At 59.7% G+C, this 57,671-nt stretch carries 50 protein-coding genes and 3 pseudogenes (2 of these 53 running past the window's edge); 32 read left to right on the top strand and 21 right to left on the bottom strand.

Annotated elements, in window-relative coordinates:
* The 5 genes from nosP to PSH59_RS10005 form a co-directional block, all read right to left on the bottom strand.
* Positions 1 to 313, bottom strand: partial view of a nitric oxide-sensing protein NosP gene (nosP, locus tag PSH59_RS10025; protein WP_248081385.1) — the start only. The gene continues 833 nt to the left of window position 1, outside the view; 313 of the gene's 1,146 nt are visible here — the first part of the coding sequence; the start codon lies at positions 311 to 313; its stop codon lies beyond the left edge, outside the window.
* Between the two features lie 164 nt (positions 314 to 477).
* Entirely contained in the window at positions 478 to 1,653 is a 1,176-nt protein-coding gene (locus PSH59_RS10020) for a porin (protein ID WP_248081382.1), read from the bottom strand.
* A gap of 157 nt (positions 1,654 to 1,810) precedes the next feature.
* Positions 1,811 to 2,623, bottom strand: coding sequence for a sulfite exporter TauE/SafE family protein (locus PSH59_RS10015; RefSeq protein WP_248081379.1), 813 nt, complete (start codon positions 2,621 to 2,623; stop codon positions 1,811 to 1,813).
* Positions 2,624 to 3,868: an FAD/NAD(P)-binding oxidoreductase gene (locus tag PSH59_RS10010; protein ID WP_305394932.1), complete on the bottom strand. Its 1,245-nt coding sequence runs from the start codon at positions 3,866 to 3,868 to the stop codon at positions 2,624 to 2,626. It abuts the gene before it with no gap.
* A gap of 51 nt (positions 3,869 to 3,919) precedes the next feature.
* Entirely contained in the window at positions 3,920 to 4,255 is a 336-nt protein-coding gene (locus PSH59_RS10005) for a helix-turn-helix transcriptional regulator (RefSeq protein WP_017527038.1), read from the bottom strand.
* Between the two features lie 94 nt (positions 4,256 to 4,349).
* On the opposite strand from PSH59_RS10005, the gene PSH59_RS10000 reads away from it, so the two are divergent.
* Positions 4,350 to 5,213, top strand: a complete 864-nt coding sequence (locus PSH59_RS10000; RefSeq protein WP_248081370.1) for an MBL fold metallo-hydrolase — start codon at positions 4,350 to 4,352, stop codon at positions 5,211 to 5,213.
* Positions 5,214 to 5,236: 23 nt separating this feature from the next.
* Here PSH59_RS10000 and bkdR read toward each other — a convergent pair whose 3' ends face one another.
* The gene (gene bkdR / locus PSH59_RS09995; RefSeq protein WP_248081368.1) at positions 5,237 to 5,725 is read right to left on the bottom strand and encodes an Lrp/AsnC family transcriptional regulator; all 489 of its coding nucleotides are present in this window, start codon (positions 5,723 to 5,725) and stop codon (positions 5,237 to 5,239) included.
* 194 nt (positions 5,726 to 5,919) lie between these two features.
* Between bkdR and PSH59_RS09990 the strand changes: the two genes are divergently transcribed.
* The 5 genes from PSH59_RS09990 (at position 5,920) to PSH59_RS09970 (ending at position 11,961) form a co-directional block, all read left to right on the top strand.
* Positions 5,920 to 7,155: a 3-methyl-2-oxobutanoate dehydrogenase (2-methylpropanoyl-transferring) subunit alpha gene (locus PSH59_RS09990; protein ID WP_248081365.1), complete on the top strand. Its 1,236-nt coding sequence runs from the start codon at positions 5,920 to 5,922 to the stop codon at positions 7,153 to 7,155.
* A 1-nt stretch (position 7,156) separates the two neighbouring features.
* On the top strand, positions 7,157 to 8,215 hold the full coding sequence (locus PSH59_RS09985; protein ID WP_305394931.1) for an alpha-ketoacid dehydrogenase subunit beta: 1,059 nt from the start codon (positions 7,157 to 7,159) through the stop codon (positions 8,213 to 8,215).
* Entirely contained in the window at positions 8,216 to 9,475 is a 1,260-nt protein-coding gene (locus PSH59_RS09980) for a dihydrolipoamide acetyltransferase family protein (RefSeq protein WP_305394930.1), read from the top strand. It abuts the gene before it with no gap.
* A 4-nt stretch (positions 9,476 to 9,479) separates the two neighbouring features.
* Positions 9,480 to 10,859, top strand: coding sequence for a dihydrolipoyl dehydrogenase (lpdA, locus tag PSH59_RS09975; RefSeq protein WP_305394929.1), 1,380 nt, complete (start codon positions 9,480 to 9,482; stop codon positions 10,857 to 10,859).
* An 82-nt stretch (positions 10,860 to 10,941) separates the two neighbouring features.
* Positions 10,942 to 11,961 carry a branched-chain amino acid aminotransferase gene (locus PSH59_RS09970; RefSeq protein WP_305394928.1) on the top strand — a complete coding sequence of 340 codons (1,020 nt, stop codon included), beginning with the start codon at positions 10,942 to 10,944 and terminating at the stop codon, positions 11,959 to 11,961.
* A gap of 183 nt (positions 11,962 to 12,144) precedes the next feature.
* Here the strand turns inward: PSH59_RS09970 and PSH59_RS09965 are convergent, their stop codons facing one another.
* The 3 genes and pseudogenes from PSH59_RS09965 to PSH59_RS09955 form a co-directional block, all read right to left on the bottom strand.
* On the bottom strand, positions 12,145 to 13,038 hold the full coding sequence (locus PSH59_RS09965; RefSeq protein ID WP_305394927.1) for a GNAT family acetyltransferase: 894 nt from the start codon (positions 13,036 to 13,038) through the stop codon (positions 12,145 to 12,147).
* A 50-nt stretch (positions 13,039 to 13,088) separates the two neighbouring features.
* Positions 13,089 to 13,343 (bottom strand): annotated as a pseudogene (locus tag PSH59_RS09960) (GNAT family N-acetyltransferase); the annotation flags it as partial.
* 15 nt (positions 13,344 to 13,358) lie between these two features.
* Positions 13,359 to 13,703 carry an FKBP-type peptidyl-prolyl cis-trans isomerase gene (locus PSH59_RS09955; RefSeq protein WP_305394926.1) on the bottom strand — a complete coding sequence of 115 codons (345 nt, stop codon included), beginning with the start codon at positions 13,701 to 13,703 and terminating at the stop codon, positions 13,359 to 13,361.
* Positions 13,704 to 14,061: 358 nt separating this feature from the next.
* Here PSH59_RS09955 and PSH59_RS09950 point away from each other — a divergent pair, with 358 nt between their 5' ends.
* The 5 genes from PSH59_RS09950 to PSH59_RS09930 all read left to right on the top strand — a co-directional run bounded on the left by PSH59_RS09950 (position 14,062) and on the right by PSH59_RS09930 (position 20,340).
* The gene (locus tag PSH59_RS09950) at positions 14,062 to 16,011 is read left to right on the top strand and encodes an FAD-dependent oxidoreductase (protein WP_305394925.1); all 1,950 of its coding nucleotides are present in this window, start codon (positions 14,062 to 14,064) and stop codon (positions 16,009 to 16,011) included.
* 118 nt (positions 16,012 to 16,129) lie between these two features.
* Positions 16,130 to 17,017 carry a nitrilase family protein gene (locus PSH59_RS09945; protein WP_248081352.1) on the top strand — a complete coding sequence of 296 codons (888 nt, stop codon included), beginning with the start codon at positions 16,130 to 16,132 and terminating at the stop codon, positions 17,015 to 17,017.
* A gap of 14 nt (positions 17,018 to 17,031) precedes the next feature.
* Entirely contained in the window at positions 17,032 to 18,201 is a 1,170-nt protein-coding gene (locus PSH59_RS09940) for a hypothetical protein (protein WP_305394924.1), read from the top strand.
* A 265-nt stretch (positions 18,202 to 18,466) separates the two neighbouring features.
* Complete coding sequence (locus PSH59_RS09935; protein ID WP_305394923.1) at positions 18,467 to 19,963, top strand: helix-turn-helix transcriptional regulator; 1,497 nt, start codon at positions 18,467 to 18,469, stop codon at positions 19,961 to 19,963.
* A 104-nt stretch (positions 19,964 to 20,067) separates the two neighbouring features.
* Positions 20,068 to 20,340: a DUF1652 domain-containing protein gene (locus PSH59_RS09930; protein ID WP_248081347.1), complete on the top strand. Its 273-nt coding sequence runs from the start codon at positions 20,068 to 20,070 to the stop codon at positions 20,338 to 20,340.
* Here PSH59_RS09930 and PSH59_RS09925 read toward each other — a convergent pair.
* Together PSH59_RS09925 and PSH59_RS09920 are read right to left on the bottom strand one after the other, a co-directional pair.
* Positions 20,303 to 21,496, bottom strand: a complete 1,194-nt coding sequence (locus PSH59_RS09925) for an MFS transporter (protein ID WP_305394922.1) — start codon at positions 21,494 to 21,496, stop codon at positions 20,303 to 20,305. The two genes, PSH59_RS09930 and PSH59_RS09925, sit on opposite strands and share 38 nt — an antisense overlap.
* A 76-nt stretch (positions 21,497 to 21,572) precedes the next feature.
* A complete protein-coding gene (locus tag PSH59_RS09920; RefSeq protein WP_248081341.1) occupies positions 21,573 to 21,881 on the bottom strand; it encodes an RcnB family protein in 309 nt (102 codons plus the stop codon).
* Between the two features lie 182 nt (positions 21,882 to 22,063).
* Here PSH59_RS09920 and PSH59_RS09915 point away from each other — a divergent pair, with 182 nt between their 5' ends.
* From PSH59_RS09915 to PSH59_RS09905, 3 genes are read left to right on the top strand one after another with little or no spacing between them, the layout of a single operon-like run.
* The gene (locus tag PSH59_RS09915) at positions 22,064 to 22,621 is read left to right on the top strand and encodes a helix-turn-helix domain-containing protein (protein WP_305394921.1); all 558 of its coding nucleotides are present in this window, start codon (positions 22,064 to 22,066) and stop codon (positions 22,619 to 22,621) included.
* Positions 22,622 to 22,632: 11 nt separating this feature from the next.
* On the top strand, positions 22,633 to 23,979 hold the full coding sequence (locus PSH59_RS09910) for a glutamine synthetase family protein (protein WP_248081335.1): 1,347 nt from the start codon (positions 22,633 to 22,635) through the stop codon (positions 23,977 to 23,979).
* Positions 23,980 to 24,001: 22 nt separating this feature from the next.
* Complete coding sequence (locus PSH59_RS09905) at positions 24,002 to 25,099, top strand: DNA alkylation repair protein (protein WP_305394920.1); 1,098 nt, start codon at positions 24,002 to 24,004, stop codon at positions 25,097 to 25,099.
* Positions 25,100 to 25,137: 38 nt separating this feature from the next.
* Here the strand turns inward: PSH59_RS09905 and PSH59_RS09900 are convergent, their stop codons facing one another.
* Positions 25,138 to 26,031 carry a LysR family transcriptional regulator gene (locus tag PSH59_RS09900; protein ID WP_248081329.1) on the bottom strand — a complete coding sequence of 298 codons (894 nt, stop codon included), beginning with the start codon at positions 26,029 to 26,031 and terminating at the stop codon, positions 25,138 to 25,140.
* 181 nt (positions 26,032 to 26,212) lie between these two features.
* On the opposite strand from PSH59_RS09900, the gene PSH59_RS09895 reads away from it, so the two are divergent.
* The 6 genes from PSH59_RS09895 (at position 26,213) to PSH59_RS09870 (ending at position 33,952) form a co-directional block, all read left to right on the top strand.
* On the top strand, positions 26,213 to 27,859 hold the full coding sequence (locus PSH59_RS09895) for a GMC family oxidoreductase (RefSeq protein ID WP_305394919.1): 1,647 nt from the start codon (positions 26,213 to 26,215) through the stop codon (positions 27,857 to 27,859).
* A gap of 65 nt (positions 27,860 to 27,924) precedes the next feature.
* Complete coding sequence (locus PSH59_RS09890) at positions 27,925 to 29,547, top strand: MFS transporter (protein WP_305394918.1); 1,623 nt, start codon at positions 27,925 to 27,927, stop codon at positions 29,545 to 29,547.
* Between the two features lie 171 nt (positions 29,548 to 29,718).
* Positions 29,719 to 31,668: a DNA topoisomerase III gene (locus tag PSH59_RS09885; protein ID WP_305394917.1), complete on the top strand. Its 1,950-nt coding sequence runs from the start codon at positions 29,719 to 29,721 to the stop codon at positions 31,666 to 31,668.
* Between the two features lie 131 nt (positions 31,669 to 31,799).
* Positions 31,800 to 32,240, top strand: a complete 441-nt coding sequence (locus PSH59_RS09880) for a CBS domain-containing protein (protein ID WP_116079640.1) — start codon at positions 31,800 to 31,802, stop codon at positions 32,238 to 32,240.
* Positions 32,241 to 32,248: 8 nt separating this feature from the next.
* A complete protein-coding gene (locus PSH59_RS09875) occupies positions 32,249 to 33,094 on the top strand; it encodes an NAD-dependent protein deacetylase (protein WP_305394916.1) in 846 nt (281 codons plus the stop codon).
* A 528-nt stretch (positions 33,095 to 33,622) separates the two neighbouring features.
* The gene (locus tag PSH59_RS09870) at positions 33,623 to 33,952 is read left to right on the top strand and encodes a hypothetical protein (protein ID WP_248081315.1); all 330 of its coding nucleotides are present in this window, start codon (positions 33,623 to 33,625) and stop codon (positions 33,950 to 33,952) included.
* A 61-nt stretch (positions 33,953 to 34,013) separates the two neighbouring features.
* Here PSH59_RS09870 and PSH59_RS09865 read toward each other — a convergent pair whose 3' ends face one another.
* On the bottom strand, positions 34,014 to 34,919 hold the full coding sequence (locus PSH59_RS09865) for a LysR family transcriptional regulator (protein ID WP_248081312.1): 906 nt from the start codon (positions 34,917 to 34,919) through the stop codon (positions 34,014 to 34,016).
* 132 nt (positions 34,920 to 35,051) lie between these two features.
* Between PSH59_RS09865 and PSH59_RS09860 the strand changes: the two genes are divergently transcribed.
* The 3 genes from PSH59_RS09860 to PSH59_RS09850 are packed head-to-tail and all read left to right on the top strand — an operon-like array spanning position 35,052 to position 37,637.
* Positions 35,052 to 35,750, top strand: coding sequence for a CoA transferase subunit A (locus tag PSH59_RS09860; RefSeq protein WP_248081309.1), 699 nt, complete (start codon positions 35,052 to 35,054; stop codon positions 35,748 to 35,750).
* Positions 35,751 to 35,784: 34 nt separating this feature from the next.
* Positions 35,785 to 36,444 carry a CoA transferase subunit B gene (locus PSH59_RS09855; protein ID WP_248081306.1) on the top strand — a complete coding sequence of 220 codons (660 nt, stop codon included), beginning with the start codon at positions 35,785 to 35,787 and terminating at the stop codon, positions 36,442 to 36,444.
* Between the two features lie 11 nt (positions 36,445 to 36,455).
* A complete protein-coding gene (locus PSH59_RS09850) occupies positions 36,456 to 37,637 on the top strand; it encodes an acetyl-CoA C-acetyltransferase (RefSeq protein WP_135196844.1) in 1,182 nt (393 codons plus the stop codon).
* Positions 37,638 to 37,733: 96 nt separating this feature from the next.
* Here the strand turns inward: PSH59_RS09850 and PSH59_RS09845 are convergent, their stop codons facing one another.
* Positions 37,734 to 38,153, bottom strand: coding sequence for a PaaI family thioesterase (locus PSH59_RS09845; RefSeq protein ID WP_248081303.1), 420 nt, complete (start codon positions 38,151 to 38,153; stop codon positions 37,734 to 37,736).
* 156 nt (positions 38,154 to 38,309) lie between these two features.
* Between PSH59_RS09845 and PSH59_RS09840 the strand changes: the two genes are divergently transcribed.
* Positions 38,310 to 39,098 carry a DUF4349 domain-containing protein gene (locus PSH59_RS09840; protein WP_305394915.1) on the top strand — a complete coding sequence of 263 codons (789 nt, stop codon included), beginning with the start codon at positions 38,310 to 38,312 and terminating at the stop codon, positions 39,096 to 39,098.
* Here the strand turns inward: PSH59_RS09840 and PSH59_RS09835 are convergent, their stop codons facing one another.
* Positions 39,099 to 40,184 (bottom strand): DUF1615 domain-containing protein, encoded by a 1,086-nt coding sequence (locus PSH59_RS09835; RefSeq protein WP_305394914.1) that lies wholly within the window; start codon positions 40,182 to 40,184, stop codon positions 39,099 to 39,101.
* Positions 40,185 to 40,550: 366 nt separating this feature from the next.
* Between PSH59_RS09835 and PSH59_RS09830 the strand changes: the two genes are divergently transcribed.
* From PSH59_RS09830 to PSH59_RS09810, 5 genes and pseudogenes are all read left to right on the top strand, one after another.
* Entirely contained in the window at positions 40,551 to 44,933 is a 4,383-nt protein-coding gene (locus PSH59_RS09830; protein ID WP_305394913.1) for an RHS repeat-associated core domain-containing protein, read from the top strand.
* Positions 44,934 to 44,987: 54 nt separating this feature from the next.
* Positions 44,988 to 46,206: pseudogene (locus PSH59_RS09825) on the top strand (IS3 family transposase).
* Between the two features lie 377 nt (positions 46,207 to 46,583).
* The gene (locus tag PSH59_RS09820) at positions 46,584 to 46,901 is read left to right on the top strand and encodes a hypothetical protein (protein ID WP_248081292.1); all 318 of its coding nucleotides are present in this window, start codon (positions 46,584 to 46,586) and stop codon (positions 46,899 to 46,901) included.
* Between the two features lie 128 nt (positions 46,902 to 47,029).
* On the top strand, positions 47,030 to 47,494 hold the full coding sequence (locus PSH59_RS09815; RefSeq protein WP_305394912.1) for an RNase A-like domain-containing protein: 465 nt from the start codon (positions 47,030 to 47,032) through the stop codon (positions 47,492 to 47,494).
* Positions 47,491 to 47,793, top strand: a complete 303-nt coding sequence (locus PSH59_RS09810; protein ID WP_305394911.1) for a contact-dependent growth inhibition system immunity protein — start codon at positions 47,491 to 47,493, stop codon at positions 47,791 to 47,793. The genes PSH59_RS09815 and PSH59_RS09810 overlap by 4 nt, the downstream gene beginning before the upstream one ends.
* 1,304 nt (positions 47,794 to 49,097) lie before the next feature.
* On the opposite strand, the pseudogene PSH59_RS09805 reads toward PSH59_RS09810, so the two are convergent.
* A pseudogene (locus PSH59_RS09805) lies at positions 49,098 to 50,095 on the bottom strand (transposase).
* Between the two features lie 156 nt (positions 50,096 to 50,251).
* Between PSH59_RS09805 and PSH59_RS09800 the strand changes: the two are divergent.
* Positions 50,252 to 50,701 (top strand): hypothetical protein, encoded by a 450-nt coding sequence (locus PSH59_RS09800; protein WP_370694399.1) that lies wholly within the window; start codon positions 50,252 to 50,254, stop codon positions 50,699 to 50,701.
* A 256-nt stretch (positions 50,702 to 50,957) separates the two neighbouring features.
* On the opposite strand, the gene hemB is transcribed toward PSH59_RS09800, so the two are convergent.
* The 3 genes from hemB to PSH59_RS09785 all read right to left on the bottom strand — a co-directional run bounded on the left by hemB (position 50,958) and on the right by PSH59_RS09785 (position 53,592).
* A complete protein-coding gene (hemB, locus tag PSH59_RS09795) occupies positions 50,958 to 51,932 on the bottom strand; it encodes a porphobilinogen synthase (RefSeq protein ID WP_248081287.1) in 975 nt (324 codons plus the stop codon).
* 115 nt (positions 51,933 to 52,047) lie between these two features.
* Entirely contained in the window at positions 52,048 to 52,890 is an 843-nt protein-coding gene (locus tag PSH59_RS09790; RefSeq protein ID WP_248081284.1) for a PhzF family phenazine biosynthesis protein, read from the bottom strand.
* 3 nt (positions 52,891 to 52,893) lie between these two features.
* A complete protein-coding gene (locus tag PSH59_RS09785; protein ID WP_305394910.1) occupies positions 52,894 to 53,592 on the bottom strand; it encodes a glutathione S-transferase N-terminal domain-containing protein in 699 nt (232 codons plus the stop codon).
* A 254-nt stretch (positions 53,593 to 53,846) separates the two neighbouring features.
* On the opposite strand from PSH59_RS09785, the gene PSH59_RS09780 reads away from it, so the two are divergent.
* On the top strand, positions 53,847 to 54,548 hold the full coding sequence (locus PSH59_RS09780) for a histidine phosphatase family protein (RefSeq protein WP_248081278.1): 702 nt from the start codon (positions 53,847 to 53,849) through the stop codon (positions 54,546 to 54,548).
* Positions 54,549 to 54,592: 44 nt separating this feature from the next.
* A complete protein-coding gene (locus PSH59_RS09775) occupies positions 54,593 to 55,648 on the top strand; it encodes a permease (protein WP_248081275.1) in 1,056 nt (351 codons plus the stop codon).
* Here the strand turns inward: PSH59_RS09775 and mnmH are convergent.
* Positions 55,638 to 56,741 (bottom strand): tRNA 2-selenouridine(34) synthase MnmH, encoded by a 1,104-nt coding sequence (gene mnmH, locus PSH59_RS09770; protein ID WP_305394909.1) that lies wholly within the window; start codon positions 56,739 to 56,741, stop codon positions 55,638 to 55,640. The two genes, PSH59_RS09775 and mnmH, sit on opposite strands and share 11 nt — an antisense overlap.
* A protein-coding gene (gene selD, locus PSH59_RS09765) for a selenide, water dikinase SelD (protein WP_305394908.1) crosses the window boundary here: on the bottom strand, positions 56,741 to 57,671 show its 3' portion. The gene runs 104 nt beyond the window's last position; 931 of the gene's 1,035 nt are visible here — the last part of the coding sequence; its start codon lies off the right edge, out of view; its stop codon occupies positions 56,741 to 56,743. The genes mnmH and selD overlap by 1 nt, the downstream gene beginning before the upstream one ends.

Raw genomic sequence — 57,671 nt, 5'->3', positions numbered from 1 at the left:
TGAAGCGCTCCACCTGGTCGATCAGTTCGGTGGCGATGGAAAAATGCGCGTGGTTAAAGCCCACAGCCGTGACGCAATTGCGCCCGTAGCCCTGGGGCGTGATCTCGCCGGCGCTGGTGCACCCGACCACGCGCACATTGCCGAAGCAATGTTGCAGGGCATTGCCCAGGGCCTCGAGGTCGTAGGACGCCGAGCAAAAAAACAGCACAAACCCGAGGTACGGATGCAGCAGTTGCCGCGCCAACTCTTCGGCGGCCTGCCCGGCATCCGCTGCCTGGGACATGCCACTGACTACGCCTTCACTGTTGTGCATCGTGAACTCCCCCTCTGAGGCATGAGTGTACGAAGGGCCGGGGGTGGGACCTATGCTACTTGGGTACTGGGTGGGGGATGCGATGGGAGTAGGCAGCGCCCGGCGGTACAGCGCAATGGCGCTCAAACAGCGGGAGGGCTTACACCCTCCCACCGTTGAAGGCATTACCAGGTCAAGACGGCACCCACCGCAAAGGTATCGGTGTCTTCATTCTGGGCGCTGGTGTCATGCCCGCTGATCTGGAACTGGTTGTACTCGGCCACCAGCTTCAGGTTGTCATTGACGTCATGAAACAGCGCAATCCCGCGGGTTTCGTAATCCGCCCCGCTGCCCACCACACCGTTGCCGTCATCCTTGGTTTTGCCGTAGGACAGCGCCAGACGGTTCTTGCCCAGCTTGTAGGAGCCTTGCACCAGATAGCCGTTGCTGTCGACGTTGCGCAACGTGGCTTCGCCGGCATTGTTGGTAAAAAACGGGTTAATGCCCTTGGCCTGGAAGCCCGAACCGGTCAGCGACAAACCGCCCATCTTCGCTTGCACGCCGTACCCCAGGCCCTTGGAGGTCACCGATGCCACGGTGGCGTCGGTGTTGTCCGAGGTCTGGTAGCTGCCGTTGAGCCAGCTGTAGATCTTTGCCCCGCCGACGTCGAACTGGTACGTGATCTCGCTCTCGGTGCGCGGGTTCTTCTGGTAGGCCTTGCCCAGGGCGCTGCTGTCGTTGGTGTCCACCGGGTCCATGATGCCGACGGCCACGCGCAGGCCATCCATTACCGGGGTGCGGTAGGTGATCTGCGAGGTGGGGAACGGGTACGGGTAACCGCTGCCGATATTGCCGAACGACACGCCGCCGCCGTCCACCAGGCCCAGGCTGTCGCTGACCTGGCCGTAACCGGCGAGCAGTTCATCGAGCAGGATGTTGGAGCGGGCAAACAGGCCGAAGTCTTTGCCGATCAGCACTTCGCCCCACTCGGGGTTGGCCACGGTGCCGTAGAACTGGCGCACATCGATGGCCGTGTCGGTGCCGTTGGTTTCGCTGTCGTTGATGGTGACCCAGAACGACGCACGGGCGCCGAGCTTGAGGTCGTCGACCTGCTTGCTCATGTTGAAGCCCAGATAGTTGGGCAGAAACCCCATCTTCACCCGTGACTGGCGCCGGTCGTATTGATCACCGGCGCGATCCACGTCGCTGTTGACGTAGAAGGCGTTGATGTAGCCGTCGGTGGAAAAGGTCGTTTCGTCTTTGTCGTACAGCATGATTTCAGCCTCGGCGAGCGAGCTGAGGCCAAGGCCGACGATGAACGCCGGTAACAGACGCAGGGGGAGATTCTTATTGTTATGCATGGTGCGCTCCGCAACGGGGACGAGATGTCGGAGGCGATTATCGAAAGCGTACAGGCCGCGTCATACGCTGCCTTGGAGGGAATGCCGGGGTGCTTTGGAGGGGCTGTGGATGCCCGGCAAATGCGGCGTAAGACCGGCCTGCTCACAGGCCCGCCACTTAGGACGTAAGACCGGCCCTGACCAGCATGCCAATGGCCACCAGTACACACAGGCTGGCAAACCCCACCTGCAAGGCGCGCGCAGGGATCACCGAACACAGGCGCCGGCCGATCAGCATGCCGACGATGCTGGCGCCGATAAACGCCCAGCCCATGGGCTCGATGTTCACCCCGGCATGCAGCGCACCGGCCACGCCGATCAGCGAAATCAGGCTGATCACCATCAACGAGGTGGCGACGATGCCGCGCATCTGCACATCGGTGAGCTGCTTGAAGGCCGGCACGATCAGAAAGCCACCGCCCACGCCAAGCAGGCCGGACACCGCGCCGGTCACGGCGCCCAACGCGGCCAGGGTCGCGCTGCATTTGGCGGTCCAGGCCAGGCGCCCGGTCTGTTGGTTGAGCATGCAGTTCTTTTGGCCCCACGAGGCCGCGCCATGGTCGCTCGGCCCGGCCTCGGTTTTTTCGCGCCGCACCATGCGCCACGCCACCAGCACCATCAGTGCGCTGAACAGACCCATCAGCACGTGCTCGGGCAGTTGATGGGCGAGAAACACACCCAGCGGCGAAAACAGCGCGCCGAGCAATGCAATCAGCAGCGCGGCGCGGTACCGCACCAGGCCATGGCGTAAACCGTCAATCGCCCCGACCGCCGCCGCCGCGCCCACTGCGAGCAACGACACCGGTGCGGCCTGGGTCATGCTCAAGCCCAAGCCCAGCACCAGCGCCGGCACCCCAAGGATGCCGCCGCCCGCGCCGGTCAGGCCCATGACCAGCCCCATCAACACCCCCAACACGCTTGCCAGCAGCATTCAGTCCACCTTGCTCAGACGGGTCAGCCATTCACGGCCCTTGAGCATGCCGTTCCAGTAGAACCACGGCAGCAACGTGGCCTTGAGAAACCACATCGAACGCCGCGCCTTGGTGGCGTCGAGGGGGAACGTCGGCAGCAACGTGCCGCCATAACCGAACTCGGCCAGCACCACCTTGCCCTTCTCCACCGTCAACGGGCACGAGCCGTAGCCGTCGTACTTGAGCGGCAGCGGCGCCTGTTTGCGCAGGGCCAGCAGGTTTTCGGCGACCACCACGATTTGCTTGCGCACGGCGGCCGCGGTCTTGGCGTTAGTGGTGCCGCACACATCCCCCAGGCCGAACACATGTGGGTAGCGCACGTGTTGCAGGGTGTGGGGGTTCACCTCGCACCAACCGGCCGCATCGGACAGCGGGCTTTGCTGGATAAACGCCGGGGCCAGCTGCGGTGGCACCACGTGCAGCAGATCAAAGGATTTCTCGGCAACGGTGACGTTGCCCGCGGCGTCCTTCACCTCAAACCAGGCTTTGCGCGCGGGGCCGTCGACTTTCACCAGGTTGGCGTTGAACGCCAGGCGCGCGTTGTATTTCTCTACGTATTTCATCAACGGCGGCACGAAGGTCGCCACGCCGAACAGCGCGGCGCCGGCGAGGTTGAATTCCACGTCAATGTGTTTGAGATGGCCCTGCCTGAGCCAATGATCACAGGCCAGGTACATGGCCTTTTGCGGTGCCCCGGCGCATTTGATCGGCATGGCCGGCTGGGTAAAGATCGCCTTGCCGCCCTTGAGTTCGCGCACCAACTGCCAAGTGTAGGGCGCGTGGTCGTAGCTGTAGTTGGAGGTCACGCCATTTTGGCCCAGGGTGCTTTCCAGGCCTTCAATCCTGTCCCAGGCCAGGTGCAGGCCGGGGCAGACGATCAGGTTATTCCACGTGACACGCTGGCCGCTGTCGAGCACCAGAGTCTGTTCGTCCGGCAGCAATTCAGTGACGGCCGCCTGCACCCAGGTGACGCCGTTGGGCAGCACATCGGCCAACGGGCGGCGGGTCTTTTTCACGTCATAGGCGCCCCCGCCGACCAGGGTCCAGGCCGGCTGGTAGCAGTGGTAGTCGCTGGGTTCGATCAGGGTGATGTTCAGGTCGGGGTCGCGCTTGAGCAGGCTGGCTAGCAGGCCAATGCCTGCCGAGCCGCCGCCGATGACAACGATATCGCCACTGATGGTTGGGCCCCAGTGTGGGTCGGTCATGGTCTATTGCCTTTTGTCGTCAATGCACACAAGGGTCGCTGCCGTATGGCGTCACGCCCAGCTTTTTATCACCGCGCCGCAGTACAGGCCGGACAGGGTTTTCATTACTTGAATCACTTCATGGCTGGCCAGCCCGTAGAAGATGTACTTGCCTTCCCGACGGGTGGCGACCAACCCTTCGTCGCGCAAAATGCCCAACTGTTGGGACAGCGTCGGCTGGCGTACGCCGGTCATGGTTTCCAACTCACCCACGTTGCGCTCGCCCTGGGTGAGCTGGCACAGGATCAACAGACGATCCTCATTGGCCAGGGCCTTGAGCAAGGCACAGGCCTTGGACGCCGACGCACGCAGCTGGGCGACTTCGCCTTCACTCAGAGTAGATTCCATTTGCCTCGGGTCCTTTGTGTCACTTAAGCTCAAAACATTATGTATAAATGTAAAGTGATTGTAATCACTTTTTTCAGCATCAGGGGCAACCGTCATGTCAGCGTTGATTCATTCCTTTCTGGACGAGGCGTCGTCGACCTACACCTACGTCGTCTATGAGACCGATGGCGGCCCCTGCGCCATCGTCGACTCGGTACTCAACTACGACCCGGCGTCCGGGCGCACCGACACGCGCCAGGCCGACAAGGTCATCCGCTTCGTCCGCGACCACGGCCTGCATGTCGAGTGGCTGCTGGAAACCCACGCCCACGCCGACCACCTCTCTGCCGCGCCGTATCTGCGCCGCACGCTGGGCGGCAAGATCGCCATTGGCCAGTGCATCAGCAAGGTCCAGGACGTGTTCAAGAACCTGTTCAACCTGGAGCCGGAATTTCGCGTCGACGGCTCGCAGTTCGATCACTTGTTCGCGCCGAATGAAATCTTCCACATCGGCGCGCTCCAGGCCCAGGCCCTGCACGTTCCCGGCCACACCCCGGCAGACATGGCCTACCTGATCGACGGCCGCTTGATCCTGGTGGGCGACACCCTGTTCATGCCCGACGTGGGCACCGCGCGCTGCGACTTTCCCGGCGGTGATGCGCGGCAGTTATATGCATCGATGCGCAAGCTGCTGGCCTTCCCGCCCGAGACTCGCTTGTACGTGTGCCATGACTACCCGCCTGAAGGGCGCGAAGCGAAATGCCTGACCACCGTGGCGGAACAGCGCGCGGGCAATATCCATGTGCATGACGGCGTGGATGAAGCGACGTTCGTGGCCATGCGCACCCAGCGCGACGCCGGGCTGGGCATGCCGACGCTGTTGCTGCCGGCAATCCAGGTGAATGTGCGCGCGGGCAATATGCCGCCGGCTGAGGAAAACGGCGTGACGTACCTGAAGATTCCGCTCAACCAACTGTGAAATGCGCTTAGGCATGGGGAGTATCAGGCGCCGAGGCTGATGCCGTTCGCCGGCAACGGCAGTGCGGTTTTGTAACGCACCTGCTTGAGCGCAAAGCTTGACCGGATATTCGCCACACCCGGCACCTTGGTCAGGAAGTCCATCATGAAGCGCTCCAGCGACTGGATCGTCGGCACCAGCACGCGGATCAGGTAATCCGGATCGCCCGCCATCAGGTAGCACTCCATCACTTCGGGGCGGTCTGAGATCGCGCCTTCGAACTGCTGCAAGGCCAGTTCGTTCTGTTTTTCCAGGCTCACATGGATGAACACGTTGACGTGCAGCCCCAGCAGGTCGGCGTCGAGCAGCGTGACCTGCTCGCGAATCAGGCCCAGTTCCTCCATGGCCTTGACCCGGTTGAAGCACGGCGTGGGCGACAGGTTGACCGAGCGGGCCAGGTCGGCGTTGGTGATCCGTGCATTCTCCTGCAGGGCGTTAAGAATGCCGATATCGGTACGGTCCAGTTTGCGCATGAGACAAAATCACCTGTTTATTATGTTTATGCAGATTTTTTATCCGCAAATGATCCTGGGCGCAACGAAACACAGATAAATATTCTTCTACGCCACGCCTATGATTGTTGTAGGACAAGATTTCTCCCACCCGGAGACGGACTGTCAGCTAGCGCGCCCACTACAAGAAATTCACAAGATCGAGCGTAGAAGCCATGACCCAGCAGTATGAACCACTGCGCCTGCACGTCCCTGAACCCTCGGGCCGGCCAGGCTGCAAGACCGACTTTACCTACCTGCGCCTGACCGACGCCGGCCTGGTGCGCAAACCCGCCATCGACGTAGAACCTGCCGACACCGCCGACCTGGCCAAGGGCCTGATTCGCGTGCTTGACGACCAGGGCCAGGCCCTTGGGCCGTGGGCCGAGGGCGTGCCGGTAGAGATCCTGCGCAAAGGCATGCGCGCCATGCTCAAGACGCGCATCTTCGACAACCGCATGGTGGTCGCCCAGCGTCAGAAAAAAATGTCGTTCTACATGCAAAGCCTTGGCGAAGAAGCCATCGGCAGCGCCCAGGCCCTGGCCTTGAACATCGACGACATGTGCTTCCCCACCTACCGCCAGCAAAGCATCCTGATGGCTCGCGACGTGCCGCTGGTGGACCTGATCTGCCAACTGCTGTCCAACGAGCGCGATCCGCTCAAGGGTCGCCAGTTGCCGATCATGTATTCAGTCAAGGACGCAGGTTTTTTCACCATTTCCGGCAACCTGGCCACCCAGTTCGTACAAGGTGTGGGCTGGGGCATGGCCTCGGCGATCAAGGGCGATACCAAGATCGCCTCAGCCTGGATCGGCGACGGTGCCACCGCCGAATCCGACTTCCACACCGCCCTCACCTTCGCCCACGTCTACCGCGCGCCGGTCATCCTCAACGTGGTGAACAACCAGTGGGCCATCTCCACCTTCCAGGCCATCGCCGGTGGTGAAGCCACCACCTTTGCCGGACGCGGCGTCGGTTGCGGCATTGCCTCGCTGCGGGTGGACGGCAACGACTTTATTGCCGTGTACGCCGCCTCTGCCTGGGCCGCTGAACGTGCACGACGCAACCTCGGCCCGAGCCTGATCGAATGGGTCACCTACCGCGCAGGCCCGCACTCCACCTCCGATGATCCGTCCAAGTACCGTCCCGCCGACGATTGGAGCCACTTCCCGCTGGGCGACCCGATTGCGCGTCTCAAGCAGCACCTGATCAAGATTGGCCAGTGGTCCGACGAGGAGCACGCGGCGGTCAGTGCCGAACTGGAAGCCGAGGTGATTGCCGCGCAAAAACAAGCCGAACAGTACGGCACCCTTGCCGGCGGCCAGATTCCAAGCGCCGCGACCATGTTCGAAGACGTCTATAAAGAGATGCCGGAGCACTTGAAGCGCCAGCGTCAGGAGTTGGGGATCTGACATGAACGATCACAACAACAGCATTGAAGTGGACACCGCCATGACCACCACCACCATGACCATGATTCAGGCGCTGCGCTCGGCCATGGATGTGATGCTTGAACGCGACGACAACGTGGTGGTGTTCGGCCAGGACGTCGGTTATTTCGGCGGCGTGTTCCGCTGCACCGAAGGCTTGCAGGGCAAATACGGCAGCTCGCGGGTATTCGACGCGCCGATCTCCGAAAGCGGCATTATCGGCGTGGCCGTGGGCATGGGTGCCTACGGCCTGCGCCCGGTTGCCGAGATTCAGTTTGCCGACTACGTCTACCCCGCCACCGACCAGATCATCTCCGAAGCCGCCCGCCTGCGGTATCGCTCGGCCGGCCAGTTCACCGCGCCGCTGACCATGCGCATGCCCTGCGGCGGCGGCATCTACGGCGGCCAGACCCACAGCCAGAGTATCGAAGCGGTATTCACCCAAGTCTGCGGCCTGCGCACGGTGATGCCGTCCAACCCCTATGACGCCAAGGGCCTGCTGATCGCTTCCATCGAAAATGATGACCCGGTGATCTTTCTGGAGCCCAAGCGCCTGTACAACGGCCCGTTCGACGGCCATCACGACCGCCCGGTGACACCGTGGTCGAAGCACCCGCAAGCGCAGGTGCCGGACGGTTACTACACCGTCCCCCTGGACGTGGCCGCCATCGTGCGCCCCGGTTCGGCCGTGACGGTGCTGACCTACGGCACCACTGTGTACGTGTCGCAAGTAGCCGCCGAAGAAACCGGCATCGACGCCGAGGTCATTGACCTGCGCAGCCTGTGGCCGCTGGACCTGGAGACCATCGTCAAATCCGTGAAGAAGACCGGCCGTTGCGTGGTGGTGCATGAAGCCACGCGCACCTGCGGCTTTGGCGCCGAGCTGGTGGCGCTGGTGCAGGAGCATTGCTTCCACCACCTGGAAGCGCCGATCGAGCGCGTCACCGGGTGGGACACCCCCTACCCCCATGCGCAGGAGTGGGCGTATTTCCCAGGGCCGACCCGCGTGGGCGCGGCGTTGAAACGGGTCATGGAGGTCTGAATGGGCACGCACGTTATCAAGATGCCGGACATTGGCGAAGGCATCGCAGAAGTTGAATTGTCGGTGTGGCATGTGAAGGTCGGCGACATGGTCGTCGAAGATCAGGTGCTGGCGGATGTGATGACCGACAAGGCGATGGTGGACATTCCCTCGCCGGTGCACGGCAAGGTGATTTCCCTCGGCGGCGAGCCGGGTGAAGTGATGGCCGTGGGCAGTATTCTGATCAGCATTGAAGTGGAAGGTGCGGGCAACGCCAAGGATGCGCCCGAGGCGGCGCCAGCGCCGGTGAAGGCGGCACCCGTTGTCGCCGCCAAACCGGCTGCGGTGGTGGAAAGCAAACCGGCACCCGTGGTCACCCCACAGGCCCCGGTGGAGCGCCATGCCGACGAGCGCCCGCTGGCCTCGCCCGCCGTGCGCAAGCATGCCTTGGACGCCGGGATTCAACTGCGGCTGGTGCAGGGCACGGGCCCTGCCGGGCGGGTTCTGCACGAAGACCTTGAGGCTTATCTGAAACAAGGTGCGGCGAAGCCGTCAACGGCCGCCAACCCCTACGCCGAACGCAACGACGAAGAACAGATCCCGGTGATCGGCATGCGCCGCAAGATCGCCCAGCGCATGCAGGACGCCACCCGGCGCGCCGCGCATTTCAGCTACGTGGAGGAAATCGACGTCACCGCCCTGGACGAGTTGCGTGTGCACCTCAACGAAAAACACGGCGCCACACGCGGCAAGCTGACGCTGCTGCCGTTTATCGTGCGGGCCATGGTCGTGGCACTGCGTGACTTCCCGCAGATCAACGCGCGTTACGACGACGAAGCCCAGGTCATCACTCGCCTTGGCGCGGTGCACGTGGGTGTCGCCACCCAGAGCGATGTGGGGTTGATGGTGCCGGTGGTGCGTCACGCCGAGGCGCGCAGCCTGTGGGGCAATGCCGAGGAAATCGCGCGTTTGGCCACCGCCGCACGCACTGGCAAGGCCAGTCGCGATGAGCTGTCCGGGTCGACGATCACCCTGACCAGCCTGGGCGCGCTGGGCGGAATTGTCAGCACGCCGGTGCTGAATCTGCCGGAAGTGGCGATCGTCGGCGTCAACCGCATCGTCGAACGGCCGATGGTGATCAAGGGCCAGATCGTGGTGCGCAAAATGATGAACCTCTCCAGCTCATTCGATCACCGCGTGGTCGATGGCATGGACGCGGCGCAATTCATCCAGGCCATTCGCGGCCTGCTCGAACAACCCGCCAGCCTGTTTCTGGAGTAAGGGCATGACGCAGACATTGCACACAACGCTGCTGATTATCGGCGGCGGCCCTGGCGGCTATGTGGCGGCTATTCGCGCCGGCCAACTGGGCATCCCGACCATCCTGGTAGAAGCCCAGGCACTGGGCGGCACGTGCCTGAATATCGGTTGCATTCCGTCCAAGGCCTTGATCCATGTGGCCGAGCAATTCCAGCAGACCGTGCACCACAGCCAGGGCTCGGCACTGGGCATCGAAGTGGACGTGCCGACCCTGGACATCGGCAAAAGCGTGGCCTGGAAAAACGCCATTGTCGACCGCCTGACCACGGGCGTCGCCGCCTTGCTCAAGAAGCATAAAGTGCAGGTGATTCACGGCTGGGCCAAGGTGGTAGACGGCAAGACCGTCGACGTCGGCGACCAGCGTATTCAGTGCGAGCACCTGCTGCTGGCCACCGGTTCGACCAGTGTCAACCTGCCGATGCTGCCGATTGGCGGGCCGATCATCTCGTCCACCGAAGCCCTGGCGCCGACCCGCGTGCCCAAGCGCCTGATCGTGGTCGGCGGCGGGTACATCGGCCTGGAACTGGGGATTGCCTATCGCAAACTGGGAGCCGAGGTCAGCGTGGTCGAGGCGCAGGATCGTATCCTGCCGGCCTACGACGCGGAGCTGACGCAGCCGGTTAACGAATCCCTCAAGCAGTTGGGCGTAAAGCTGTACCTCAAGCACAGCGTCACCGGTTTCGAGCACAACTGCCTGCAGGTGCGTGACCCCAATGGCGACACACTGTCGCTGGAGACCGATCAAGTGCTGGTGGCCGTCGGTCGCAAACCCAACACCCTGGGCTGGAACCTCGAAGCGTTGAACCTTGAGATGAACGGCGCGGCGATCCGGATCGACAGCCGTTGCCAGACCAGCATGCGCAATGTGTATGCCATCGGCGACCTGAGCGGCGAACCGATGCTGGCGCACCGCGCCATGGCCCAGGGCGAAATGGTTGCCGAACTGATCAGCGGTCAACACCGCGAATTCAACCCGGCGGCGATCCCGGCGGTGTGTTTTACCGACCCGGAACTGGTGGTCGTCGGCAAGACCCCGGACGAGGCAGCGGCCGCGGGCCTGGACTGCATCGTGGCGAGCTTCCCGTTCGCCGCCAATGGCCGGGCCATGACCCTGGAGTCGAAAACCGGCTTCGTGCGGGTGGTGGCGCGACGTGACAACCACCTGATCGTGGGCTGGCAGGCCGTGGGGGTGGGTGTGTCCGAGCTGTCCACCGCCCTCGGCCTGAGCCTGGAAATGGGCGCACGCCTGGAAGACGTGGCCGGCACCATCCACGCCCACCCGACCTTGGGTGAGGCGGTACAGGAAGCCGCGCTGCGGGCCTTGGGTCACGCGTTGCACCTTTGAAGGGGGTGCTAAGGCACCGGCTTATGAAGTATTGTTGCGCCCATTCAGAAAAAAACCGACTTGACCAAAGATAGAGGGTGTCATGGGTAACGAGAGCATCAATTGGGACAAGCTGGGTTTTGACTACATCAAGACCGACAAGCGGTTTCTCCAGACCTGGAAAAACGGCGGATGGCAAGACGGCACCCTGACCGACGACAACGTGCTTCACATCAGCGAGGGCTCCACTGCCCTGCACTATGGCCAGCAGTGCTTTGAAGGCCTGAAGGCCTATCGCTGCAAGGACGGCTCGATCAACCTGTTCCGTCCGGACCAGAACGCCGCGCGTATGCAGCGCAGCTGTGCCCGTCTGCTGATGCCGCATGTGCCGACCGACGCGTTCATCGACGCCTGCAAACAAGTGGTCAAGGCCAACGAGCGGTTCATCCCGCCGTACGGCAGCGGCGGCGCGCTGTATCTGCGCCCGTTCGTGATCGGCACCGGCGACAACATTGGCGTGCGCACTGCGCCGGAGTTCATCTTCTCGGTGTTCTGCATTCCAGTCGGCGCCTACTTCAAGGGCGGCCTGGTGCCCCATAACTTCCAGATCTCCACCTTCGACCGTGCCGCACCGCAGGGCACCGGCGCTGCCAAGGTCGGTGGCAACTACGCCGCCAGCCTGATGCCGGGCTCGGAAGCAAAAAAATCCGGCTTTGCCGACGCGATCTACCTGGACCCGATGACCCACTCGAAAATCGAAGAGGTCGGCTCGGCCAACTTCTTCGGGATCACCCACGACAACAAGTTCATCACGCCGAAGTCGCCTTCGGTGCTGCCAGGCATCACCCGCCTGTCGCTGATCGAACTGGCCCAGACCCGCCTGGGCCTGGAAGTGGTTGAGGGCGAAGTGTTCATCGACAAACTGTCCGACTTCAAAGAAGCCGGCGCCTGCGGCACCGCTGCGGTGATCTCGCCAATCGGCGGCATCCAGTACAACGGTCAGTTGCACGTGTTCCACAGCGAGACCGAAGTGGGCCCAATCACCCAGAAGCTCTACAAAGAGCTGACCGGTGTGCAGACCGGCGACGTTGAAGCGCCAGCGGGTTGGATCGTCAAAGTCTAAGCAACGACGCAAAAGTCCGGGGGCAGGCTTGCTGCAATGCAGGCTTGCCCTGTGCTGAACACACTTTCCCTGTGGTCAACACACTCACCCCGTGGTGAGCAGGCTTGCCCTGCGCTGGGCTGCAAAGCAGCCCCACGGGTTCCCCAGTGAACCTGTCCCTTCCCCCATCTCCTGTCGGCATTCTCAAGACTGATGCGGAATATTCTCCCCAATCTTCCTGCCCATACTGATCCTCGGCTCCACCCCATACCCCAGCGCCTCGTAGAAGCCCACCACCGCATCATTGCCGCTGGTGATCTGCAGGTTGATCTTCATGCACCCCAGAGCGGTCAACGCCTGTTCCGCATGCCGCACCAACGAGGCTCCCAGACCGTGCCGACGATAATCTGCGCGCACCGCCACCGAATACAGCCAGCCACGATGCCCGTCGTACCCGGCGAGCACCGTACCGACCACGGCTTTTTTGTCCGTTGCCACAAAGAACAACCCGTCGTTGACCGCCAGCTTCTTGTCGATCGCCAGGCTTGGCAGATTATGGGCAGTGTCATAGCCAAATGCCTCGCGCCATAACTCAATCACTTGCGCGCGGTGCGCACGGTCGCGATACGGCCCGATGGGATGGCGGGATAACAACGTCTTCTCCATCACCAGCGTGCGTTCGTTGCCGTGGTAGACGTCACGCACCGTATGGAACCCAAGCTTGGTGTAAAAAGGTTCGGCCGTCAGCGAAGCAGGCACGCTCAACACCGTCACGCCGGCTTCGCGGGCGCGCAGCTCAATGTCGAGCATCAGCACGCGACCGATGCCCTGCCCTTGCAGCGCCGGGTTGACGAACACCGAACGCACCACATGCCCATCCAGCGCCGCAGTCGCGACGATCACTTGATCCTGCATCGCCACCAGCACCAGGCGGCGCTTGAGCAGTTCCAGCACCGCCTCCGGCGTGAAATTACGCGCGACCCGTGCAATCACATCCGCCGGGTAATCCCGCGCATTGCTGCTGTGCAAGGCCGCCAGAATAACCTGGCTTATTTCTTGGGCATCGGTGGGCTGGGCGAGACGAACGGCGGTCGACATTGGCTCTCCTTCCTCAATCAGATTTGATGACCGTTACCCTACCCCTATGAATCCGCCGCGATGTTCACCACGGCGACCAGTTGCTCGTGTGCATCGCGGTAACCCAGCCAGTACCTGCGGCTGCAACGCCAACCTGGCGGCAAGGGGTGCTGCAACTCTTCACGCGCTTCGGTTGGCCTCGCGGGCTCGCCGCTGACGGCGCTGAAGTAATCCGCCGCACGCTCGAAAAAACCCTGAAGCTCGGCCTCATCGCCAATCCCCAGCTCAACGACCCGAACGTTCTCGCGGGTACACTTGATATCCATCTCGCTCAGCCGTGCTCAATCATCCCGCGTCAGCACTTCCAGCAGCTCGATCTCAAACCGCAAATTGCTGTTGGGCGTAATATGCGCACCCATCGAACGCTCGCCATATGCCAAATGCGCCGGCACAAACAACGTGCGCACGCCCCCCACCTGCATCCCCATCAAGCCTTGATCCCATCCCTTGATCACACGTCCGGTGCCAATTACACACTGGAACGGCTTGCCCCGCGCCCACGACGAATCGAACACCGTGCCATCTTCCAGCGTGCCGATGTACTGGGTAGTGATCAGCGCGCCCTTGACCACGGCTTTGCCGTCGCCCAGGCGGATGTCGGTGATTTGAAGTTCGTTGGGGGTCATGGGTGTTCTCGTTGAATACGCAGAGGGTGGGTTTTCCCAGAAATGGCTGGGCTTGGCAAGTGCAGGGCGGCTAAAAGCACAGCGACTTTATGGTGAGCGAGCTTACTCCCGTCGGGCGGCGAAGCTGCCCAACACCTGGCGACCTACTCTGACTGTAGAAATGCGGGACTGGAGTTTGCGCCTAACCTTCAGACTAAGGGCTTCTGTTCCCACATTTACCTTTGCAGTTGATGAATGAACACCTACAACAGAACACGACACGCCTTCAGCCAAAATCGTACCCCGCTTATTTTCACGTACCGAAAACAGAGCACAAGCTAAGGGACATCACACGCTCAAGAAAGGCAATACTGAAAAAATGACCATCGGATCCAGCTTCAACTACCCCGCAGACATCGCCAATCGGCCTACTCGAACAAAGCGCTCAACAAACAGTAAATGGCGCGCTACGTTCCCCAACCCTCCAGACTTGTGCTTTGACTATCGCACCTTGGTAGAACAAAAGAATGGAGTAGCTCGAGCCACTGATACGGAACACAAAATCTGCATTATTGGAGCAGGAATAACTGGATTAACAACGGCCCGAGAATTACACAGGTGCGGCTTCAAAAATATTACGTTGATTGAAAAATCCAATCGCATTGGTGGCAGGCACCTAACAACATTAGGCGTTAACAATACAGAAACCGTTGGCAGACCGCCCTTTGAAATGGGCGCAATGAGAATGCCTTTTTTCAATACATCACATGAGTCCCCCAAAGAGGGACGCTCATTGATGGCCTATTACGCCAATGAATTCGAATTGACGTGCTCAGATTTTCCAAACCCTGGCAGTGCGGCCGTTCGATCGACTGGAATATATTTACAAGAAGGATGTCTGGAGGATGATACAGAACCCACCATGCTGATCTGGAGAAATGCTGATGGAAAGACAGCACCACCGGGTCAAGTTTTAGGCGCCGTCTTTGCTAAATGGAAGACCTTTGCGGAACGCATGACCTTGAAGATTTCTGAGCATTATGGTTCCGAACAGTGGGAGGACATGTGGGCAGCCATTGTTCGAAAATACGAAAGCACGTCGTTTCGTGATTTGGTGAAAATGCCGACGATAGAGGCATGGACGTTGAGTGATCCAGGCGATTTTGGCGGAATGGGCATGACCACTGAGGAGTCTGCTGTTTTTTACTCTATCGGAATTGGTGACGGCAGTTGGGGGGCCTTCTATGACGTCTGCTCACTTTACCCAATACGCACAGCGATGTTTGGATTCAGCAGCCACCTTCAGTTGATCCACGGACGTGTTGATTCAGAGGGAAGCCCTCTTGCGTCCCCTTACTTGAACGCGGCAGAGACGAGAGACTCTAGAGGGCTGTGCTTCAGTAAACCAAACTATATGGGGCTCGGATCGTTAGCGGAGTCTCTACTCTTCATTACCTCTGCTGATACCGAGCACTCTTTATACGAGCACTTAATAAGCCACAAAGACGGCTTACTTACGAACAGCGCAGTGACAAAGCTAAAAAAACTCAAGAACGGAAAAATTCGAGTTCATTACGATTGGAACTCGACGACCCCAGACGAAATGGAAAAACACTTTATTGACTTTGACTCCGTGGTCATGACGCTGCCCTCATGGCTGATAGAGACTCAGATTCTTATCCAAAATTTTGACAAGGACATGTTTCCAACAAAAATAGTCAATGCCTATAAAACGGCCCACTGGGAAACGAGTTGCAAGGTATATGCCCCACTTAAAAAAACGTTCCTTTCAAAAAACGTAAATATCCCTCAAACCATTGTGACTGACAGCTTCATACATGATGTATACACCTACCGGTACAACGACAACAGCACTTATGACTGCATACTGCTGAGCTACACATGGGAAGATGACGCGACAAAACTTTCGTCATTCAACGACAACGAGCTTGTTGACAGGTGCATAAAGGAACTTGACAGAATTCTCTTACGCGCTTCAAACATAAAAGAAAAGATCTCACCTTACATAGGACACAAACAAGCGGTGGTTCAACGCTGGATGAACGATAAGCATGCACTGGGTTGTGCAAAGCTCTACCGTGCCGGCACCTACTACGACGCGGTGGCACTAATGAAATACAACAGAGACTATTCATATAAGTCTGGACTGTATCTTTGTGGCGAGTCCTTTTCCGTTGACGCCGGATGGACTGAACCATGTTTCAGGGGAGCTATCGACACCCTCATAAATATTTGCAGTAAAACCCGCGCCACTTTTAACGGAGGTTTTACCTTGAACGACTATCCTGAATATCAGACCCCAAACTAGAAAACAACAGAAACGGACTACAACACAACAGGAACCGTCTGACTACCCATTAAACATCGTGTCGCCTCTTATAAACACTCAACCACCGTCGGTTGCATAACAATAAGAGGTCACACCCATGATCGAACCCAATAGCCCCGCGCGCGTTGCCGTTATTCAACTTGACCCGCAGGTCGGCATGGCCAACAAAGCCAACAACCTGCGTCAAACGCTGACGCTGGCAACAGAAGCCGTAAACGGCGGCGCCAATTTGATCGTATTGCCCGAGCTGTCCAATTGCGGCTATTTCTTCAGCAGTCGCCAGGACGCTTTCGACCACGCCGAGGAGGTTCCCGAGGGGAACAGCGTCAGAGCCTGGGCCGATTTTGCTTGCACGCATCAAGTCTATCTGGTGGCTGGCCTGAGTGAGATCGAGGGCAAGCAGTTGTTCAATACCGCGGTGCTCGTGGGGCCAGAAGGGTTTATCGGGAAATACCGTAAAGCCCATTTATGGAACCTGGAGAAGCTGTGGTTCACCCCTGGCAATGTGGGCTTTCCCGTGTTTGAAACCCCCATCGGGCGCATTGGCCTGTTGATCTGCTGGGATATCTGGTTCCCGGAAGTCCCGCGTATTCTCAGCCAGCAAGGGGCGGATATCATTTGCAGCCTGAACAATTGGGTGTGGACCCCACCACCGCTGTTCGACGACGCGGGCAAATGCATGGCGTCCTACCTCACGATGACCGCCGCCCACGTCAACAACGTGTTCATTGCCGCCGCCAGCCGCATCGGTGAAGAGCGAGATGCGCGCTACCTGGGTTGCTCGTTGATCGCCGGGACCAATGGCTGGCCAATAGGCACGGTGGCGTCGGCCAATCGGCAGGAGATCCTGTTCGCCGACATCGATATCACCAGCGCCCGCAGCGCGCCGATCTGGAACAGCCTCAACGACCTGCAACGTGACCGTCGCAATGACCTTTACGATCAGATGCTTGGATATTCCCAGCATCCTGCCCTGCCGCGCTGATCGGAGGGCGAACAATGGAGACGTCATTTTCCAAGACCACAGCCATGCGTTCACGCGCGGAAACGGCTGTGCTGGTCCTCGGCTTGCTGAGCCTGCTGCTGGTGCTCTGGGTTTCAATCAGTCACGGTGGTGCCTGGCCCGGCTACAACGAGTTGCTGACAAGCCTGCCCCATCCTGCCGCATGGCTGCGCTGGATCGTGGGGGACATCAGCGAAGTCGCCTTCTATAAACACGAACTCGCGTCCCTGGGGCTGCTGTCCGGAGCGTATCTGGCCTGGTGGGCGAGCAAACGCGGTAAAGCCTGGCAAGGCTTTTCCATTGCCTATGGCACTGGACTCTGGCCATGGCTGATAACCAGTTCGTTAATGGGGCTGCTGCTGAGCAACCTATTGTGGGGCTGGAGCGTCACCGCGCAGACCTGGCAACCCACGTTTGCAGCCTTCGTGTCACTGCCGGCAGCGATGGTGCTGATGTTCGGTGGCGGTTGGAAGGTGGCGGTCAATGGTGCAGTGTTGGGGGCGGTACTGGTCACCCCGGCGTGCTTATTGATCGTCAACTATGTGTGTGTACCGCTGGCGCTGCCGGTCGTGATCGGCAATGTGCTGGGGATGGCGGTCGGCAGCGTCATTGCGTTTCTGCTCTGTCGACGCATACCGGCGTTGGTACGATCGGACTACATCGCCCCCAGTAAACCGAGCCCGGCACAGCCACCCACATACGGCGTGGCATGGAGCCTGCGTCGCGTGCTGGCAGACTTTTCCGAAGCGCCCTTCTTCGGCAATGAGCTGGCGAGCCTGGGCTTGTTGGCGGGAGTATTGCTGGCATATGCGCTCAACCCGATGAGTCCCGGCTACGGTTCCGGTCTGATCTTGCACCTAGTGGGCGCGCAGGCGCTGACCTCTGCCATCGGCGTGGTGATCTGGCGATCTCAATGGATCAAACACGGCTGGTACCCCACCTACGTGCCACTGGTTTCGGTGGTGCCCGCAGCAGTGTTGACCTACGGCGGGAGTTGGACCGTGATGGCCTCAAGCGCACTGTTCGGTGCATTGATTGCACCGCCGTTGGCCTATGCCCTGGCTCGGCGATTACCCCCGTACGTTCACCCCTACATCGGCAACGTACTTTCAATGGCCCTGAGCACCTTGATGATAGTGCCTCTGGTGGGTTGGTTAGCCGCATAACCTGAGGCTTGCCTGCCATGCCGGGCTCTATCCGCTTGCAGACTGCAGCGTGAGCGTCATCTATCGCAGGCAAGCCTCACATCCTTAACCACCACGCCCTCGGGCTCCTCGGCGGCGAAGGTTGAGGGTGGCACTCGCGTGCTTGCATCCACGCAGACACGCCGCCTCATCGGGTGCATTCGCACCCCATGCCCGGCAAGTTCTCTGCACTATCCTCACGCCCAGGTGTCGTACTCCCAAGCGCCCAACACCCCAAGGAGAACCCATGACCCAGGATGTGCTCGCCAAAGAAACCAACCGCCGCCAACTGCAACAGATCATCTCCGGGTTGTCCGATGGGATCATTCTTGCAGAGGTCGACCAGACCATCCTGTGGGCCAACGAAGCCGCGCTGACGATGCACGGCGTGGACGATGTACAGGCATTGGGCGCCAACACCCAGGCGTATGCCGAGCGTTTCGCCCTGCGTTATCGCAATAACCATCCGGTGCAGTTGGACAACTACCCGTTGGCACGTGCGGCGGCGGGCGATGAGTTCAGCGACGTGGTGGTGGAAGTCACGCCCACCGCCGACCCGGACAAAACCTGGGTCCACCGCCTGCGCAGCCTGGTGATCACCGACTCCCACGGTGAGCCGGAGTTACTCGTGCTGGTGCTCAGCGATGCCACCGAATGGGCCAGCGCCGAGCAACGTTTCGAAAAAACCTTCAACGCCAACCCGGCGCCGGCGGTGATCTGCCGCTTGAGCGACTTGCGCTACATCAAGGTGAACCAGGGTTTTCTGGAAATGACCGGCTACAACCGCGACCAGGTCATCGGCAAGTCGGTGTATGAGCTGGATGTGCTGGAACAGGCCGAGCGCAAGGACCTGGCCATTCAGCGCCTGGGCGAAGGCGCGACCATCCCGCAGATGCAGGCCGAGCTCAGGCTGCCTGAAGGCGGCAGCAAACTGGTGATCGTCGCCGGCCAGCCGCTGGACATGAACGAGGAAGACTGCATGCTGTTTTCGTTCATGGACCTGGAGCCGCGCCGCAAAGCGGAAATCGCCCTGCGCCAGAGTGAGGAACGCTTTGCCAAGTCATTTCGTCTCACGCCGGTACCGACCTTGGTGTGCAATGCCGCCAATCGCCAAGTGGTGGACGTCAACGAAGCCTTTATGAGCATCACGGGCTATATCAGCGAAGAACTGATCGGTAAATCCATCGAAGACATCGACTTTATCGACAGCCCTGCGGCCGGCGCGCAGCTGTTCACCACATTGGAAAAAGCCGGCAACCTTGACGGCCAGGACCTCAAGGTGCGCAAAAAAGGGAGCGAGGTGATCGACTGCGTGGTGTCCGCCGACACCGTGATCATCCAGGACGTGCCCTGCTACCTGCTGGTGCTGATGAACATCACCGAACGCAAACGCTCGGAACTGGAGCTGGTGTCGGCCATCGAGGAAGTGATGCAGGACGCCTCGTGGTTCAGCCAGACCCTGATCGAAAAACTGGCCAACGCCAAGAGCGTCAACAGCCCCAACCTGCCAAACGTCAGCTTTACCGACCTCACCGCCCGCGAGCGCGATGTGCTGGGTCTGATCTGCGAAGGCCTGGCCGACAAAGAAATCGCCTCGCGCCTGAAGCTGGCGCCCAACACCGTGCGTAACCATGTGGCCACGGTGTACTCCAAACTGGGGGTGCACAGCCGCAGCGCCGCCATGGTCTGGGCCCGTGAACGCGGGCTTTTTGCTGGGGACCTGCGCCTGAAAAACAAGCCGTGAGAGTGCAAATGCACTAGTGCATCTAGTGCGAATTCGCCTTATGGCGCGACGGTTCGATCAATAACCTTTAAGGCGTCGACGTATAACGCCCTGAAGGAATCTGCATGTTTACCCTCGCCCAACTGCGAAATTGCATCGAAGAAGGCTTGTCGCCGTTGACCTGCGAATTCACCCTGTGCCGGGACGCGTCCTTGACCCTCAAGGTCTACGACGCCGAAACCGGCCGGGTGGATCTGGTGGTCACCGGGATCAGCACCAATCGGCTGCAGACCCCGCAAGAAGTGGAAAAAATGGTCGAAGAACTGCGCTATGAGCTGCAAAGCAATAGCGTGGGCACGCTCACCTTGAAGGATTCGCCTTCAACGACGAACCAATGAAATAGAACACCCCGCCCCCAACGATAAATGCCCCCAGCATGTAGAACATGGTGTGGGCCGGGAAGCTGGCCAACACCAGCCCACACAAGACCGGCCCCAGCGCCGCGCCCAGGTTGGACAGGTTCTGCGCCCCGTAATACATGCCACGCAGGTGGTCCGGGGCGATCCGGTCGATAAACATGTACTCGGCCGGAAACACGATGATTTCCCCTACGGTAAACACCGCCATCGCCAGCACCCACCACAGCACGCTGGTGGACAGCGCAAAACCGATCAAGCCGAACATAAACATGCTCAAGCCGAGAATCAGCCACTGGCTGAGGTGACGGTGCGAGATGCGCCGACCAATCACGTACTGCAAGGCGATGACCAGCACCGCGTTGGTCGTGAGCACCGCACTGATGACGGTGTAGGTGTATTGCGCCGTGGTAGTGGTCACCAGGTACTGCGAGAGGTACGCGGTGAACTGGCCGAACACCACCGCACTGAGCACGCCGCCAAGGGTGAAGCACACCAGCCGATGGTCGCGCAGCAGCACGCGGCCGACGGCGAGGAATGACACCGGTTTTTGCGCAACGTCGACGGTAGTCAAAGTGCGGTCACCCCAGCGCCAATACAGCGCGAAAAACCCCGCGCCCAACAACGCCGAGAGCACAAATGGCAGGCTGATATCGACGTTGGCGATCATCGCGCCAAAAAACGGCCCGACTGCATAGCCAATATTGGTGAGGGTGTACTTGATGGAAAACACTTCACTGCGGGCGTCTTCCGGCAACAGGCTGGCGAAACCGGCCTTGACCGCAATATCGATGACCGCGTAGGCCAGGTTGATCAGGATCAGGCAGCTGTAGAACGCCCAGATATGGGTGGCCAACACGGTGCCGATAAACCCCAGCACAAACAGCGCGCTGAGGCCGAGCAACAGCCGATAGCTGTTGATGCGGTCGACCAGAAAGCCGCCATACACACTCAATAACGAGCCGACGATCAGCGAACTGCCGATCACCAGACCGACCTGGGTAATGTCGAGGGCGAAGTGATGGGTGAGGTAGATCACCAGGTATGGAAATGTGATGGCCTTGGCCAGCGTGAGCAGCAACGTGGCGCACAGCAACAGGTTTACGGTGCGCGGGTAGTTTCTTATTGTGGCAAGCATCCTGCTCTCATTCCTGGAAGGTAACGCGACCGTTGCGGCCGGTTACCTTAACGCAAGCACAAGACAAAAAGGAGGCTCACTTCTTGACCGGCGTGATCTCCAGAATGGTGCCGTTGGTGGTCTTGAGCAGCACGTATTTATCGCCGACCCGCGCCCATTGGCTTTCTTCTTCGGGTTGTTTGAGGCCGCGCTTTTTCCAGTCGCTGACCGCCGATTCCTTGCGCATCAGGACATCCGGCGCGCGGTCGCCTTCCTTCAAATCACGGGCGTTGATGTTGGAAGGCTGCACGGTTTCCTGGGGCGTATCACCGGCCTGGACCACAAAGCTGGCGGTGGACAGGCTGGCGGCGACTAAAACACAAGCAACGAGGGACTTGGACTTCATGGGTGCTCCTTCAATGAATGACGCGTACCCAGGTTCCGACCGCGGGTGAGCGCAATCATTCAGCCAAACTGCAGGCGCTGCGCTGACGTGGAATGGCGACGGTTCTCCCGCACAACGCTTCAGTCATTGCCTGCGTGAAATTTATCCTGTAATTTTTCATGAAATTATTCGATATAAATTTCATGAACCAACAACAAGAACTCGCCACCCTCGCCGCGCTGATCCACGACCTGCGCAAGCACAAGAAGCTCACCCTGGCCCAGTTGGCACACAAGATCGAGCGCTCGGTGGGTTTCCTGTCACAGGTGGAGCGCGGTTTGTCGCGCCCGACGGTGGCGGATTTGACCGCCATCAGCCATGCCCTCGACGTGCCCACCACCTACTTCTACAGCCAACCCAAACCCAAGGCTGTGGACTGGATCACCCGCCCCAACGAACGGCGCACGGTGTATTACGCCAACGGCATCACCGACATCCTCGTCTCCCCCAGCATGAACGGCGCGTTCTCGATGCTCGACAGCCTGCTCGCCCCCGGCGCCAACAGCGGTGAGCAGACCATGAGCGATCGTGCCGAACAGGCCGGTTTCGTGCTGGAGGGTGAGTTGACGCTGTGGGTCGAAGGTGAGGCCGACGCGGTCACCCTGCGCCAAGGCGACAGCTTCCATCTGGCCAGCTTCGCCCATTGCCGCTACGCCAACCTGTCTGACCTGCCCGCCCGCGTGTTGTGGGTTTACAACTAGGAGCTGCACCCGTGAAAAGCCATGCCGCCACGTTACTGGCCGAAGTACGGACCTTTCGCCAGCACCATCCCGACGTGCGTTACGTCGACCTGATCGCCCTGGACATTCCCGGGCATTTCTACGGCAAGCGTTACCCGATCGAGATGCTGGAAAAGGTCGCCGCTGGCAGCCCGCTGAAGCTGCCGCAAAACGCCGTGCTGCTGGGCGCACAAGGCGGGTTGTTCAAGATCGGCGATTACTGTTTCAACGACGGCGACCCGGACGCCAACCGCCGCCTGGTACCGGGCACGCTGAAGCCGGTGAACTGGGAGTCGCAACCGTTGGGGCAGATGCTGATTACCTCCGATGGCACCGAAGCACCCATCGAATTCGAACCTCGGGAAGTCCTGGCCAAGGTGCTCGAGCGCCTGCAGCACAAGGGCATTCACCCGGTGGTGGCGTTCGAGCTGGAGTTCTACCTGTTCGACAAGAAGCTCGACAACGGCCTGCCGCAATGTGCCCGCGACCCGTTAAGCGATGATGCCGACGACCAGCCCACCCTGCACATCGAACGCCTGTCGCGTTTCAGCGAAGTGCTCGACGACATGGCGCAGACCGCCAAAGACCAGGGCATCGATATCACCGTGATCACCGCCGAACTCGGCCCGGGCCAGTTCGAGATCAACTTCGGCCACCTCGACGACGGCCTGCGCGCCGCCGACTGGGCCGCCCTGTTCTGCCGCAGCACCCGTGGCGTGGCGCTCAAGCACGGTTATCGCGCCAGCTTCATGGCCAAGCCCTACCTGCAATTTCCCGGCAGCGGCATGCATGTGCATGTCAGCCTTTACGACGCAGCCGGCAATAACCTGCTGGCCGCCCATCAGCAGCAACCGCTGCGCCACGCCGTGGCCGGTTGCCTGGACCTGCTGCCACACTGCATGCCGATCTTCTCGCCCAACCACAATGCCTTCCGCCGCCTGGGCGGTACGGTCAACGCCGCTACCCGCGCCTGCTGGGGCTTTGAAGACCGTGATGCGTGTGTGCGCATCCCTGAGTCCGACCCCCGTAACCTGCGCATCGAACACCGCCTGGCCAGCGCCGACGCCAACCCGTACCTGGTGCTGGCGGCGATTCTCGTCGGTCTGGAGCATGGCCTTGAGACCAAACAGGAGCCCATCGCGCCCCTGAACGAGGACCGTACCAGCGGCACCGCTTTCCCCGTGGAAATGCTCGACGCCGTGCGCGCCATGCAGCATCAAGCGGTGTTGCGCGATAAGCTGGGCGCTGAATTTGTCGACGTGTACTGCGAGAACAAACGCCAGGATCATCTGGCCTTCCAACAAGAGATCCACGCGCGGGAATACCGCTGGTTCCTCTGACTCAACCGCCATGGAATCACCGATGAGCGAACAACGCGCCCCGGCCCTCAAGGACATCTTCAACGTCGAGCGCCTGCAACACATCGCCACCGAAATGACGACCGTGTACCCGGCGTTCGACGCCAGGAGCTTCCTTGAGCACGCCACGGCGGGGCTCGCCGAACTGTCGGTGATGCAGCGCATGGCGCGGGTCAGCGAAAGCCTGCATGCGGTCATACCGCTGGATTACCCGCAGACCCTCGAACGGCTGTACGCCCTGGCGCCACGTTTGAACAGCGCGTTTGTCAGCCTGTTCCTGCCGCATTACGTGGCGAGTTACGGCCTGGCCGACTTCACGCGCTCCATGGCGGCGCTCAAGTACTTCACGGCCTTTGGCTCCGCCGAGTTCGCGGTACGCCCGTTCTTGCAGCACGACCTGACGCGCACCCTGGCGGTGATGCAGCAATGGTCACAGGATGACAACGAACACGTGCGCCGGCTGGCCAGCGAAGGCTCGCGGCCGCGGCTGCCGTGGTCGTTCCGCCTGGCCGAGGTGCAAGCCAACCCCGCGCTGTGCGCCCCGATCCTCGACAACCTCAAGGCCGACCCGAGCCTGTATGTACGCAAATCGGTGGCCAACCACCTCAACGACATCACCAAGGACCATCCCGAGTGGGTCCTCAGCCTGATCGAAGGCTGGTCACTGGCTAACCCCCACACCGCCTGGATCGCCCGGCATGCGCTGCGCAGCCTGATCAAGCAAGGCAACACCCGTGCGTTGACGATCATCGGCGCAGGGGCCCGGGCCGAGGTGACGCTGCATGAATTAAGCGTCACACCGGCGGTGATCAACCTGGGCGAACGGATCAACCTGTCGTTCGGCTTGGAGTCGCTCTCCAGTTCCGCGCAGAAGCTGGTGGTGGATTACGCCATTGAGTACGTCAAAAGTGCCGGACACAGCGCGACCAAAGTGTTCAAGCTCAAGGCCTTTACGCTGGGGCCCGGCGAGACGCAACGCATCAGCCGCGAACAGCATATTCGTGAGCTGACCACCCGCAAGCACTACCCCGGCCGGCATGTGGTGCATGTGATGGTCAACGGGGAGCGGTTGGGCAGTAGCGAGTTTGAACTGCGCGATTGACGCGGTTCAGTGACCCTGGGCAGGTTGATCCGGTGGCTTCAATCGGGTTGGCCGAGCAGCAGTTTTTGCTCCCGCGCGCACAATTCCACCACGTAATCCCACAACACCCGCAGTCGCACCGACTTGTGCAGTTCGCGGCGCGAGCTGATCCAGTAACTGCGCTGGATGCTCTCTCCCGGCAGTAACGCCACCAGGCCCGGATCACCCGCGGCCATGAAACACGGCAGCACCGCGATGCCCAAGCCGGAACGCGCCGCCTGATGCTGGGCGATCACGCTGGTGCTGTGGAACACCACCTTAGGGTTGCGGCAAAAGCTGCTGAGCAATTTCAGTTCCTGGCTGAACAGTAAGTCATCCACGTAATCAATCCAGGCGTGGGCGGCAAGGTCTTCGCGCTTTTCGATGGGCGGGTTGCGCGCCAGGTAAGCCCGGCTGGCGTAGAGGGCCAGGCGGTAATCCGTGAGTTTGCGGGTCACCAACTGATCGACGCTGGGGCGCTCAAGGTGGATGCTGATTTCCGCTTCGCGGTTGAGGATGCTCACAAAGCGCGGCACCGCCACCAGCTCCACTTCCAACCCCGGATAACGCTCGAACAGCCCGCCCATGCGCCCGGCCAGAAACATCACCCCCAGGCCTTCGGCCACGCCCAGGCGGATCTTGCCCAGGGGCGCAGCGGAATGGGTGAGCTCGTCTTCGGCCAGCAGCGCAAGGTTTTCCATGGCTTCGGCGTGCTTGAGCAGGGCTTCGCCGGAGGGGGTCAGCTCGTAGCCTTGGGCATGCTGCACGAACAATGCGGTGCCAAGGCTTTTCTCGATGGCCTCGATATGCCGGGCCACGGTGGCGTGAGTGGTCTTCAGGCGCTGCGCGGCGGTCAGCAGGCGGCCGCTGCGCTGCAACTCAAGAAAGAACCGCAGATCATTCCAGTCAAACATCTCGCCTTCTCCCTCGGGCATAACCCTCTATGGCTCACGACAAACGTTCACCGTTCAGAAGGGTTCGTGTCCAGCCGAAGCGCTGTTTAAAAACGCACAGCAGCTGGGTAAAAACTAACATTTTTAAGACGAAAACTAACAACTAGGATGGGGCCAATAAGAAAAACAAGCGAGACCTCAGATGTCCATTGCAACTGCGCAATACGATTACGTGGTAGTAGGCGCCGGCCCCGCAGGCTGCCTGCTCGCCAATCGACTGTCCGCCAACCCCGCCCACCGTGTGCTGCTGCTTGAAGCCGGTGGTCGCGACAATTATCCCTGGATCCATATCCCCGTCGGCTACCTGTTCTGCATCGGTAACCCGCGCACCGACTGGTGCTTCAAGACCGAAGCCCAGGAGGGCCTGCAAGGTCGCGCGCTGAGTTACCCACGGGGCAAAGTGCTGGGCGGCTGCTCGTCCATCAACGGCATGATTTATATGCGCGGTCAGGCCCAGGACTACGACGGCTGGGCCGCTGAAGGCAACCCGGGGTGGGCCTGGAATGACGTCTTGCCGCTGTTCAAACAGAGTGAAAACCACTTTGCCGGGAGCTCGGAGTTCCATAGTGACGGCGGTGAATGGCGGGTTGAACAGCAGCGGCTGTCGTGGCCAATCCTGGATGCCTTCCGCGAGGCGGCAGCGCAGAGCGGCATCGCCAATATCAGCGACTTCAACGGCGGCGATAACGAAGGCTGCGGCTACTTCCAGGTCAACCAGAAAGCCGGGGTGCGCTGGAATGCGGCCAAGGCGTTTCTCAAGCCGATCCGCCAACGGCCCAACCTGACGGTGCTGACGGACGTGGAGGTAGACCGCGTGGTGTTGGACAACGGCCGCGCCTCAGCCGTGGTCGGGCGTCAGCATGGGCAGCAAGTCACGTGGCAGGCGCGCAAGGAAATCATCCTGTGCGCTGGCTCAGTCGGCTCGCCAGGCATTTTGCAGCGCTCGGGGATAGGTCCCGCCAGCGTGCTCAAGCCACTGGGCATCAATGTGTTGCACGAACTGCCCGGCGTCGGCGGCAACCTGCAGGACCACCTGCAACTGCGGCTGATCTACAAACTGGAAAACGCCCGTACCCTGAACCAGATCGCCGGCACCGTGTGGGGCAAGATGGGCATGGGCCTGCGCTACCTCTATGACCGCAGCGGTCCGTTGTCGATGGCGCCCAGCCAGCTCGGTGCGTTTGCCCGCTCCGGCCCGGAACAGACCTCGGCCAACCTTGAATACCATGTGCAGCCGCTGTCCCTGGAACGTTTCGGCGAACCTTTGCATGGGTTCCCGGCCTTCACCGCATCGGTGTGCGACCTGCGTCCGCACAGCCGTGGGCGTATCGATATCCGCTCGGCCAACCCGGCAGACGCGCCGCTGATCTGCCCCAACTACCTCAGCCATCCGGAGGATCTGCGCGTCGCCGCCGACGCCATTCGCCTGACTCGACGCATCGTCGCCGCACCGGCCCTGAGCCGCTTCAACCCGGTTGAGTACCTGCCGGGCGACGCGCTGCAAACCGAAGCAGAACTGCACGAAGCCGCCGCACGCATCGGCACGACGATCTTCCATCCGGTGGGCACCTGCCGCATGGGCAGCGACAAAGACGCCGTGGTCGATGCGCAACTGCGCGTGCATGGCGTGCCCGGCCTGCGTATCGCGGATGCCTCGATCATGCCGCGCATCACGTCCGGCAACACCTGTTCACCCACGCTGATGATCGCGGAGAAAGCCGCGCAGCTGATCCTTTCGCCGACTACAAGGAGCCTCGTCCCGGAGAAAGAACTGGTTCATGCAATCTGAATAGCGGCGCCGCACCTGGCGCCGACAGTGGAACAACAATAAATAATCACTGTGAGGGCTACCCGATGTCAGAACACGCTCAAACCCTGGGCTCGTCAATAGACGCGAGCACCAGCAACGACTCCAAGAAAGTCATCTTCGCCTCGTCCCTGGGGACGGTGTTCGAGTGGTATGACTTTTTCCTCTACGGCGCCCTGGCGGCGGTGATCAGCAAGCAATTCTTTGCCGGGGTCAACGACACCACCGCGTTCATCTTCGCCTTGATGGCGTTCGCGGCCGGCTTTGTGGTGCGGCCCTTCGGCGCGCTGGTATTCGGCCGCCTGGGTGACATGATCGGGCGCAAATACACGTTTCTGGTGACCATCATCCTCATGGGGGTGGCCACTTTCTGCGTCGGTTTGTTGCCGACCTACGCCAGCATCGGCATCGCGGCGCCGATCATCCTGATCGTGCTGCGCATGCTGCAGGGCCTGGCGCTGGGCGGCGAATACGGCGGCGCGGCGACCTATGTGGCCGAACACGCGCCAGCGGGCAAACGCGGTTTCCACACCAGTTGGATTCAATCCACCGCAACCATCGGCCTGTTGTTGTCGCTGTTGGTGGTGCTGGCCTGCCGTTACTTCACCGGTGACCAGTTCGAAGTGTGGGGCTGGCGGATTCCGTTCCTGTTTTCCATCGTGCTGCTGGGTATTTCCACCTGGATCCGCATGAGCCTGCACGAGTCGCCGGCCTTCCTGAAAATGAAAGAGGAAGGCAAGGCCAGCAAGTCCCCGATCCGTGAGTCCTTCGGCAAATGGGAAAACCTCAAGGTGGTGCTGATCGCCCTGTTCAGCATCAACGGCGGGCAAGCGGTGACCTTCTACGCGGCGCAGTTTTATGTGCTGTTCTTCCTCACCCAGTTCCTGAAGATGGACCCCGCACTGGCCAACATGCTGCTGATCATCAGCGTGGTGATCGGCGCGCCGTTCTTTATCTTCTTTGGCTGGCTGTCGGACAAGATCGGGCGCAAGCCGGTGCTGATGCTCGGCCTGTTGCTGGCGACCGTGCTCTACTTCCCGATCTTCAAAAGCCTGGCGCACTACACCAACCCTGCGATGGACCAGGCCAGCCGCCAGGCGCCAATCACCGTGCTGGCCGACCCGGCCACCTGCACCTTCCAGTTCGACCCGGTGGGCAAGGCGCGCTTTGACAGCCCGTGCGACAAGGTCAAGACGTTCCTGGTCAAGCAAGGCCTGCCCTACAGCAGCGTCGCCGCACCCGCCGGCAGCCCGGTGCAGGTGAGCGTCGGCGAAGTGCGCATCGACGGCTTTGACGAGAAAGCCCTGCGCGGCGCCGTGACCCTGGCCGGCTACCCGTCTTCGGCGGATATGGCCCAGGTCAACAAGGTGATGGTGGTGGTGCTGATCGTGGCGCTGATCCTGATCGCCGCCATGTGCTACGGCCCGCTGGCGGCGCTGATGGTGGAACTGTTCCCGACCCGCATCCGCTACACCTCGATGTCCCTGCCCTACCACATCGGTAACGGCTGGTTCGGCGGGTTCCTGCCGACCGTATCGTTTGCCCTGGTGGTCTACACCGGCGATATCTTTTATGGCTTGTGGTACCCGGTGGTGATTACGGGTGTGAGCCTGATCGTGGGGCTGTTCTGCCTCAAAGAAACACGCCATGTCGATATCGATAACAACTGAGTGAGATTCAAGCAGGACGCGGCAAGCGGCAAGCTAAAGCGAGGGTGCTTTGCTTGCCGCTTGCAGCTTGCCGCTTGCAACTTGAAGCTGTACATCCATACAGATAATGGTTGCCGAATCAGCGTCGACTGAGCATGCTGCACCGCATCGACCCGATCTGATGTGACGACCATGCGGCTGTACCTCTGTGAAAAACCCTCCCAGGCCAAGGACATCGCGGCCGTGCTCGGCGCCGGTCGCCGGGGCGATGGATGCTGGCTGGGTAACGGAGTCACGGTCACCTGGTGCATCGGCCACCTGCTGGAAACCGCCCCGCCGGACGCCTACGACGCCAAGTACAAACGCTGGGTGCTCGCCGACCTGCCGATCGTCCCGGAAAAATGGAAAATGCGCGTCAAGCCCAAGACCGCCAGCCAGTTCAAGGCGGTCAAGCGCTTGCTGGGCGAAGCCCAGGAACTGGTGATCGCCACCGACGCCGACCGCGAGGGCGAAATGATCGCCCGCGAGCTGGTGGAGCATTGCCGCTATCGCGGGCCGATCCAGCGTTTGTGGCTGTCGGCGCTGGACGACTCCTCCATCCGCAAGGCCCTGGCGGCACTCAAGCCCGGCGCGGAGACCTTCAGCCTGTACCACTCGGCCCTGGGACGCTCCCGCGCCGACTGGCTGATCGGCATGAACATGAGCCGCCTGTTTACCCTGCTGGGACGTCAGTCCGGCTATCAAGGCGTATTGCCGGTGGGGCGCGTGCAAACGCCGACCTTGCGCCTGGTGGTGGATCGCGATCGCAGCATTGCCGATTTCGTCCCGGTGGCTTACTGGGCCATCGATGTGGACCTGCGCCACGCGCACATGACATTCACCGCACAATGGCGCGCCGCCGAAGACGCCTGCGACGATCAAGGCCGCTGCCTCAACCCGCAGCTCGCCCGTGCAGCCGCCGACGCGATGAGCAATACCGCCAGCGCACGCTTGATGAAGCTGCGCACCGAGCGCATGCGCGAGGTGGCGCCCCTGCCCTTCGATCTCGGCACGCTGCAGGAGATCTGCTCCAAGAAGCTCGGCCTCGGCGCCCAGGAAACCCTGGATGTCGCCCAGTCGCTCTACGAAACCCACAAAGCCATCACCTACCCGCGCAGTGACTGCGGCTACCTGCCACTGAGCCAGCACAGCGAGGCCCCGAAGATTCTTGCCGCGCTGGGCCGCGCCGACCCGGCGGTGGCCGAGCTGATGCCCCATGTCGATCCGCAGCGTCACTCGCGGGCCTGGAACGACGCCAAGGTCAGCGCCCACCACGGCATCATCCCCACCGGGGCCGGCAAGGAGGTGGGGCAACTCAGTGGCAAGCATCGCGCGGTATACACGCTGATTCGTGCGCGTTACCTGGCGCAGTTTCTGCCCAACCATGAATACGATCGCACCCAGGCGGATTTCGACTGTGCCGGGTTTGCGTTGCGCGCGGTGGGCAAAGTCATCATCGAACCGGGCTGGAAGCGCGCCCTGCCAGAAGCCCTGGCGCCGGCCAAGGGCCGTGAGGCCCCCGCACCGCAAGCCCTACCGGCGCTGATACAGGGCCAGGACTATGCCGTGACCAAGGTCAACCTCAAGGACCTGTGGACCCAACCGCCCAAGCCCTTCACCGAAGGCGACCTGATCAAGGCGATGAAAAACGTCGCCAAACTGGTGGAGGACCCGTTGCTCAAGCAAAAGCTCAAGGACACCACCGGCATCGGCACCGAAGCCACCCGTGCCGGGATTATCCAAGGGCTGCTGGACCGAGGCTACCTGGTCAAAAACGGCAAGGCGCTATCGGCCACCCCGGCGGCGTTCAGCCTGATCGACGCGGTACCCCGTGCCATCGCCGATCCTGGCACCACCGCCATCTGGGAGCAGGCGCTGGACATGGTGCAAAGCGGCGAGATTAGCCTGGAAGAATTCGTCGCCAAGCAGGCTGCCTGGATGAGCAAACAGGTGGCGCGCTGCAATGGCATGCGCATGACCATCACCGGCCCGGCCAGCCCGGCCGGTCGAGGTGCAACCCCTTGGAAAAACAAGCGCAAGGCAACCCCTCGCAAAGCCGCTGCCGGCCCCAAACGCGCCAAAAAACCGACAAATACCGGCTAAACACCGAAAAAAACCGGCGAATGACGTTTTTCGACGGGTTTAACGCCGCTTTGGACCTTGCTCCAGCGTGGGCCGTCTAGGATTCTTTAGGGACCCGCTGAATTCCCTATAACAACACCGGAGTGGCCGCCATGAAAACCGTCGCACAAGTGCTCAAAGCCAAGGATCAGAAAAACCAGGAGGTCCACACCATTCAATGGGATCACACCGTGTTTGAGGCGCTGGTGCGAATGTCCGAGAAAAACGTGGGGGCGTTGCCTGTCGTCAAGGATGGCGTGGTGGTAGGGATCATCAGCGAACGTGATTACGCTCGCAAACTTATCCTCAAAGGCCTGTCTTCAGTCACCACAAGGGTCGATGACGTCATGAGCAAGCCGGTCATCACCGTTGACACCCACAAGAGGGTGGAAGAGTGCATGAACATCATGACCGACAGTCACCTGCGCCACCTGCCTGTGGTCGAAGACGGCAAACTCCTGGGCCTGCTCTCCATCGGCGACCTGGTCAAAGAAGCCATTGCCGAACAGGCTGACCTGATCAAACAGCTGGAGCAATACATCCGCGGCGAATAGGAGACTCCATGCTCGACCCCCTGAAACATCAGCAAGACCACCTCGACACCCTGCACCGGGCCATGGCAGACCGGCGTTTTCTGGTCTTGACCGGTGCCGGGATCAGCACGTCATCGGGCATTCCGGATTATCGAGACAGCGAAGGTGTGCGCCGGGGCAAGGCGCCGATGATGTATCAGGAATTCCTCGCCACCGCGCAGGCACGCCGCCGTTACTGGGCGCGCGCCATGCTGGGCTGGCCGAGGGTGCGAATTGCCCAGCCGAATAACGCGCATCGGGCACTGGCAACGCTGCAACAGCGCCAGCGCATCAGCGGTTTGATCACGCAAAACGTCGACACGCTGCATGATCAGGCCGGCAGCCATGACGTAATCGAGTTGCACGGCAGCCTGCATTGGGTGCTGTGCCTGGATTGCCAGCAGCGCAGCGAACGCGATGTAATCCAGCGCTTGATGGAAATCCGCAACCCCTTCCTGGCCGGCGTCGATGCGGTGCAGGCACCGGATGGCGATACCCTGCTCGACCCGGCGTTCGAGGAGCGCTTTCAAATCCCCCATTGCCCCCATTGCAACGGCCAACGACTGAAACCGGATGTGGTGTTTTTCGGCGAAAACGTCGCCCAGGCCACAGCGGCCAAGGCGATGGCCGCGGTGGAAAACGCCGAGGGTTTGCTGGTGGTGGGCTCATCGTTGATGGCTTATTCGGCGTTCCGTCTGTGCAAAGCGATGGTCGAGCAAGGCAAGCCCGTGATTGCCATCAACCTGGGCAAGACCCGAGGCGACGAGTTGTTGCAGGTGAAGATCGAGGCCTCTTGCGAAGCGTTGTTACCTCTGCTGGCCCAGCGGCTGGCCTGATTCGAGCCCAATGAGGCGTGCAAAGCGCGCGTGCTCACACCTCACACACGGCCTCTGCGCGTTGACCATCACTTCCAAAAAATGACGCTTGAGTCACGTATTCCCGCATCCCCCCCGTCCCCACGCGGATTTATGTAGTGATCAAAAATAATCACTACATAATCGTTGACGTAACCTTTTTGTCCTTGCATGATCTAGACGTCTCCCGCATCGGGAGCGTTGGTAACACGTGTTTTGAAAGCGCTCGTCTGACCGCCGAGCTGTTTTTTCCGGATGTGCACTGCCCACAAGGCAGATTGATGAAGCTGACCGGCCCCGAAAGGGACAGGTACAAGGAGCTCAAACGCTGCTTGTCTTCGTTATGAAACCATTGCGTAGCAGTTCATCAGCAAAACTACATGCATCAGGTTCAAGACCCTGCCCGTATTCGGCAGATCGTCACTGACGCCCGGTTTTTATAACCGGAGACAACTAAGCAGTTTTAACGGAATCAACTGATAGATCGCCAACTGGTCAAGGGGCTTACACATGAATTTGAACAACCAACCAACTATCGATGAATTGGCTGAGATGTTCGCAGCGCAGAAAGACACTCTCGATGACCATGTCCTGTGGATTGGTAAATCGGGCGAAGTGCAACTTGACTGCCTGGCGCCCAATACCGAAGAGGCCGAGTTTGACCGTACCAACCGTGAACTGGCAGCACGCCTGAGGGTGTACCGCCGTGGCCAGGGTTACGTCGGCAAGAAGGCCGCGGCTGATCGAAACTTTATCGAGCAGGTCTTTCATACACTGAATACCGAATGGCAGAACCTTAAAGGCCAATCGCAAGTAAAAGTAATTGATAGATACTGCTGATCATTGAGCATTTAATAGTTAAGCCCGCTCGTTAGTTCGAGCGGGCTTTTTAATGGCAGCCTTAAAACAGGCCAGGAAAACGTCCCTTCCCTGCCTCATCTTGGAAAATATCAAACAACACCTGCGCCGCGGCCGAGAGCTCATGTCCTGGTTTGGTCAGCACGCCGATCGGTCGTTCGATCACCGGACTATTCAAGGTGATGCAGTGGGCGCCCGCCTCCTCCATCTGCCGGGCACACAAGGCAGGCACAGCGCTGACGCCCAGGCCACTGGCAACCATTTTGCCTACCGTTGCCAACTGATGGCTTTCCAACGCCACGGGCAATTTCATCTGCAGGGCGCCCAAGTGCTCCTCCAACATCACCCGGACCGTGGAAGGCCGCTGCAAAGTGATGAACGGCTGCTGCAGCAAGGTCGCCCAATCGATCTCGGCACACTGCGCCAACGGTGAATCACTGGGCACTACCGCAATAAAGCGGTCCAGGTACAACGGCGTGAACGCCAGCGAGGAGCCCTGCGCCGGCTCAAATGCCACGCCCAACTCAACCTGTCGGTCGCGGACCATCTCGAGCACTTGCTCATTGATCAGGTCATGCACCGTCACATTCACCTGGGGGTAACGTGCGCGGAATACCTTGAGGATCGGCGGCAGTAAATTGCCTGCGAACGACGGCATGGCGGCCAGCGTGACCCGTCCGCGTTGCAGCGTGAACCGCTGGCGCAGTTCGTCCTCAGCATTGTCCCAGTCCGCAATCAGGCGGCGCGCCAACGGCAACAACGATTCGCCCTCCGGGGTCAGCGCTACGTTGCGGGTGTTGCGGCTGAACAAGCGACCACCCAACCCCTCCTCCAACCCCTTGATCGTCAGGCTAAGGGCCGACTGAGACAGGTGCAGGCGCTCGCAGGCGGCGGCAAAACTCAGGCTCTGGGCCACGGCCAGAAAGGCCCGCATCTGTTTGACCGTCATGACGCTGCTCCGAATGGGGATCGACTATGCTGTTTTCTAAATCAATCAACCTTAAAAAACAACTTAACAAATCAATCCGTCGGCGCAACACTCGATCCATTGGCTGGCCCACAAACAATAAAAGAGGTGCATATGGCAGGTTTCGATAAACGCGTGGCGTCCTACGAAGAAGCGCTGGCAGGCCTGGAAGACGGCATGACCGTGCTCTCCGGCGGTTTTGGCCTGTGTGGCATTCCGGAAAACCTCATCAACGAAATCAAGCGCAAAGGCACCCGTGATCTGACCGTGGTTTCCAACAACTGCGGAGTCGACGGTTTCGGGCTCGGCGTGCTGCTGGAACAAAAGCAGATCCGCAAGGTGATCGCCTCCTACGTGGGTGAAAACGCGCTGTTCGAAAAGCAGTTGCTCAGCGGCGAAATCGAAGTGGTCCTCACACCCCAAGGCACCCTGGCAGAAAAAATGCGCGCAGGCGGCGCGGGCATCCCGGCCTTCTTCACCGCCACCGGCGTCGGCACCCCCGTCGCCGAAGGCAAGGAAACCCGCGAATTCAACGGCCGCCCGTACCTGATGGAAGAATCCATCACCGGCGACTTCGCCATCGTCAAGGGCTGGAAAGCCGACCACTTCGGCAACGTCATCTACCGCCACACCGCCCAGAACTTCAACCCCCTGGCCGCCACCGCCGGCAAGATCACCGTGGTCGAAGTCGAGGAAATCGTCGAACCGGGCGAGCTGGACCCTTCGCAGATCCATACCCCTGGCATCTACGTCGACCGGATCATCTGCGGCACGTTCGAGAAGCGCATCGAACAGCGCACCGTGCGCAAATAATCCGCCTCCAGCCCGAACAATAAGGACTCATAAAATGGCTCTTACCCGCGAACAAATGGCTCAACGTGTCGCCCGCGAAATGCAGGACGGCTTCTACGTGAACCTCGGCATCGGCATTCCAACCCTGGTGGCCAACTACATTCCCGACGGCATGGAAGTGATGCTGCAATCGGAAAACGGCCTGCTCGGCATGGGCCCGTTTCCGACCGAAGAAACCATTGATGCCGACATGATCAACGCCGGTAAACAAACAGTCACCGCACGGGTCGGTGCATCGATTTTCTCTTCCGCCGAATCCTTCGCGATGATTCGCGGCGGCCACGTCGACCTCACCGTGCTCGGCGCGTTTGAAGTGGATGTGCATGGCAACATCGCCTCGTGGATGATCCCCGGCAAACTGGTCAAAGGCATGGGCGGCGCCATGGACCTGGTGGCTGGTGCGGAAAACATCATCGTAATCATGACGCACGCGTCCAAGGACGGTGAGTCCAAGTTGCTCAGCCAATGCAGCCTGCCGCTGACCGGAGCCCATTGCATCAAGCGCGTACTGACGGACCTGGCGTACCTGGAAATCGAAAATGGCGCTTTTGTCCTCAAGGAACGCGCACCTGGCGTCAGCGTTGAAGAGATTGTGAGCAAGACCGCCGGTAAACTGATCGTCCCGGACCACGTTCCAGAAATGCACTTCCAGTGAGGACAGATTCCATGCAAGACGTCGTGATTGTTGCTGCCACCCGCACCGCCGTGGGCAGCTTCCAGGGTTCGCTGGCGAATATTCCGGCACCGGAACTGGGTGCCGCGGTGATCCGTCGACTGCTGGAGCAGACAGGCCTGGACCCGGCCGAAGTGGATGAAGTGATCCTCGGCCAGGTACTCACCGCCGGCTCAGGCCAGAACCCGGCGCGCCAGGCTTCGATCCTCGCCGGCCTGCCCCATGCGGTGCCCAGCCTGACATTGAACAAGGTCTGCGGTTCGGGCCTCAAAGCCCTGCACCTCGGCGCCCAGGCCATCCGCTGCGGCGACGCGGACGTGATCATCGCCGGCGGCATGGAGAACATGAGCCTGGCCCCGTACGTTCTGCCGGCCGCACGCACCGGTTTGCGCATGGGTCACGCCAAGATGCTCGACAGCATGATCACCGATGGGCTGTGGGATGCGTTCAACGACTACCACATGGGCATCACCGCCGAGAACCTGGTGGACAAGTACGGCATCAGCCGTGAAGCCCAGGACGCCTTCGCCGCCGCGTCCCAGCAAAAAGCCAGCGCGGCCATCGAGGCCGGCCGCTTTGCCGATGAGATCACGCCGATCCTGATCCCCCAGCGCAAAGGCGACCCGGTGCCCTTCGCCGTAGATGAACAACCGCGCGCCGGGACCACCGCCGAATCCCTGGCCAAGCTCAAACCCGCCTTCAAGAAAGACGGCAGCGTCACCGCCGGCAACGCCTCGAGCCTCAATGACGGGGCCGCCGCCGTGCTGCTGATGAGCGCCGACAAAGCCAAAGCCCTCGGCCTGCCGGTGCTGGCGCGCATCGCCAGCTATGCCAATGCGGGCGTCGACCCCGCCATCATGGGCATCGGTCCGGTCTCGGCGACCCGCCGCTGCCTGGACAAGGCAGGCTGGAAGCTCAGCGACCTGGACCTGATCGAAGCCAACGAAGCCTTCGCCGCGCAATCCCTGGCGGTGGGCAAAGAGCTGGAGTGGGATGCCGACAAAGTGAACGTCAACGGCGGCGCCATCGCCATCGGCCATCCGATCGGTGCCTCAGGCTGCCGCGTGCTGGTGACGCTGCTGCACGAGATGATCAAGCGCGATGCCAAAAAAGGCCTGGCGACGCTGTGCATCGGCGGCGGCCAAGGTGTCGCCCTGGCCCTTGAACGCAGCTGATTCAAAGAGCAACACTGGAAAGGCCCGGTTCCACGAAAACCGGGCCTTTCCTTATCCGGTAGACCAGAAAAAACACCCTCCCACACAAGATCCTCTTTACCTGTCAGATTGAGGCACCGCAAACACCGCATTCGCCCGCGCCACCACCTTCTCGCCTACCTGCAGGCTCACCGTGGCAAACGCCATCTGCCGTCCCCGCTTGTGATGCTCCAGCCGCACCACGACCCACTCCCCGACCTGCACCGCCCCCAGATAATCCACGGTCATGCTCGCGGTAATCAACGGCAACGGCGGTTCACTGGAAAAGGCCATCGCATACCCCATGCCGATATCCGCCAACGTCGCCAGCACCCCGCCATGCACAGTGCCGCGCCCGTTGGCATGGCGATTGTCGGCGCGCAGGCCGATTTCCAGTTGCAGGCCGTCACCTCGGCAATACGCCGGGCCCAGCAGATCCAGCAACGGACTGCTGCGGGGCAACGAGACAAAACCTTCGGGCACAGTGTGAGTGATCATGATGAGTTCTTCCTTGATGTCAGGCTCAAGATGTACGCCTGCTCCCGAACCCCGGCCACAACCATCAGCCGTGCAAATCTTGCGCGATACTTTGCGTTAATCCGCCGGACCCGCTTTAATCGCCGCCAATTTCCCTCGCACATTTAAGGATCCGCAATGCGCCATCTGGACGGCAACCCGCTTCGCGTCCCGCTATTGATCTTGCTGACCGGCCTGGTGCTGGGCGGCTGCTCGCCCAAGGAGCACTCCCGCGCCGCCGCCATCAGTGGCGAACAAGGCCGGGCCGGCGCACAACTGGCCTACGAACACGAACTGACCCTGGCCCTGCCCGGCGGCCTGCTCGCGCCGCGCATGCGCGCCACACGCGAGGCCTGCGAAACCGCGCGGTTCGGCGCCTGCAATATCCTCGGCATCACCGAAGACAGCAACGGCGGCGAGATCATCCTGCGCATCGCCCCCAACGGCGTAGAACCGATGGTCGCCCTGGCCGCTGAAGGCGGTAAGCTCGGCCAGCGCATCACGACCGCCGAGGATCTGGCCGACGCCGTCGACGATGTGCGCCGCCGCCAGGACCGCCTGCTAGCCCAGCAACAACGCCTCGACGAACTGGCCAAGCGCAAGGACATCACCGTCAGCGACCTGATCGCCTTGAGCAAGGAACAGGCCGCCATCGAAAATGATCTGCAAGCGCTGGCCCAGGTCGCCGCCGGCCAGCAACGTCGTCTCGACACCAACCGTATCACCCTGAACTTCCGCTCCTCGAACGGCGCGAACCAACCGTCACGCTTCAGCCGGATGTTCAGTAACCTGGGCACGAATATGCTGGAAGGCACCGCTGACGCCCTGGAACGCGCCAGTTACGTGCTGCCCTTCGTGATCCTGGCGTTCCCGGTGGTCTGGTTGTGGGTGTGGCTGTGGCGCAAGTTTGTGCGCCGCCGCCCCTGATCAGCGCTTCATACAGCGCTGATAGCGCTCATCGACGCGCTTGGCAAACCAGGCGGTGGTGAGCGTGCGGGTGATCTTCGGGCTGTTGAGCACAATGCCCGGCAGGATCGCCCGTGGCATCGGCGTGCCGTTGGCCTTGTCGGCCAAGGCAAATACGCGTTTGTAGAGGGTGGTTTCTTCAAAATCCAACTGCTCGCCCTGCTCCAGTTGGCTACGGATGCTGGGGTTGCGCATGTCCAGCCTGGAGCCCAGAGAGCGCACCGCCAGTTCGGTGGTGCCGGGCAGCAGTGAGCCGTAACGAATCAAATCCCCATCCAGCGCCAGCTCAGTGCCCGAAGCCCGGCTGACTGCCGCCTGGAACGCCGCATTGCGGCTGGCGTACCAGCCGGCGTTGAAGTCGGCGAAGCGGTACAGCGGCTGATCGTAGTTCACTGGGTAACCGAGCAAATGGGCGATGCCGAAGTACATGCCGCCACGCCGAGTGAACACCTCGCGACGAATCGTGCCGTCCACCGTGTAGGGATAACCCCGCGCCTGTCGCTGCGCAAAGTCGATGCTGACCTGCATGGGGCCGGCGGTATGCACTGGGTTAAAACCGCCAAACAGAGTGTTGCCCAGTGGCACCATGCTGATGAAGTCATCGAAGATACCGCTGAGATCTTTCTCGGTGCGCGCCGCGTTCAAACGGTCGGCGTAGGACTTGCCGCTGGGCGACTTCAGCTGCAGCGCGCTGCGCACCACAAAGGCCGGCACATGCACCTTGCCGGCCCGGCGCAGGATTTCGTCCTGGGCAATCTTGCCCATGTTCGGCACGGGTGGGTCGACCTGAAACGTAGACTCCTGCTCGGTCACCGCCAGCACGGCGCAAATATTTCCGGTGCTGGGGTAGATCTTCTGGGTATCGAAGGCGGTGTAGATGTCTTGGGCCCAGCCATTGCGGTCCGCCACCTTGGCCGGCAGCAGGCGCAGGATCTGCGCTTTCACCTCGGCCTCGCTGCGCTCCGGCTGCTGCGGGCCGCGTGAGGTGGAGCAACCGGCCAGCACCACCAAGGGGGCGAGGCACAGGATCAGGCGGCGTAGGGACATTGAGCTTCCTTGAAGGCGATAGGCCGGGCGTTGCGATATGGACCGGTAAGTCTGGCGTGGGTTCGCCAGGTTGCCGGGAACGTTCGGCCTGCGCCATCCCGCGCGGACACGCTTTTCCTCCGGTCGCACAAATACTGTGATTGACCCTACCGGTAACTTGAAGCTGTAGGACTGCTTAACCTGTAATCCAGCTCCTACGACGGCCCCCGCATTTACCCGAAGTTTTGGCGAAACCTCCTAGCCGTCCTGGCGAACAGCGCCGACTTCTTTACCTGATAAACCTCTCCAAAGTCTCTCGCCTGATCATTCAGTGCGAGGGACCGCCATGTACCTGTCCGTTAATGCCCTGCCCACCAGGGCTGCCTCTTGATTCCGGTTATTGCCAGCTTCGTTCTGGCGCCCATGGATGCCGACGCGCCGGATGTTGAACGCGTCCTGCGTGACTTGCGCAATTGCCTTAACACCTTCGACGACTGGGCCGAAAGCTTTTGGAGTGGCTCGGCGCTTGAGGTGGAGCAGGTTTTCAAAGTCGGCGAAGAGGTTGCGTTGATCGCGCCGGTCTCTTCCAGAAAACCCAGCACAGTGGTCGCCACGTGTGATGCCCAGGGGTCGATGACCCTGGTGCATCTGTTTGAAAGCACGCGCTTCGTGCCTATCGGCAACACGCCGGTAATGCTGCAGGCCATCGCCAGGGATGGCAGCCCGACGGGACCGCCCATCCATCGAACCATCGGCCCCGGCGGCACGCTTGAAATCCAGGAATGTACCCGCGACCAACAATACCAAATTACGTTTTATCCCGACGTTTCCACGGATCACGTCAAGGCGCTGTATGCCTCCTATCAATCGGTGATCGCCGAGCTGGAAACGGGCCTGCGCGATGAGTGGGCGAAGACCTTCAAGCCCCAGTGGGACGAGTTTGCCGACGCCCCGTCTTTGCAACGCAGCGCAATGCAAGGCGCGGCGTTTTCCAGCGGTTTGGCTCAGGCGCTCTACAACCTGTGGGACAACATCACGCAGGTGTATGAGCTGTTATCGGATCTACAGGCCAACAGCGAAAAGTTGTTGGCGTACATCTCTCAGGCCGACCTCGATGAACTGCTGACGCTCGGCAGCGACGCCATTGCCCACGCGTTGCTGGTGCTGAGTGATGAGCCGCTGTTGTTCATTTTTATCTCGGCGATGGTCAGCTGGATACGCCTGCTGCCGCCGCCGCAGATGTTCGAATTGCTCGGCGAGATCACCGGCGAGGTCTTGATCAATCTGCTGCTGATGTGGGCGACGGCAGGCACGGGCGTGACGCTGCGCCTGGGTGCTCAGGCGCTGGGGGCCATCAAGTCCGCACGGGGGCGGGGGTTGTTGGAGTTGCTGGCCAGGCACCTTGTGAGGCCAGGGTTGGAACCGCATGTCGCAGCGGCCAGGCCATTACTGCTGGGCAGTGCGGCGACGCCGATCAGGACAATTCCGGTGGCGTCGTTGAAGGCTGGGGAACACGTGGTTTCGAACCCTGTGCCGGCGGTTCGCAGCAAGGCTCAGCGCACGGTATTGGTTCGGCAGGAACCTGTCGATGATGTGCCTGCCGTGGCTACAAATCCCAAAGGGGATGCCGCGGCTTCTGCGGACAAAACCGTCACCAATGGCTGCCCGGTGTCGATGGTCACCGGGGAAGAACTGCTCACCCTCACCGACGGCGTTTTAGATGGGATTTTGCCGTTTGAGTGGACACGGTTGTACCGCACCAGCGCGGTGGACGTGGAGTGTGGGTTGGGGTTTGGCTGGAGTCATTCGCTGGCGCAGCGGCTGGTGGTTTCAGACGAGTCGGTGGTGTGGACCGACCATGAAAACCGCGCTGTTTCGTTTCCACTGCCGACTTCTGCTCGGCCGGCGATCACCAATAGCCTGGCCGAAGCGGCGATCTATTTAGGTGCTTTGCCGGATGAATTGGTGCTGGCCCAGGCGTCGCGCTTTTATCACTTTCGCGACGGTGTGCTGGTCTCGATCAGTGATGCGTATGACAACCGGCTGCGGATTTCGCGGGATGTGTTGGGCCGCATCGAGCGCCTGGATACCGGCGCCGGCCGCTCGTTGTGCTTGCGTTATGAACGGGACCGCATCGTCGCGGTGGACTACCAGGTTCAGCGCAGCAAAGACCGCCAGCCCTACGAATGGATCACCGAACAAAACGTTGTTTCCTACGCCTATGACGAATCAGGACGACTGGTCTCGGCGACCAATGCCGTCGGCGAAAGCGAGGTTTATCGGTACGACGAACAGCACGTGATTCTTGAGCGGGGCTTGGCCGGTGGCGCGAGCTTCTTTTGGGAATGGGAGCGCGCAGGCAAGGCGGCGCGATGCGTGCGGCACTGGGCCAGCTTTTCGCAGATGGACACGCGTTATGTCTGGGGCGACGACGGCCGTGTCACGGTGCATAACGCCGATGGCAGCCAGGAAGTGTATGTCCACGATGACCGCGCACGGCTGGTGCAGCGCGTTGATCCGGACGGCGCCCAGCACTTCAAATCCTACGACGCCAAGGGGCGACTGACGGTCGAGCAGGATCCGCTGGGGGCGGTGACGGCGTATCAGTACGACGATGCCGGACGCTTGGTGGCGGTGTTTCCCGGCGATGACGAGCCGACATCCTACGAGCATGACAACGGTTTCGTACGGGTCGTGCGGCGTGGCGAGGCGGTTTGGAAATATGAGCGTAACGATCAGGGCGACGTGACGCGCAGGACCGATCCCCATGGTGAGGTGACGGACTACAGCTACAACAAATACGGCCAACTGACGGGCGTTTGGTATCCCGATCACAGCTGCCATCGGCTGGTGTGGAATGAACGCGGCCAGCTCATTGAAGAACAGCTGCCCAATGGCGGGATCAAGCGTTACCGCTACGACGATCTGGGCCGCGAAATTGCCCGCGAAGATGAACAGGGCGCGCTGACCGGGTATCAATGGGACAGCGTTGGTCGGTTAACGCGTGTTGTACTGCCGGGCGGCGCAACCCGCGAATACAGCTACAACCCCTACGGAAAAATCACCGCCGAACGCGACGAACGCGGCCACGTCACCCGCTACGAATACGCCGATGGCCTGCACCTGATCAGCCGCCGCCTCAACGCCGACGGCACCCAGGTCAACTACCGCTACGACAATGCGCGGTTATTACTCACCGAAATCGAAAACGAAGCCGGTGAAACCTACCGACTGGCTTACCACCCCAACGGCCTGATCCAGCAGGAAGTCGGCTTCGACGGTCAACGCACGTCCTACGTTTACGACCTCAACGGCCACCTGCAGGAAAAAACCGAACATGGCGACGATGGCCGTCAGCTAGTTACCGTTTACCAGCGCGATCACGCCGGCCGCCTTGTACGAAAAACCCTGCCCGACGGCAATACCGTTGATTACGCCTACGACCGCCAAGGCAACCTCCTCAGCGTCGACGACGGCCACTGGGCATTGGCCTACGAGTACGACACACAAAATCGCCTCACCGCCGAGCATCAAGGCTGGGGCACCTTGCGTTATGGCTACGACGCCTGCGGTCAACTGCAACACCTGCGCTTGCCGGATAACAATCGCCTGACCTTCAACCATGCCAAAGGCGGCCATCTCGCCACCGTTGAGTTGAACGGCACACTGCTGACTTCCCACCTTTTCAAAGCCGGCCAAGAGCACCAACGCCAACAAGGTCAACTGCTCAGCCACTACCACTACGACGACCAGCACCGCCTGCACGCCCACACCGTCACCCAGCAGGCACAACACCTCTACCAACGCCACTACGACTACGACAAAGCCGGCAACCTCACTCGCCTGAACGACACACGCAAAGGCGAACACCACTACCGCTACGACCCACTAGGCCGCCTCACCCGCGCCAACCACTCGCAGGACCTGCAGGAACGTTTCGGCCACAACCCGACCGGCAACCTGCTGATGCACGACCGTCCCGGCCCGGACATCGTGGCGGGCAACCGCCTGATGATCCAGGGCGACCGGCATTACGACTATGACGCCTTCGGCAACCTCATCCGCGAACGGCGTGGACGTGGGCATGCGTTAGTCACCGAGTACCGCTACGACTGCCAGCACCGGCTGATCAGCATTACCCAGCCCAACGGCCAAACCGCCAGCTACCGCTACGACCCGTTTGGGCGGCGCATCAGCAAGACCGTTGATGGCAGAACGACGGAGTTTTTCTGGCAAGGCGACAAACTGATCGCCGAACACCATGCGGATCGCCATCGCAGTTACCTCTACGAGCCGGACAGCTTTCGGCCGCTGGCTTTACTGAAAGGGTTTGGTCCCAAAGAAACCACGTCCTACCACTACCAACTCGACCACCTCGGCACAGCGCAGGAACTGACAGACCCAGACGGCGAAATCGTATGGTCCGCCCACTACCGCGCCTACGGCCAGATCAGCCGCCTCGACATAGGCAAAATCGACAACCCGCTACGTTTTCAAGGCCAATATTTCGATCCGGAAAGCGGGCTGCACTACAACCGCCATCGCTACTACAATCCGGATATTGGTCGCTACCTCACGCCGGACCCGGTGAAGTTGGCGGGTGGGATCAACGCGTACAGGTACGTGCCCAATCCTACGGGATGGGTGGATCCGCTAGGGTTGAGTGGATGTCCCACGAATGACAGTTGTAACTCATCACTTGTAGCTACTGAACCGATACTACAACGCGATGTTAATGAGGGTTCACCGGTTCATGAACGAGCCCTATGAAAGACAGGACACCGTTTCCCCCTTACGATAAGGGATAGGCAAACGGTTATGTTTATGACTAACAGCAACGATAAGAGTGGGGAGCTTTTGGGCCAGGAGCGGCGGCGCCGCTGGAGCCCAGAGCAAAGCTGGCGATGGTTCGCGAGAGCCTTGAGCCAGGGCAAAGTGTGTCGGTCGTCGCTCGGCGCAACGGCATCAATGCCAACCAGTTATTCCTGTGGCGCAAGCTGTATCAGGAAGGCAGCCTGTCGGCGGTCAGCGCGGGCGAAGCCGTGGTGCCGGCCTCCGAGCTGAGCGATGCGCTCAAGCAGATCCGTGAACTGCAACGGATGCTGGGCAAGAAGACGATGGAAGCAGAAATCCTCAAAGAGGCCGTGGAGATCGCCCGGTCGCGAAAATGGATTGCGCACTCACCCTTGTTGCCGGGGGACGACCAGTGAAGCTGGTCAGCGAATGTCTCGGTGTGGCGCGCTCGCAATTAACGGTTCGAATCAAGCAATCGGCATCGCCCAAAGTACGGCGAAGCCGGCCTGTGAACGATGCTGAGCTGGTAGTTGAAATCCAGCGACAGGTCAGCGAGCTGCCCAGCTACGGCTACCGTCGGGTCTGGGGATTGCTGCGCCGTGCCCGTGAACGCCAGTTGCAGCCCCCGATCAACGTGAAGCGGGTTTACCGGGTCATGCGTGATCACAATTTGCTGCTGGAGCGCCGAATCAAACAGCCCGGTGTACCGCGTCGGCACGAAGGCCGCATTGCGGTGAAAACCAGCGATACGCGATGGTGCTCGGACGGCTTTGAGTTCCGCTGCGAGGACGGCGCCAAACTGAGCGTGACCTTCGCCCTGGATTGCTGCGATCGCGAGGCCATCGGCTGGGTCGCCAGCCCAACCGGGTACAGCGGCGATGACATCCGCGACTTGATGTTGGAAAGCGTGGAGAAGCGCTTCGGTGATCAACTGCCTGCAACGCCGGTGCAGTGGCTTAGCGATAACGGTTCGGCGTACACCGCCGAACAGACGCGCCTGTTTGCTCGACAGATCGGCTTGCAGCCGGTGACCACACCGGTGCGTAGTCCACAGAGTAATGGCATGGCCGAAAGTTTCGTGAAGACGATCAAGCGGGACTACGTGGCGCACATGCCCAAGTCGGATCGAGAAACGGCGCTGCGCAACCTGGCCATTGCCTTCGAGCATTACAACGAGCAGCATCCGCACAGTGCTTTGAACTATCGCTCACCGAGGGAGTTCAGGCGCTTGGCGGCGGCATCAATTTAATGGGGAGTTGGTGTCCGGTTTTGTAGGGGCAAGTCCAGTTCAACCGGATGCCAAATCACGCTTCCCTAAGGATCCAAATGATTTAACAAACGTTTTAGTCGTAGATCCTAAAATATCCAGGACAAAGCACGACACCCTTCGAGTGGAGTGGAGGCCCAACAGTGATACCCGAATTAGATTTGAAAGCCATCCTGGAGATGAAGGTCACTACGCACCAAGGCATCATGGGGAGCACTATCACGTAATACTTAAACCCAATAATTTGAGTTGGAAGCAGGCTGAGAAACAAAACCTGATAATTAAAGTAAAACCCGAAAACTATCATCCCGAACATGGAACTGGCTTTTTACCAGGCGAAAAACACCCAGGAACCTAACATGTCAGACTTCCCGATTTCCGATGGAACAATTGAAAAAATAACGTGTAGCAGAACCACCCTGCTAATGGAGTTCACGGACTGGCAAGAAAAATCATGGGAGATAACTTTTGATGATTTGATTGCTTTTCACGGCATAAGTGCTGTGGGAGCGGAAGTATGCGACATGTGCGAGGAACCAGCCTCAAGCCTATCGCATGAGGCCGAACGGTTGGGAATTGACGAAACAGGAACGAGCTACAGTTTCACATCAAGCAACAGTGGCGAGATAATTTTTGTTGTCGTCGCAGGCAGCTACAGCGCTCGAAAGTTGTATTAAAAAAATGGAAGCACGCTATTTCCCAAGAACACCCTAACCCATGGCGAGCGAGCTCGCTTGCGTTGGGCCGCGAAGCGATCCCGGTAAGGGTAGCGTATCTATTCAGATACATCGACGCATACGGGTATGTGCCCAACCCTACGGGGTGGGTAGATCCGAAGGGATTAAGTTGCAAGCAAAGTAACTACCCTGAAGGCCCGTATGGCGTAATAGTTCCTGGCGGCGGCTTATATGCACATGAATCTGCGGGCGGGCACCTGATTAAAAAGTATGTTGGCAGAACCGATGAGCAACTCGCCGAACGTTTGAAGCAAGAGCCTAATGTCCCAACCGCCTCTACTTTTCCTGATCGTGCAACAGCCGAATCTATAGCTTCAAAAGTTCTTAGCGACAACAAAGCCAAGATAAATAAATTTCTTAAAGTAGATCAAAAAAAATTGATCATAACTCAAAAAACTCAGGAACCCGTTGGTGCAAGCCTGAAAAGAGGACTTCAGAAAACGGTTCTAGGAAAAGAAATTTACCTTATTATCCAAAGAGACAAAAAAATGCCAGACGGCTATAGAATCCTTACGAGACACCCAAACCCATGAAAAAGAATCTTCTCGAGCTGCAGCAATTTTTAGCTGGCTATTTTCATCAAGACTGGGTCGATGAACATAAAAACGCAAACGACGTAATTGCGAGCTTTATATCTGAAGCATCGGTAAAAACCATAGCGCAAGTCAAAAAAGAAATTAACACGTTAATATCATCCGAAAAATCCGAAGAAGAACTTCAGGATTTTTTGTTTTGTGAGATGGGTTGCAACTACTACTACCCTCACGAGTGGAGTGATGGAATATCATGGCTAAAACATGTTCACTCAGCTTTGAGCAAAAAGGAAATTTAAACGAATGATTAAGCTAACAGCCACCGACATTGCAGTGCATGCACACGCCTGTCCAGCGGGTTGGTCAGTATGGCGAGCGACCGATGCCGAAAACCACAGGGACGCTTAGCTTGAAAGAGTGAAAACCACAATAGGAATTGTAGAACCGTATTCGCCAGGACCAAAAAATGAGAACCTAAATATCCTCCTGCTGCCACGCACTATATAAGCCACAAAGATCAACCAAATTCTATTTATCGAGCGCAGCTAATTCTCCGAAGAACATCTATGAAATCACGTGAAACAACCATCATCAACAACGGCATACGTGAAAGCGCAGTGATCGAATACGCTGGGGGAAAGCCGACGCTTACTCTATTGCTGAATAATGGAGAACGAAAATCCTACAGCACTGGACCTGTTCAACCGCTTTGATTTAATCCGAGCTGACTTGTAATAAATGAGCTTTTTTGTGCAAAGGCGAAAAAATCAATGTTCACACCTCTGGCATGTCCTCACATATGTCGAATGGGCTGATTACCTACGCAACTGACTATGGAAAAACCCGATGGAGAGCTCGTGCACATTTTTGCTTACGAGGAAAACGACCTCACCAACGACATACAGTAGCAAGGTGACCAATGGACACAGTCTTCATATACAAAACCGGCATACACCCCTGGGCCCACCCACATCCAACAGAAGACCAAGGGTATGTCACGACCACCTTTCTTAATCAAGACTTTGAAAGTGTATGGAAATCTTGGCTAACCCTCGCATTAGTGTTGAAACACGAGTGGCCAGTGATACTCACTTGGTACACCACGAGGGCTCCCAAATACAGCAAGACACATGAATATCTAGCGTTAAAGCGCTTTGCGAAAAGCTCAACACCCAAAGACATATTCAGAAAAAATTAAAACACCTCAATTTATTCAGGAGCAGAACATCTAAACAGCAATCCAGAACATATAGACCCAAACAAGTTAAAGACATATCGTCGCCATATAACCCTAATGACAAAACAAGACCACCAGACAGAGCTATTGTGGCAGCGACTAAGTCATTTAAAATGCATCCCCACAACGAACGACTTGGAATTAATATTGACAGATGAAGAAAATTTGGCATTCAGGCTTTATGACACTGAAACGCATGGTGTCGCTCAAGTCATATGTCATTCTATACATGCATCCAGACTAAAACATGCGATCAGCTCCTTAGACATCAATGAAATCCCCCACACAGGAGTGTACGAATACATCCACAGTTAACGTCACCCAAATATTTAGCGTCAACATCGGATAAAGATATCCCGGCGTTTTTCAAGGTTGTTGTCGCGTCAACCGTCTAACTATGCCGCTTTTTTTCTCCACGTGCAGCTCCCGATCCGGATTCAGCAGTACCGTTCCTACTGGCTTCCAGTTTCGCGTTTGTCCTGACCAGCGCTCCGGGCTCTTCTTTCGTGCTTGTTCGTACAGTTCGTGCAGCAGCGCCGCTGCTTTCTCGCCACTTTCCTCTTCATAAACTTCCCAGCCAACGGCCTTACGGCTGTAAATATCCTCGATCAAATACAAGTAGTAATACTTGCCTCGTATCGGCGATGGCAAATACGTGATGTCCCACTACCACACCCGATTAGGCCCATGAGCAGCATGCGTCGTCGGGGCTGCGTGCCGCCGAGGTCGTTGGCTACGACCTCGATGTTGCTGCTGGCCCGCAGCCCGCAAGACCCGATAAAACGTCGCTTCAGACGCCAGATAACGCGCCTCGTCAGCCAGGCGTGGAACGATCTGGCTTGGCGTCAAGTGCGCGTAAGTTGGGCTGTTGCACAACGTCACGATAGCCTCTCGTTCCGCTTCACTTAGAGCGTTGCGCGGCACAGGGAGAAAGGCCGTCGTTCGAGCATCGGCTTGAAGTTCCTGGACCACTGTCCAGCGTTGCAGAGTCCTGAGCGACAGCCCCACTTCCTGGCAGGCCATCGCTTTGCGGGCACCGGCGGAGATTGCTCGCGATCATCTTTTAGCGCAGCCTTTTCAGGCTTCTGACCGCTGATGAAAGCCTGCCGCCAAGTTGCTATCTGTTCGGGATAAAGCCCTTTGCGACGGCAGTATTCGCCCAGATCAATTTCAGACAGACTGGCAGCCTCAAGGACGACGGCGAACTTGGTTTCGGCTGACCATTTCTCGTAGGGTTGCTTCGTGTCGGACACTACACTTCCTTCAGCCCTGGCTTGCTTGCGCCAGTTGGAAAGTGACATTTCGCTGACCCCTTCGCGCCGAGAAACTTCGGCCATCGTCAGGCTCTGCGGGGGAATCAACATTTTTAACAATGTGGCTCTACGTTCTGGTGAATAGTACGACACGCGTAGTCTCTTTCCGCCCCCGACGTTTTTTCAGGAAACATCGGAGAGGCGACAACTATCCTGACACTGGGGATATACTAGGCGCCACCCCATTAAAAGCTGATGGAACTTACGTTGGATATTCCATACCAAACCCCAACAGGTAATAAAATGAAAACCGAAAATATAAAAGCAATAATCAACAACGAACACAAACAGGTCACCGTCAAATATGACGCAACGAAACTCACCATGACATTTTCAGAAGCCGAAAACTTTAAAAAAATTTATGAAGGAAAAGATCTGTATGTTTGCTTCGCAAAAATCCGAGCAGATTTCCCGCATATAACATTTTTATGCAAAGGGGCAAAAATAAATGTTAAACCCTCAAGAATGGGTTCTCAAATGAGCGCTGGGCTTGTCGCATACGAAATGACGCTAGGCCAACATGCTACCAACCACAACATAGTCCATTTATTTGACTATGAAGAAAAAAACCTGACAAATAACCCACAGGAGCAAGTTGACTTCTTCAATAAATGGTTGGCGTCATTAGGTGCGCAGGATTACAAAAAATTCAACTAAGCATTGTTCAAAATAAATATGAAAGATCGCGTTCCGCCCCCTGTGATAAGTAAGCCCGCTCATACATGGACGCCCCCAGTTTGCCAAGCGGACGCCATGCAACTGGAATACGGTTTTTGCCAAATCAATCGAAACAGTCGAAAGCTTCATGAGGACGCTCCCTTCCGTTAAGTGTGGGTAACACCTTCACTTTGGCACATAGATGCCGTTAGGAAGGGGGCGTCCATTCCATTACCACAGGGGATAAACGGCGTCCTTAGACCCCAGCCAACGCCAAATCCATCGCAAAGTAGGTAAAAATCAAATCCGCACCCGCCCGTTTGATCGAGCCCAGGGTCTCGCGAACCACGCGGTCCTCATCAATCGCCCCCGCCTGGGCGCCGAACTTGATCATCGCGTATTCACCGCTTACCTGATATGCCGCCACCGGCAGGCGTGAGGCTTCGCGGATGTCGCGGATGATGTCCAGGTAGGCACCGGCCGGTTTGACCATCAGGGCGTCCGCGCCTTCCTGTTCGTCGAGCAGCGATTCGCGCACGGCTTCGCGGCGGTTCATCGGGTTCATCTGGTAGCTTTTGCGGTCGCCCTTGAGTGCGCTGCCGCCGGCTTCGCGGAAGGGGCCGTAGAGGGCCGACGCGAATTTGGTCGAGTAGGCCATGATCGGGATGTGGGTGAAACCGGCGTCGTCCAAGGCGCGGCGGATGGCCTGGACCTGGCCGTCCATGGCGGCAGACGGTGCGATCACGTCGGCACCGGCGCGGGCCGCTGCCACGGCTTGTCTGCCGAGGTTGACCAAGGTCGCATCGTTGTCGACATGGGCGCCGTGCATGACGCCGCAGTGGCCGTGGTCGGTGTATTCGCAAAAACAGGTATCGGACATCACGATCATTTCCGGCACAGCGTCCTTGATGATTGAGGACATGCGCGAGACCAGGCCGCGTTCTTTCCAGGTGTCGCTGCCGCTGGCGTCCAGGTGGTGGGACACCCCAAAGGTCATCACCGACTTGATGCCGGCTCGGGCGTAGCGCTCGATCTCGGCGGCCAGCTTCTTCTCAGGAATGCGCTGCACGCCCGGCATGCTGGTGATGGGCACAAAGTCGTCGATTTCTTCTTCAACGAAAATCGGCAACACCAAATCGTTGAGTGTGAACTCGGTTTCCTGGAACAAACCACGCAGCTCCGGGGAGCGGCGCAGGCGGCGTGGGCGGGCTTGGGGGAACTGGCTGGTCATGGTTTTCCTGACGTAAGACAAAAGACTTTGGGGCGAAAGCTTATGCCCCAGGTCCCGACAGCACAAACGCCGGGGGCCCAACAGTGTATTGCGCGCACCGTAACAATTCATTGATCTAGAGCTGTAGACGCCCGTCGATACACACCGCGACAGCGCCGCCGACCCAGATTTGCTCGCCCTGGCGTTCGATGCGGATTCGCCCCGCACGCCCCATGGCCGTGCCCTGGCTGACCACATAGCGCTCCGGCGCCAGACCTTCACCCAGCAGCCATTGGGCCACACCGGCATTCAGGCTGCCGGTGGCCGGGTCTTCCGGTGCGCCGTCGCCGGCGACAAAGGCACGCACTTCAAATTGCGCGTCCATGTCGTCATGCGCCGGATTGCAGGGTGCGATCACCCCGACCGCCAGGCCGAGCAGTTGCGCATAATCCGGTTGCAGATCGAGTACCGCTTTACGATCGGCTAACATCACCGCCAGCCAGCCAGCGCCGTTATCCACCCATTGGCTGCGCACGATGGCTCCCGGCGCGAGGCTCAACGCCTGGCGCACGCGTTCGAGCAGATCGTGTTCAACCGGGCCCGAACGCAACAACGGCGGCGCGATAAACGCCAGCTCGTCACCTTGACGCCGGATACGCACCAGGCCGATTTCACACTCCTGGACGATCTCCTCGCCTTTGGGCATGCCACCGGCCGTCAGCCATGCGTGACAACTGCCCAGCGTCGGATGCCCGGCGAAGGGCAGCTCCTGCAAGGTGGTGAAAATTCTTACCCGGTAGTCAGCACGCGGATCGCGCGGCGTCAGCAAAAACGTGGTTTCGCTGAGGTTGGTCCATTTGGCGAAATCGGCCATCTGCTCATCACTGAGGCTGTCGGCGCCCAGCACCACGGCCAGCGGGTTGCCTTTGAGCGGTACGCTGCTGAACACATCCAGTTGCTTGAAATCGAAAGTCGGCATCGGTCAGCTCGGAATGGTCAGGCCACGAATCACCGCAGGCCGAGCGACAAAGCCGTCCAACGCGCGCAGTACATTAGGGAAGTCGGCGATGCCCACCAGGTCACCCGACTCGTAGAAGCCGATCAGGTTGCGGATCCACGGGAAGGTGGCGATATCGGCGATGCTGTACTCGTCGCCCATGATCCAGGTGCGGCCAAGCAGGCGCTTTTCCAGCACGCCCAGCAGGCGGCGGGATTCGGCGGCGTAGCGGTCGCGCGGGCGTTTGTCCGGGTAATCCTTGCCGGCGAATTTGTTGAAAAACCCCAGTTGCCCGAACATCGGCCCAATGCCGCCCATCTGGAACATCAGCCATTGAATCGTTTCATAACGTGTCGCCGGATCTTCTGCCAGCAATTGGCTGGTTTTCTCCGCCAGGTAGATCAGGATCGCACCGGACTCAAACAACGCCAACGGCTGGCCGGCCGGGCCATCGGGGTCGATGATTGCGGGGATTTTGTTGTTGGGGTTCAGGGACAGGAACTCAGGAGATAACTGGTCCTGGGTCTCGAAACTGACCTTGTGCGCCTCATAGGGCAGGCCCAACTCCTCGAGCATGATCGAAACTTTGACCCCGTTGGGCGTGGGCAACGAGTACAGTTGCAGGCGCTCAGGGTGCTGGGCTGGCCATTTGCTATTGATCGGGAAGGCAGCGAGTGAGTTCATCGGGGTAATCCCTGAGGCAGAAAGCACCCATGATAGTCATCTGAGCGGTGTCCTGCATGGGTCATCAATGCGCAACATCCGCCGGCTATTATCCCGTGCGGGCGAACCAATACGCCTTCGCGCACTCTTAAGTGCGCTCAAACGGTGAACGGAGGCACCTCGCTTTATCGACAGGGAACACCGCAAGACGCCCCAGGCGTCATTGGGGCCAGGCTTGTCCGCCTTAACGTGACGCATGAAGACTCGAACCTATAATGAAGATCAAGCCTCTGCGCCTTGTGCAACGTCTGAAACGCTATTCCTACATCATGTTGCCGCTGCTGCTGGTCAGCGGTGCCATGGTCGCCGCCCTCGACGCCCGCGAAAGCCGCGCCCAGCCCGTGGACGGCGTGCAGACGTTGGTGTTCCTGCGCCACGCTGAAAAACCGGCCGGCGGCCTGGGCCAGCTCAATTGCCAGGGCCTGAACCGGGCAATGAACCTGGCCACCCTGCTCCCGGAAAAATTCGGCAAGGCCAACTTTGTATTTGCCGCCAACCCGACGCGAAATGTCGAGGAAGGTGAACTGGACAATTCCTACAGCTACATTCGCCCGCTGATGACCATCAGCCCCAGCGCCATCAAGCTGGGCCTGCCGGTGAACATCAAGTTTTCGGCCAATGACACCAGCGACCTGGCCGATGAACTGGTCGAAGACAAATACCACAACGCTACGATCTACACCGCCTGGTCCCATGGGTACCTGCCGGAGTTGATCAACAAGGTGGCGAGTGAAGCTTCCGGCGAAAAACATACGATCACCGACGACTGGGCCGGCAGTGACTACGACACGCTGTATGTGTTGACGCTGACCTGGCACAACGGCAAGGCCTCGCTGCTGAGCCGCAACTACAAACAGGGCTTGAACGACGGTGACGAAACCTGCCCTGAACCAACGCAGGTGAGTGCCGATAGCTGACAGCGTATGATGCGGCGCTATTGACTCATCTACGGATCAACACCATGTCCAACCTCATGTCCACCCAGCCCAACCGGGGCTGGTCGTTCTGGTGGAAACCAGCGCTGTTCCTGCTGGTCGCCTGCGTCGGCCTTTACTACGTGAAGTGGTCGCCCTACTACTTCAAGGCGTTTGTCGCGGCGGATAACCACAGCATCGGCGCCTCGATTCTCAATGATCAGCAAAGCTCGCCCCTGGCGGCGGCGCTGGCCTATGCCCAGGTGTATTTCCTGGCTATCTGGAAAGCTGCGGTGCTCGCGGTAATCCTCGGTTCGCTGCTGCAAGTACTGATCCCCCGCGACTGGCTGCTGCGTCTGTTCGGCCGTGCCGGGCTGGGCTCAACGGTGCGCGGTGGGCTGTTCGCCCTGCCGGGAATGATGTGCAGTTGTTGCGCAGCACCGGTAGCGGCGGGCATGCGCCGCCAGCAGGTGTCGGTAGGCGCGGCGCTAGCCTTCTGGATCGGCAACCCGGTGCTCAATCCGGCCACGCTGGTGTTCATGGGGTTCGTGCTGGGCTGGGGCTTTACCGCGTTGCGGTTGGTCGCGGGGATTGTGTTGGTGGTGGGCGTGTCATTGGTGGCGCAGCGCATCGCCAGGCCGGAGCAGGTGCCGGAAGCGGCGCTGGAGGCGGTGGCCGACGTCAGCACCCTGGAGTCGCAACCGTTCCTGAGCCGCTGGTTGCGCACCCTGTGGCAGCTGTTCTGGAGCACCATCCCGATTTACATCCTGGCGGTGCTGGTGCTGGGCGCGGCGCGGGTGTGGCTGTTCCCCCATGTGGACGGCGCCATTGGCAACAGCCTGGTATGGCTGGTCCCGCTGGCGATCGTGGGCACGCTGTTTGTGATTCCTACCGCAGCAGAAATTCCTATCGTCCAAACCATGATGGCCCTGGGCATGGGCACCGGCCCCGCCGTCGCCCTGCTGATGACCCTGCCGAGCGTGAGCCTGCCGTCACTGCTGATGCTGCGCAAGGATTTCGATGCGCGGGTGCTGGTGACGGTGGCTGGGTTGACCATGCTGGTGGGCGTGGTGTGCGGGTTGATCGGGGCCGTTATCCTTTGACCACGGCGCGCTCGCGCAGGTAGGCGATCACGGCCGCCTGCTCTCCCGCAAACTCGATACGTGCGCCTTTGCTTTCACGCTGGAAGGCGTACATCGGGTCGTAGTACTCACGCAATAATCCTTCGATCCAGCCGCGATGCAGGTCCACGGCGCCGCTGCGCGCCTGTTCCGCCAGGGCGTCCTGCATGATCGCCTGCAACCGTTGAAAACGTTCGCCGCCCAGGCGTTTGTGGATATTGGCCAGGCTCTGGGTCAGGCGTTCGGCGAATAACACGTGGCCGTTTTCGCCAAACACCGTAATGAATTCAGCACACAGGTCGACCACATAATCGCGAAGGATGCGCTCGACACGCCCCTCGAGGCTGTCTTCCAGCCACACCATCCCATAGCCCTGCATGCCCTTGTGCAGCGGCAATGGCAGCGCACAGCTGCCGATCATGCGACTTTCGTCCTCGACCACAAATTGTTCGATACCGGCGGCGCGTTTTTTCAGCAAGTCCACTGCCAGGCGGTTCTCGAAGTCGATGTTGGAAGGTTGCGTCGTAGCGCGTTTGCCGAAACTGGAACCGCGATGGTTGGCGTGGCCTTCCAGGTCCAGTGCATTGCGCAACTGCCCCAGCACTTCAGTCTTACCGGTGCCGGTCATGCCGCCCAGCAACACGAAATCGCACTCGGCGGTGGCCTGCTCAATGGTCTGCACCAGGAACGTTCGCATGGCTTTGTAGCCGCCCCCAACGCGCGGGTAGTGGATACCGGCTTCGGTTTTCAACCATTGCTGCACGATCTGCGAGCGCAACCCGCCACGAAAGCAGTACAGGTAGCCATTGGGATTGGCCTGCACAAACCGAGCCCACTGTTCGATACGCTCGGCCTTGATCGTGCCGGACACCAACTCGTGCCCCAGCACGATGGCGGCTTGCTGACCCTGCTGCTTGTAGCACGTGCCCACCCGCTGACGCTCGTCGTCGCTCATCAGCGGCAGGTTGATCGCACCGGGAAAGGCGCCCTTGGCGAATTCGACCGGCGCACGGGTGTCCATCATTGGCCGGTCGTTGAGGAAGATGTCGCGGTAATCGGTGATATCAGTCGCCATCAAAACACCTCTACCGCGTTGCTCTGTCGCTCTACCAGGGCGCCGATCGGCTCAAGGCTCAGTCCCAGTTCCGCCGCCACGGCGTGGAACTCGGCGTCGCCTTCCGGGGTGACGGCGATCAACAGGCCGCCACTGGTCTGTGGGTCGCACAGCACGCGCTTGTGCAACTCCTGCAGACGCCCCAGCTTGCGGGCGTAGCTGTCGTAGTTGCGCAAGGTGCCACCGGGTACGCAGCCTTGGTCAATGTAGTACTCAACCCCAGGCAGGCGTGGGACTTTTTCATATTCAATGCGCGCCGTGAGACCACTGCCGTCAGCCATTTCCACCAAGTGCCCCAACAGGCCGAAACCGGTGACATCGGTCATGGCGGTCACGCCAGCCAACTTGCCGAAACGGCTGCCCGGCTTGTTGAGGGTGCACATCCAGTCGCGGGCCAGGCCGATATCGGCCTCGCGCAGCTTGCCCTTCTTTTCGGCGGTGGTGAGCACGCCGATGCCCAGGGGCTTGGTCAGGTACAGCTGGCAGCCGGCGGTGGCCGTGTCGTTGCGTTTCATGTGGCGTTTTTGCACGATGCCGGTCACGGCGAGGCCGAAGATCGGCTCCGGCGCGTCGATGGAGTGGCCGCCCGCCAGGGGAATACCGGCGGCATCGCAGACCGCGCGGCCGCCACGGATTACCTCACGGGCGATCTCGGGCGCCAGCACGTTCACCGGCCAACCCAAAATGGCGATGGCCATCAACGGGTCGCCGCCCATGGCGTAGATATCGCTGATGGCATTGGTGGCCGCGATACGGCCAAAGTCGAACGGATCATCGACAATCGGCATGAAAAAATCGGTCGTGGACACCACGCCGCGCTCGTCGTCGATGGCGTACACCGCAGCATCGTCGCGCGAGGCGTTGCCGACCCACAGGTTGGGATCGAGGTTC

The organism is Pseudomonas sp. FP2309 (genome assembly GCF_030687575.1).
GTDB lineage: Bacteria > Pseudomonadota > Gammaproteobacteria > Pseudomonadales > Pseudomonadaceae > Aquipseudomonas.
This window is presented reverse-complemented; position numbering and strand designations above follow the sequence as displayed.

Coding starts and splice junctions, on each gene's coding strand:
- PSH59_RS09820 (WP_248081292.1), top strand. CDS start 46,584: ATGTCAGACTTCCCGATTTCCGATGGAACAATTGAAAAAATAACGTGT.
- PSH59_RS09890 (WP_305394918.1), top strand. CDS start 27,925: ATGTCAGAACACGCTCAAACCCTGGGCTCGTCAATAGACGCGAGCACC.
- PSH59_RS09900 (WP_248081329.1), bottom strand. CDS start 26,031: ATGTTTGACTGGAATGATCTGCGGTTCTTTCTTGAGTTGCAGCGCAGC.
- PSH59_RS09855 (WP_248081306.1), top strand. CDS start 35,785: ATGGCTCTTACCCGCGAACAAATGGCTCAACGTGTCGCCCGCGAAATG.
- PSH59_RS10000 (WP_248081370.1), top strand. CDS start 4,350: ATGTCAGCGTTGATTCATTCCTTTCTGGACGAGGCGTCGTCGACCTAC.
- PSH59_RS09915 (WP_305394921.1), top strand. CDS start 22,064: ATGAACCAACAACAAGAACTCGCCACCCTCGCCGCGCTGATCCACGAC.
- PSH59_RS09810 (WP_305394911.1), top strand. CDS start 47,491: ATGAAAAAGAATCTTCTCGAGCTGCAGCAATTTTTAGCTGGCTATTTT.
- PSH59_RS09845 (WP_248081303.1), bottom strand. CDS start 38,153: ATGATCACTCACACTGTGCCCGAAGGTTTTGTCTCGTTGCCCCGCAGC.
- PSH59_RS09935 (WP_305394923.1), top strand. CDS start 18,467: ATGACCCAGGATGTGCTCGCCAAAGAAACCAACCGCCGCCAACTGCAA.
- hemB (WP_248081287.1), bottom strand. CDS start 51,932: ATGACCAGCCAGTTCCCCCAAGCCCGCCCACGCCGCCTGCGCCGCTCC.
- PSH59_RS09780 (WP_248081278.1), top strand. CDS start 53,847: ATGAAGATCAAGCCTCTGCGCCTTGTGCAACGTCTGAAACGCTATTCC.
- PSH59_RS09905 (WP_305394920.1), top strand. CDS start 24,002: ATGAGCGAACAACGCGCCCCGGCCCTCAAGGACATCTTCAACGTCGAG.
- lpdA (WP_305394929.1), top strand. CDS start 9,480: ATGACGCAGACATTGCACACAACGCTGCTGATTATCGGCGGCGGCCCT.
- PSH59_RS09785 (WP_305394910.1), bottom strand. CDS start 53,592: ATGAACTCACTCGCTGCCTTCCCGATCAATAGCAAATGGCCAGCCCAG.
- PSH59_RS09955 (WP_305394926.1), bottom strand. CDS start 13,703: ATGACCCCCAACGAACTTCAAATCACCGACATCCGCCTGGGCGACGGC.
- bkdR (WP_248081368.1), bottom strand. CDS start 5,725: ATGCGCAAACTGGACCGTACCGATATCGGCATTCTTAACGCCCTGCAG.
- PSH59_RS10005 (WP_017527038.1), bottom strand. CDS start 4,255: ATGGAATCTACTCTGAGTGAAGGCGAAGTCGCCCAGCTGCGTGCGTCG.
- PSH59_RS09930 (WP_248081347.1), top strand. CDS start 20,068: ATGTTTACCCTCGCCCAACTGCGAAATTGCATCGAAGAAGGCTTGTCG.
- PSH59_RS09775 (WP_248081275.1), top strand. CDS start 54,593: ATGTCCAACCTCATGTCCACCCAGCCCAACCGGGGCTGGTCGTTCTGG.
- PSH59_RS09990 (WP_248081365.1), top strand. CDS start 5,920: ATGACCCAGCAGTATGAACCACTGCGCCTGCACGTCCCTGAACCCTCG.
- PSH59_RS09850 (WP_135196844.1), top strand. CDS start 36,456: ATGCAAGACGTCGTGATTGTTGCTGCCACCCGCACCGCCGTGGGCAGC.
- PSH59_RS09970 (WP_305394928.1), top strand. CDS start 10,942: ATGGGTAACGAGAGCATCAATTGGGACAAGCTGGGTTTTGACTACATC.
- PSH59_RS09920 (WP_248081341.1), bottom strand. CDS start 21,881: ATGAAGTCCAAGTCCCTCGTTGCTTGTGTTTTAGTCGCCGCCAGCCTG.
- mnmH (WP_305394909.1), bottom strand. CDS start 56,741: ATGGCGACTGATATCACCGATTACCGCGACATCTTCCTCAACGACCGG.
- PSH59_RS09925 (WP_305394922.1), bottom strand. CDS start 21,496: ATGCTTGCCACAATAAGAAACTACCCGCGCACCGTAAACCTGTTGCTG.
- PSH59_RS09880 (WP_116079640.1), top strand. CDS start 31,800: ATGAAAACCGTCGCACAAGTGCTCAAAGCCAAGGATCAGAAAAACCAG.
- PSH59_RS09965 (WP_305394927.1), bottom strand. CDS start 13,038: ATGTCGACCGCCGTTCGTCTCGCCCAGCCCACCGATGCCCAAGAAATA.
- PSH59_RS09870 (WP_248081315.1), top strand. CDS start 33,623: ATGAATTTGAACAACCAACCAACTATCGATGAATTGGCTGAGATGTTC.
- PSH59_RS10020 (WP_248081382.1), bottom strand. CDS start 1,653: ATGCATAACAATAAGAATCTCCCCCTGCGTCTGTTACCGGCGTTCATC.
- PSH59_RS10015 (WP_248081379.1), bottom strand. CDS start 2,623: ATGCTGCTGGCAAGCGTGTTGGGGGTGTTGATGGGGCTGGTCATGGGC.
- PSH59_RS09875 (WP_305394916.1), top strand. CDS start 32,249: ATGCTCGACCCCCTGAAACATCAGCAAGACCACCTCGACACCCTGCAC.
- PSH59_RS09980 (WP_305394930.1), top strand. CDS start 8,216: ATGGGCACGCACGTTATCAAGATGCCGGACATTGGCGAAGGCATCGCA.
- PSH59_RS10010 (WP_305394932.1), bottom strand. CDS start 3,868: ATGACCGACCCACACTGGGGCCCAACCATCAGTGGCGATATCGTTGTC.
- PSH59_RS09835 (WP_305394914.1), bottom strand. CDS start 40,184: ATGTCCCTACGCCGCCTGATCCTGTGCCTCGCCCCCTTGGTGGTGCTG.
- PSH59_RS09860 (WP_248081309.1), top strand. CDS start 35,052: ATGGCAGGTTTCGATAAACGCGTGGCGTCCTACGAAGAAGCGCTGGCA.
- PSH59_RS09985 (WP_305394931.1), top strand. CDS start 7,157: ATGAACGATCACAACAACAGCATTGAAGTGGACACCGCCATGACCACC.
- PSH59_RS09940 (WP_305394924.1), top strand. CDS start 17,032: ATGGAGACGTCATTTTCCAAGACCACAGCCATGCGTTCACGCGCGGAA.
- PSH59_RS09950 (WP_305394925.1), top strand. CDS start 14,062: ATGACCATCGGATCCAGCTTCAACTACCCCGCAGACATCGCCAATCGG.
- PSH59_RS09885 (WP_305394917.1), top strand. CDS start 29,719: ATGCGGCTGTACCTCTGTGAAAAACCCTCCCAGGCCAAGGACATCGCG.
- PSH59_RS09865 (WP_248081312.1), bottom strand. CDS start 34,919: ATGACGGTCAAACAGATGCGGGCCTTTCTGGCCGTGGCCCAGAGCCTG.
- PSH59_RS09790 (WP_248081284.1), bottom strand. CDS start 52,890: ATGCCGACTTTCGATTTCAAGCAACTGGATGTGTTCAGCAGCGTACCG.
- PSH59_RS09895 (WP_305394919.1), top strand. CDS start 26,213: ATGTCCATTGCAACTGCGCAATACGATTACGTGGTAGTAGGCGCCGGC.
- PSH59_RS09840 (WP_305394915.1), top strand. CDS start 38,310: ATGCGCCATCTGGACGGCAACCCGCTTCGCGTCCCGCTATTGATCTTG.
- PSH59_RS09945 (WP_248081352.1), top strand. CDS start 16,130: ATGATCGAACCCAATAGCCCCGCGCGCGTTGCCGTTATTCAACTTGAC.